The 57,671-nt window shown below is 57.2% G+C and carries 48 protein-coding genes and 2 pseudogenes (2 of these 50 only partly in view); 23 read left to right on the top strand and 27 right to left on the bottom strand.

Annotated elements, in window-relative coordinates:
• Both GR198_RS19635 and GR198_RS19630 read right to left on the bottom strand, forming a co-directional pair.
• Positions 1 to 122 carry part of the coding region annotated (locus tag GR198_RS19635; RefSeq protein ID WP_164069431.1) for a glutamine synthetase beta-grasp domain-containing protein on the bottom strand (this coding region is incomplete at its 3' end). The annotated region extends 606 nt beyond the left edge of the window, so 122 of the 728 annotated nt are shown.
• Between the two features lie 701 nt (positions 123 to 823).
• Positions 824 to 1,768 carry an MBL fold metallo-hydrolase gene (locus GR198_RS19630; protein ID WP_164023866.1) on the bottom strand — a complete coding sequence of 315 codons (945 nt, stop codon included), beginning with the start codon at positions 1,766 to 1,768 and terminating at the stop codon, positions 824 to 826.
• 1,101 nt (positions 1,769 to 2,869) lie between these two features.
• Between GR198_RS19630 and GR198_RS19625 the strand changes: the two genes are divergently transcribed.
• Positions 2,870 to 3,901, top strand: a complete 1,032-nt coding sequence (locus tag GR198_RS19625) for a polyamine ABC transporter substrate-binding protein (RefSeq protein ID WP_409514058.1) — start codon at positions 2,870 to 2,872, stop codon at positions 3,899 to 3,901.
• 481 nt (positions 3,902 to 4,382) lie between these two features.
• Here GR198_RS19625 and GR198_RS19620 read toward each other — a convergent pair whose 3' ends face one another.
• Positions 4,383 to 4,766, bottom strand: coding sequence for a hypothetical protein (locus tag GR198_RS19620; RefSeq protein WP_164023868.1), 384 nt, complete (start codon positions 4,764 to 4,766; stop codon positions 4,383 to 4,385).
• Between the two features lie 542 nt (positions 4,767 to 5,308).
• Here GR198_RS19620 and GR198_RS19615 point away from each other — a divergent pair.
• Both GR198_RS19615 and GR198_RS19610 read left to right on the top strand, forming a co-directional pair.
• Positions 5,309 to 6,091 (top strand): outer membrane protein, encoded by a 783-nt coding sequence (locus tag GR198_RS19615; RefSeq protein WP_131661339.1) that lies wholly within the window; start codon positions 5,309 to 5,311, stop codon positions 6,089 to 6,091.
• Positions 6,092 to 6,456: 365 nt separating this feature from the next.
• Entirely contained in the window at positions 6,457 to 7,131 is a 675-nt protein-coding gene (locus GR198_RS19610) for a phosphatase PAP2 family protein (RefSeq protein ID WP_164023869.1), read from the top strand.
• A 216-nt stretch (positions 7,132 to 7,347) separates the two neighbouring features.
• On the opposite strand, the gene GR198_RS19605 is transcribed toward GR198_RS19610, so the two are convergent.
• From GR198_RS19605 to GR198_RS19595, 3 genes are all read right to left on the bottom strand, one after another.
• Entirely contained in the window at positions 7,348 to 7,674 is a 327-nt protein-coding gene (locus tag GR198_RS19605) for a hypothetical protein (RefSeq protein ID WP_130788611.1), read from the bottom strand.
• A gap of 92 nt (positions 7,675 to 7,766) precedes the next feature.
• Complete coding sequence (locus GR198_RS19600; RefSeq protein WP_164023870.1) at positions 7,767 to 8,111, bottom strand: hypothetical protein; 345 nt, start codon at positions 8,109 to 8,111, stop codon at positions 7,767 to 7,769.
• Positions 8,112 to 8,248: 137 nt separating this feature from the next.
• Entirely contained in the window at positions 8,249 to 9,385 is a 1,137-nt protein-coding gene (locus GR198_RS19595) for an esterase-like activity of phytase family protein (RefSeq protein ID WP_130788609.1), read from the bottom strand.
• A gap of 1,521 nt (positions 9,386 to 10,906) precedes the next feature.
• On the opposite strand from GR198_RS19595, the gene GR198_RS19590 reads away from it, so the two are divergent.
• The 4 genes from GR198_RS19590 to GR198_RS19575 all read left to right on the top strand — a co-directional run bounded on the left by GR198_RS19590 (position 10,907) and on the right by GR198_RS19575 (position 16,044).
• On the top strand, positions 10,907 to 11,545 hold the full coding sequence (locus GR198_RS19590) for a Urease operon accessory protein (RefSeq protein ID WP_204337167.1): 639 nt from the start codon (positions 10,907 to 10,909) through the stop codon (positions 11,543 to 11,545).
• Positions 11,546 to 11,556: 11 nt separating this feature from the next.
• On the top strand, positions 11,557 to 11,841 hold the full coding sequence (locus GR198_RS19585; protein WP_164023872.1) for a hypothetical protein: 285 nt from the start codon (positions 11,557 to 11,559) through the stop codon (positions 11,839 to 11,841).
• 460 nt (positions 11,842 to 12,301) lie between these two features.
• A complete protein-coding gene (locus GR198_RS19580; RefSeq protein ID WP_164069429.1) occupies positions 12,302 to 13,516 on the top strand; it encodes a cytochrome P450 in 1,215 nt (404 codons plus the stop codon).
• A 617-nt stretch (positions 13,517 to 14,133) separates the two neighbouring features.
• Positions 14,134 to 16,044 (top strand): ATP-binding protein, encoded by a 1,911-nt coding sequence (locus GR198_RS19575; RefSeq protein ID WP_164069428.1) that lies wholly within the window; start codon positions 14,134 to 14,136, stop codon positions 16,042 to 16,044.
• A 217-nt stretch (positions 16,045 to 16,261) separates the two neighbouring features.
• Here GR198_RS19575 and GR198_RS19570 read toward each other — a convergent pair whose 3' ends face one another.
• The 8 genes from GR198_RS19570 to GR198_RS19535 form a co-directional block, all read right to left on the bottom strand.
• Positions 16,262 to 16,462 (bottom strand): DUF1127 domain-containing protein, encoded by a 201-nt coding sequence (locus GR198_RS19570; RefSeq protein ID WP_164069427.1) that lies wholly within the window; start codon positions 16,460 to 16,462, stop codon positions 16,262 to 16,264.
• Positions 16,463 to 16,747: 285 nt separating this feature from the next.
• A complete protein-coding gene (locus GR198_RS19565; protein WP_164023875.1) occupies positions 16,748 to 17,077 on the bottom strand; it encodes a hypothetical protein in 330 nt (109 codons plus the stop codon).
• Positions 17,078 to 17,667: 590 nt separating this feature from the next.
• Positions 17,668 to 18,783 carry an FAD-dependent monooxygenase gene (locus tag GR198_RS19560; protein ID WP_164023876.1) on the bottom strand — a complete coding sequence of 372 codons (1,116 nt, stop codon included), beginning with the start codon at positions 18,781 to 18,783 and terminating at the stop codon, positions 17,668 to 17,670.
• A gap of 174 nt (positions 18,784 to 18,957) precedes the next feature.
• Entirely contained in the window at positions 18,958 to 20,571 is a 1,614-nt protein-coding gene (locus GR198_RS19555) for a GMC family oxidoreductase (RefSeq protein WP_164069426.1), read from the bottom strand.
• A 1,160-nt stretch (positions 20,572 to 21,731) separates the two neighbouring features.
• Positions 21,732 to 24,287, bottom strand: coding sequence for a two-component system VirA-like sensor kinase (locus GR198_RS19550; protein WP_164023878.1), 2,556 nt, complete (start codon positions 24,285 to 24,287; stop codon positions 21,732 to 21,734).
• Complete coding sequence (locus tag GR198_RS19545) at positions 24,244 to 25,275, bottom strand: cytochrome-c peroxidase (RefSeq protein ID WP_164023879.1); 1,032 nt, start codon at positions 25,273 to 25,275, stop codon at positions 24,244 to 24,246. The genes GR198_RS19550 and GR198_RS19545 overlap by 44 nt, the downstream gene beginning before the upstream one ends.
• A complete protein-coding gene (locus GR198_RS19540) occupies positions 25,272 to 25,997 on the bottom strand; it encodes a winged helix-turn-helix domain-containing protein (protein ID WP_130788596.1) in 726 nt (241 codons plus the stop codon). The genes GR198_RS19545 and GR198_RS19540 overlap by 4 nt, the downstream gene beginning before the upstream one ends.
• Positions 25,998 to 27,538: 1,541 nt before the next feature.
• On the bottom strand, positions 27,539 to 28,669 hold the full coding sequence (locus GR198_RS19535) for an alpha/beta fold hydrolase (protein WP_164069425.1): 1,131 nt from the start codon (positions 28,667 to 28,669) through the stop codon (positions 27,539 to 27,541).
• 525 nt (positions 28,670 to 29,194) lie between these two features.
• Here GR198_RS19535 and GR198_RS19530 point away from each other — a divergent pair.
• Together GR198_RS19530 and GR198_RS19525 are read left to right on the top strand one after the other, a co-directional pair.
• On the top strand, positions 29,195 to 30,214 hold the full coding sequence (locus GR198_RS19530) for a 1-aminocyclopropane-1-carboxylate deaminase (protein ID WP_130788594.1): 1,020 nt from the start codon (positions 29,195 to 29,197) through the stop codon (positions 30,212 to 30,214).
• 46 nt (positions 30,215 to 30,260) lie between these two features.
• Positions 30,261 to 32,654, top strand: coding sequence for a transketolase-like TK C-terminal-containing protein (locus tag GR198_RS19525; RefSeq protein WP_164069424.1), 2,394 nt, complete (start codon positions 30,261 to 30,263; stop codon positions 32,652 to 32,654).
• Positions 32,655 to 32,842: 188 nt separating this feature from the next.
• Here GR198_RS19525 and GR198_RS19520 read toward each other — a convergent pair whose 3' ends face one another.
• A complete protein-coding gene (locus GR198_RS19520) occupies positions 32,843 to 33,853 on the bottom strand; it encodes a ketopantoate reductase family protein (RefSeq protein ID WP_164069423.1) in 1,011 nt (336 codons plus the stop codon).
• Between GR198_RS19520 and GR198_RS19515 the strand changes: the two genes are divergently transcribed.
• Complete coding sequence (locus GR198_RS19515) at positions 33,853 to 34,215, top strand: hypothetical protein (protein ID WP_164069422.1); 363 nt, start codon at positions 33,853 to 33,855, stop codon at positions 34,213 to 34,215. The two genes, GR198_RS19520 and GR198_RS19515, sit on opposite strands and share 1 nt — an antisense overlap.
• A gap of 160 nt (positions 34,216 to 34,375) precedes the next feature.
• On the opposite strand, the gene GR198_RS19510 is transcribed toward GR198_RS19515, so the two are convergent.
• Together GR198_RS19510 and GR198_RS19505 are read right to left on the bottom strand one after the other, a co-directional pair.
• Positions 34,376 to 34,747 (bottom strand): hypothetical protein, encoded by a 372-nt coding sequence (locus GR198_RS19510; protein WP_130788590.1) that lies wholly within the window; start codon positions 34,745 to 34,747, stop codon positions 34,376 to 34,378.
• Positions 34,744 to 35,604: an extradiol ring-cleavage dioxygenase gene (locus GR198_RS19505; protein ID WP_164069421.1), complete on the bottom strand. Its 861-nt coding sequence runs from the start codon at positions 35,602 to 35,604 to the stop codon at positions 34,744 to 34,746. Before GR198_RS19505 ends, GR198_RS19510 begins: the two co-directional genes overlap by 4 nt.
• Before the next feature lie 618 nt (positions 35,605 to 36,222).
• Between GR198_RS19505 and GR198_RS19500 the strand changes: the two genes are divergently transcribed.
• The 9 genes and pseudogenes from GR198_RS19500 to GR198_RS19455 all read left to right on the top strand — a co-directional run.
• Positions 36,223 to 36,975, top strand: a complete 753-nt coding sequence (locus tag GR198_RS19500; protein ID WP_164069420.1) for an alpha/beta fold hydrolase — start codon at positions 36,223 to 36,225, stop codon at positions 36,973 to 36,975.
• Positions 36,976 to 37,489: 514 nt separating this feature from the next.
• Positions 37,490 to 38,188, top strand: coding sequence for a fumarylacetoacetate hydrolase family protein (locus GR198_RS19495; RefSeq protein ID WP_164069419.1), 699 nt, complete (start codon positions 37,490 to 37,492; stop codon positions 38,186 to 38,188).
• Between the two features lie 728 nt (positions 38,189 to 38,916).
• Complete coding sequence (locus tag GR198_RS19490; protein WP_130788586.1) at positions 38,917 to 40,020, top strand: helix-turn-helix domain-containing protein; 1,104 nt, start codon at positions 38,917 to 38,919, stop codon at positions 40,018 to 40,020.
• A 518-nt stretch (positions 40,021 to 40,538) separates the two neighbouring features.
• Positions 40,539 to 41,714: a cytochrome P450 gene (locus GR198_RS19485; RefSeq protein WP_164069418.1), complete on the top strand. Its 1,176-nt coding sequence runs from the start codon at positions 40,539 to 40,541 to the stop codon at positions 41,712 to 41,714.
• A gap of 261 nt (positions 41,715 to 41,975) precedes the next feature.
• A complete protein-coding gene (locus GR198_RS19475) occupies positions 41,976 to 42,161 on the top strand; it encodes a tautomerase family protein (RefSeq protein ID WP_409514056.1) in 186 nt (61 codons plus the stop codon).
• 468 nt (positions 42,162 to 42,629) lie between these two features.
• Positions 42,630 to 42,977: a DUF1127 domain-containing protein gene (locus GR198_RS19470; protein WP_164069417.1), complete on the top strand. Its 348-nt coding sequence runs from the start codon at positions 42,630 to 42,632 to the stop codon at positions 42,975 to 42,977.
• 954 nt (positions 42,978 to 43,931) lie between these two features.
• A complete protein-coding gene (locus GR198_RS19465) occupies positions 43,932 to 45,092 on the top strand; it encodes a M20 aminoacylase family protein (RefSeq protein ID WP_164069416.1) in 1,161 nt (386 codons plus the stop codon).
• Positions 45,093 to 45,346: 254 nt separating this feature from the next.
• Complete coding sequence (locus GR198_RS19460) at positions 45,347 to 45,721, top strand: molybdopterin-dependent oxidoreductase (RefSeq protein WP_164069415.1); 375 nt, start codon at positions 45,347 to 45,349, stop codon at positions 45,719 to 45,721.
• A 194-nt stretch (positions 45,722 to 45,915) separates the two neighbouring features.
• A pseudogene (locus GR198_RS19455) lies at positions 45,916 to 46,527 on the top strand (LysR substrate-binding domain-containing protein); the annotation flags it as partial.
• Between the two features lie 277 nt (positions 46,528 to 46,804).
• On the opposite strand, the gene GR198_RS19450 reads toward GR198_RS19455, so the two are convergent.
• The 4 genes from GR198_RS19450 to GR198_RS19435 all read right to left on the bottom strand — a co-directional run bounded on the left by GR198_RS19450 (position 46,805) and on the right by GR198_RS19435 (position 49,877).
• Positions 46,805 to 47,068 (bottom strand): hypothetical protein, encoded by a 264-nt coding sequence (locus GR198_RS19450; protein ID WP_130788581.1) that lies wholly within the window; start codon positions 47,066 to 47,068, stop codon positions 46,805 to 46,807.
• 66 nt (positions 47,069 to 47,134) lie between these two features.
• Positions 47,135 to 48,091, bottom strand: coding sequence for a VOC family protein (locus GR198_RS19445; RefSeq protein WP_130788580.1), 957 nt, complete (start codon positions 48,089 to 48,091; stop codon positions 47,135 to 47,137).
• A 640-nt stretch (positions 48,092 to 48,731) separates the two neighbouring features.
• Entirely contained in the window at positions 48,732 to 48,914 is a 183-nt protein-coding gene (locus GR198_RS35915) for a hypothetical protein (protein WP_164023864.1), read from the bottom strand.
• A 171-nt stretch (positions 48,915 to 49,085) separates the two neighbouring features.
• Positions 49,086 to 49,877 carry an alpha/beta fold hydrolase gene (locus tag GR198_RS19435; protein ID WP_130788578.1) on the bottom strand — a complete coding sequence of 264 codons (792 nt, stop codon included), beginning with the start codon at positions 49,875 to 49,877 and terminating at the stop codon, positions 49,086 to 49,088.
• 142 nt (positions 49,878 to 50,019) lie between these two features.
• Between GR198_RS19435 and GR198_RS19430 the strand changes: the two genes are divergently transcribed.
• Entirely contained in the window at positions 50,020 to 50,487 is a 468-nt protein-coding gene (locus GR198_RS19430; protein WP_164069414.1) for a MarR family winged helix-turn-helix transcriptional regulator, read from the top strand.
• Between the two features lie 19 nt (positions 50,488 to 50,506).
• Here GR198_RS19430 and GR198_RS19425 read toward each other — a convergent pair.
• Positions 50,507 to 50,974, bottom strand: a pseudogene (locus tag GR198_RS19425) (oxidoreductase); the annotation flags it as partial.
• Positions 50,975 to 51,096: 122 nt separating this feature from the next.
• A complete protein-coding gene (locus tag GR198_RS19420) occupies positions 51,097 to 51,669 on the bottom strand; it encodes a TetR/AcrR family transcriptional regulator (RefSeq protein WP_164069413.1) in 573 nt (190 codons plus the stop codon).
• Between the two features lie 138 nt (positions 51,670 to 51,807).
• On the opposite strand from GR198_RS19420, the gene GR198_RS19415 reads away from it, so the two are divergent.
• From GR198_RS19415 to GR198_RS19405, 3 genes are all read left to right on the top strand, one after another.
• On the top strand, positions 51,808 to 52,158 hold the full coding sequence (locus GR198_RS19415) for a DoxX family protein (RefSeq protein WP_164023896.1): 351 nt from the start codon (positions 51,808 to 51,810) through the stop codon (positions 52,156 to 52,158).
• A 101-nt stretch (positions 52,159 to 52,259) separates the two neighbouring features.
• On the top strand, positions 52,260 to 52,844 hold the full coding sequence (locus tag GR198_RS19410) for a flavodoxin family protein (protein WP_164069412.1): 585 nt from the start codon (positions 52,260 to 52,262) through the stop codon (positions 52,842 to 52,844).
• 56 nt (positions 52,845 to 52,900) lie between these two features.
• Positions 52,901 to 53,278 (top strand): LysE family translocator, encoded by a 378-nt coding sequence (locus GR198_RS19405; RefSeq protein ID WP_164069411.1) that lies wholly within the window; start codon positions 52,901 to 52,903, stop codon positions 53,276 to 53,278.
• A gap of 166 nt (positions 53,279 to 53,444) precedes the next feature.
• Here GR198_RS19405 and GR198_RS19400 read toward each other — a convergent pair whose 3' ends face one another.
• From GR198_RS19400 to GR198_RS19385, 4 genes are all read right to left on the bottom strand, one after another.
• Complete coding sequence (locus GR198_RS19400; RefSeq protein ID WP_164023898.1) at positions 53,445 to 54,200, bottom strand: SDR family NAD(P)-dependent oxidoreductase; 756 nt, start codon at positions 54,198 to 54,200, stop codon at positions 53,445 to 53,447.
• 95 nt (positions 54,201 to 54,295) lie between these two features.
• Positions 54,296 to 55,660 (bottom strand): class-II fumarase/aspartase family protein, encoded by a 1,365-nt coding sequence (locus GR198_RS19395; protein WP_164069410.1) that lies wholly within the window; start codon positions 55,658 to 55,660, stop codon positions 54,296 to 54,298.
• A gap of 106 nt (positions 55,661 to 55,766) precedes the next feature.
• A complete protein-coding gene (locus tag GR198_RS19390) occupies positions 55,767 to 57,194 on the bottom strand; it encodes an NAD-dependent succinate-semialdehyde dehydrogenase (protein ID WP_164023900.1) in 1,428 nt (475 codons plus the stop codon).
• Positions 57,195 to 57,241: 47 nt separating this feature from the next.
• A protein-coding gene (locus GR198_RS19385; RefSeq protein WP_164069409.1) for a type 1 glutamine amidotransferase domain-containing protein crosses the window boundary here: on the bottom strand, positions 57,242 to 57,671 show its 3' portion. It continues 128 nt past the right edge of the window; 430 of the gene's 558 nt are visible here — the last part of the coding sequence; its start codon lies beyond the right edge, outside the window — the gene reads right to left on this strand; its stop codon occupies positions 57,242 to 57,244.

The following is a 57,671-nucleotide window of genomic DNA, read 5'->3' as shown; positions in this document are numbered from 1 at the left end:
CACAGCGGAAGCTGTTCCAGCGTCGGGAATTCATCGAATTCCTTGATCTGCGTCTTGCCACGCAGGTTCTGTACTGGTGTGTACCCATCGAGCCAAATGTACTCGAGCTTAAATTTTGTCATCGTTTTCCTCGGGATTGAACACAAGCAAGGCGAGGCATGCAAGAACCAGGTTGCGGCTCGATTTTATTACGGGCAATTCCGCTTGCTATTGTAATATTGCCGAAGCGAATCCGTGTGGGCGCTCACGTCGGACGATAATCCAGCGCAGCCTGACGCAATGTGGGTCAAGTCTCCAACGTTCTCTTGACGGCTTCTTGACTTCTCCCACGTCCACGGGATGGAAGCGCCATGGACTTCAATGAGGATTTTGCACATGTCGTCGGCTGCTTTCCTGCTTAAGCCAATGCATGCCTCACGACCAAAAACTGCTGGCATGCGGGCATCGCGGTCCCACACGGTCCAGCGTTCGTGAAGATCTGATAGCTGGACAAATCTTGATGTGACAGGTTTGATGCCAGATGCCTCGGCGCTTTGATTGCGGTGTGGGTGTTTTTTCATTTTAGAGCTGAGAGATAGCCTATGGGAGACTGTGCACCGTTATCTTGCTCGCGGGATACAGGCAGCTTTCAGATCGCATGGCGGACGATGTTCCAAGTACGATTCCGTTTTGTTCCAATGTCTCAATGTCCAATTTCTCGGCAGGAGCTGACCCGCATAGCCATCTGTGATTTTGCGCTGCTGCGGTAAAATCAAGCAATTATGTTGTGGCCGGGACACCCGTGTGAGCCTAACTCATGCAGCCCGCGAAGACATCAGCATGATCACTTTTCCATTCCCGCCGAGACGTTTCTGGCTTGCCAATATCGGGGCATATCGAGAGCGTGGCCAACGACAGGTCGTTGATTGACCCCTGGGCCAACGCCTGGGTAACCGTCGAATATTCGGTCGATCAAAGGCAGGCGCCCTCCATTAAGGTTGATCTGGAGGGCAGCCAGCATGAGGCGCGGCAACAGCAATTGCTTGTCTCTCTGATTCCTCAGGGTCACAAACGACGTCAGATCCTTCCCCACTAGATCGATATTCGTCTCTGCTTGTGCTCTTACAGATGTTTCCCATCGAGCTTTGCGAGCGTTTGGACGATAGTCGTGTCCAATGAATAGCCTAGTGTCTTGCGGAAGCCTCAGGATCGTCTGGATCGTATGCCAAAGCACGGTGGGGTTGCCACCCGGAAGATCGCAGCGCGCCGTACCGTTATCCGGCATCATCAGCGTGTCATGGATGAATGCAGCATCGCCGATATGATAGCTGATCGAGCCCAAAGAATGGCCTGCCGCGGCAGTCGCCGTGAGCGCAAGTCTGCCGATGTTTATCGTATCGCCATGACCAAGCAATCGATCCCATTGAGAGCCATCTGTTCGAAGGGTGCCAATGTTGAAGATGTCGTTCCAGAGACGCTGCATTTTCAGCACGCCTTTGCCAATGCCTGTGGGAGCCTTGGTCACCTGGCTCAGATAGCCACTTGCGCTAACGTGGTCCGCATGAGGATGTGTGTCCAAGATCCATCGCGTTCGAAGCCGGTTGGCGCAGATATAGTCAAGAAGAACCTCTACACTGCCAGTGTGAAAGCGACCAGACGCAATATCGAAATCCAAGACCGGGTCGATAATCGCACATTCCTTGGTAGCAGGATCTGAAACCACGTACTGCACTGCTCCGGACAGCGAATGGTAGAATGCTCGCACGCAAGGAGCCTCGGACTGGTCCATTTTTTAAGTCCATCGTTACTTGATCGTCGTTTATCCTCCCCCCTTGTCTTCTCATCGATATGTTAGAATCACGCCATTTCGTATCAGATGTAACTCATGCCGAGGTAAGCGCCGCCCGTCGTGACTGGGTGGAAATTGCAAGTTCCGGTGCAGGATTAAGCGCCTGTTGCCCGAGGCGGGATGATCCGATTACGAGCGGTCTAAACGTTCCTGAAAAAGAGTTTCAGGCCGCCCGCCAGCTTACGATGTGTGGTTATCGACCCGGCGAGACGAACGTATCGCTGAGCCTGTACCAAAGAAGGCATGGCCCTAGGACCCAAAATTATCGGTTGGTTTTGATCGCGCAGGTACCCCTGGCGTGCTGATCCTATTGCAACTGAAAGCATTCAGTCAATTTTGTGACCGGCTTGAAACATCCTTAGGAGACGGTAGGGGACAACGGAGTTCCCATATGCCCGAATATCAGCGTCGAACAACAACGAATAAGAGACCGCCGCAGCTAAAACTCGTGTGGCCTTCAGATGACCAACCTCCAAGCCCGCCGCCAGCCGAAAATAGCTATGCGCGGGGCTTTGCACTTTTCGGTCTCGCCTGGCATGTCACGCCTGAAAGTTTAACGGAGCAGCAGCGCATCTTGAACGAAAGCTGCGATGAACCAAACCGCCATGGCACGATGACGTCCGTTCTGAACTGGATCCGAAGATGGCGACGCTAGCACGCGCGAGGGCGTCATCAAAGGAGCATCAAAGGTCCGCCTGACAAAGGGTATTGACGCTCCCGGGTTATCTGCGTGCGTTCGACACCATGCAGACCCTTTTCCGGCAGCAGCGGGCAGCCTGCAGCGCGCATCCCCGTTCATTGCCGCAAACCCGCGATGCTGTGCGATCGCTTTAGAGCAGCCGCAGCCTGCTGCGAGCCTTGCTGCAAATGAAACTACTTGGCGCTGCTTTCACATCATTCAGAAACGACCCGCGAACAAGCTGAATATTGGTAGCAGGCGCTTCGAGCCTGCCTTTCTAACGTTTTCGCGGAGTAGGCATGAAAGTCGCAACCCATATCGCAGCCAGCTTAGCTGTCGCCTTCGGATTAGCTTCTCACTCGATGGGAAGTGAGAGAGTTGTCCACGTATACAACTGGTCAGATTATATCGATCCGGAGATCCTGGAGGAATTCACCAAGGAAACCGGGATCACCGTGGTCTATGACGTTTTCGATGATAACGGTATTTTGGAAGCAAAGCTTCTTGCAGGTGGTTCAGGCTACGACGTGGTTGTCCCCGGTGGACCGTTCCTTGCCCGACAGATTGCGGCCGGTGCTCTTCAAAAGCTGGACAAGAGCAAGCTTCCTAATCTTGCCAACCTCTGGCCAGAGATTGCCGAGCGTCTCGCAAAACATGACCCCGGCAACCAGTATGCGGTCAACTATATGTGGGGCACCACCAGCATCGGATACAATGCCGACAAGCTTAAGGCTGTGTTTGGCGACACGCCCATCGACAGCTGGGACATCATATTCAAGCCGGAATACCTTTCAAAACTAAAGGACTGCGGCGTCAACATATTGGATGCCCCCGATGAGACCATCGCGCTTGCGCTAAACTACCTTGAAAAAGATCCTGACAGCAAACTGGTTGCCGACCTGAAGGCTGCGGCGGATTTGTACCGCAAGAGCCGCCCTTACGTTCGCACCTTTAACTCCTCGGCCTATATCAACGACCTAGCCAACGGGGACATATGCCTTGCGGTCGGCTGGTCCGGCGATATCCTTCAGGCCAAGGCTCGCGCGGCTGAAGCGAAGAACGGGGTAAAAATCGAACTCGTTGTGCCGAAGGAAGGGGCATATGTGTGGTTTGACAATCTCGCCATTCCGGGGGATGCGAAGAATGTCGATGAAGCCCATGCCTTCATCAATTATCTCATGCGGCCGGATGTGATTGCCAAGGCGTCAAACTTTGTTCAATACGCAAATGGGAATCTAGCCTCTCAAAAGTTGATCGACGAAATCATTACCGGCAATCCGGCTGTATATCCGCCTGAAAAAACGATGGCGAAGCTATTTTCCATCTCGCCTTACAATGCACATCAGCAAAGGCTTCTCAACCGGCTCTGGGTCAACATAAAAACCAATTATTGACGTTAAATGGTCCGTTGCCGGTCTCACGCTTCTCACGATCGCAACCTTTTTTATTCCGACAAGCTGTTGGTTCGGCGAACCAACAGGAGCGATCTGCCGGACTGACTTAGGACCGCCGATTACTTGGTGCCACTTGGTCGCACCCTACCCTTTGGCAAACCTGCTCGTTGAAGACTGTGAACTCGTTTCCCCCACCACGTCCGCGCCAAAATAGGTGCGCAAAGAAGGACCATCCCATATGCGGGCGGTCCTCCTGATGCTCCTGACCCGAGTCGCGTGCTGCCATCACCTCTGCGAACGGCGCGCTTGTCTTTTAACACACTGCAGCTTCTTCAAGTTCTGACGAGGCCTTGCCGAGCCAGCATTCCATGGCTGCGGTAAAAAGAGAAGCGATAGGTCTCGAGCGCGACCTGTCCACCGTTGCCGAAAGTGCGCATCACCCGGTTCGAAGGATGCTATCTCCCGTTTGTCCGACGTGCCGTCAGAATTGCAACTTATGAATAATTGGAAACGGCAACGCTTCTTCTATAACTAAAAGCAAACTGTAGTAGAAGACGACAACGACGCAGAATAGGAAGGCGGCTGCGACGCATTCGAGCAGCAGTCCCTGGCTATCCTCTTTTTGCTGCGCATCTATTGAACTGCCGTTCTGCTGACCTCGCTGGAATTGTCTCAGCGGGACGCAATTCGTTGCTGAATCAGCGGAGCTCTCGTCGTGGTTGCCTGCAGCGGCTGGAAGTCGCAGTTCGTGGAACAATGCTTCTTCGAGTTCGTCGGATGAAATCTGCAGCCTGTCTTTGGCGAGGAATCCGGAAAAAGGCCTTGTCATGCTGTCTCTCTCCTCGAAATTTGCAAGCTTGCTCATTTTTGAGTGCTCACTGGAAAATCAGTCGAGGTCGAACGTTGCTTGACGATTGCTGGATCTGAGCGGGGCCGTTTGATTTGTAACGGCGCTGAATCTTTGCCCATGATGCAAGAGAACCGCATGCATCCGCATCGGTTCGGCACGCCGCCATCCGAGTAGCGACCTAAGGCCAGGGCCGTTAACATTCAGGTCTGAATCTTTGCCGAGCGAGGTGCCGCTGCCTCGTCGCATCGCCGTCCGTAGCAAACCGGCGCGACTTCGGTGAAGTGCATCGCGTGAAAGCGCTATCGCTCGGCGGCAATCGAGCTGGAACAACCAGCCGCGGCACATTGTTACAGATCAAGCTGTTTCGGCATGTTCTCGAAACCAACGGATCACGCGCTCGCTCAACACTCGACCGTCTTCATCAAGCTAGGTGAGGATGGAAAGCGAATTGCGGCCGAAATGCCAATCAATCCGATGGCATGCGAGGCTGAGTTTCAACGGTTGCACAAGTGCGAGCCGGTTTCCCTCGATTCTGATAAGAAGATTGGATCATTGCAATGCGTTACAAAACTGTAAGTCTGACGTTGGCCGTCATCTTGGCCGCTTCTTCCCTGGCAATCGCTGCAGACCCTTTTGAAGGGGCTCCGGTGCCCGAGGCGCCTGACACCTTTTCCTGGAGCGGTTTTTATGTCGGCGTCAATGCAGGTTACGGCTTTGGCGGTGATGGAGACATTTCCTCTGAAGGACAACTCGGGCCGAATATTGCAAACATCGCCACCGGTGCGCGCCCGGGGTCGGTGGATCTGGACCGTAACGGCATCCTTGGCGGAGGTCAGATCGGCTACAATTGGCAAGCCGGCTCGTTCGTCTACGGCCTGGAAGCAGATATTTCTTTCACCGACCTCGATGACGATCGAAACATTGTGACGCCGCAGATCAATACAGGACTTGCTCAAGGTAACGTCTTCCGCTCCGAGCTCGACTATCTCGGTACCGTGCGGGGACGCCTGGGCTATGCGCTCGATCGCACCTTGTTCTACGGCACTGCGGGCCTCGCCTACGGCAGGAGCACGATGAGTGTGGACATGTTCGCCCCCAACGGCGTTCGACAGTTCACTGGTGAGAAGACCGGAACGAATGTCGGCTACGCCGTCGGCGCAGGTGTTGAATATGCGGTAACAAGCAAGATCTCGTTGAAGTCTGAATATCTCTACTATGATCTTGGCGAGGAAAAATTGAACGTTCAGGCCATTCCGGGCACGGGCGTTGCCGGCGGATACGATTCCAAATTCAACAACGACGGCCATCTGTTCCGTGTTGGCCTCAATTACAAGTTCTAGAATCGAGTCGCGGCGCCTCTGGGCGCCGCGTTCCGCCACCCGCGTTATTCACACACGTCCCGCCAGATCAGACGCTTGGCGAAATGGCAAAGCTTTCGACGAGATCGATAGGGCCACCGTTTGCAGAACCCGCTCAAGGTCCTTTGGCCGAGAATGACGACCTGGCGCAAGCAGACGGGAAGAGCGTCGACCCTGACGGCACCTCGCCAACAGAATCCACCGTCACCGCAAGAACTTGAGTGAGATCAAAATCGGTGATGGCTTCCCGGCGCAAGGCATTTCCTGTGTGCCTGCCGCGCTATAGACCGGCCACGTATATTGCAACGCGGTTCAGTCGTCGTAAGCATCAAATGGAAGGCCCCAACATGCACTTTGACAAAATGCCCGCGAGTGGAAAACCCAAGCGCAGCTGCTGGCTTAAAGCAGGCCTTGACTTGAAGATGGTCGCCACTGCGCTCGGGCTTCTGGTACTAGCAGCGCTGACTGCCGTGGTCGCCGACAGGACAATTGCGACGATGGTTCCCACTCTTCTGGGTTGGATGAGGAGCGCCGCCGGCTGGATTTCCACCTTGACTGATCCGTTGGTCGTCCTTCCCCTCATGATAGGCACTTTCATTGCCGGATGGATTTTTCGCATGCTTGGTCTTGTCGGCCCATTGGAACTGACAACGAGCCTTCTTACGCGCAGCATCTTGGCCGTTGCGGCGGCCACGCTCCTCAAAGGCATTATTGGCCGTGCCAGGCCGAGCGAAATCTCACGGGATCCCTTTCACTTTCAACCCTTCGCGGCGCAGGACATGTTTGCCTCCGCTCCTTCCGCGCAAGCCACCTTGGCTGCAGCCATAGGCTGCTCATTGGCCATGAGCTTTCCCAAGGCGAGAATTCCTATCCTCGCGGCCGTGATAGCGGTCTGCCTCTCGCGAGTGCTTGTTGGGGAGCATTGGACGAGCGACGTAATATTCGGTTGTGCGCTGGGCTGGGGCATTGCTGGGGTGCGAAAAAGCCGCCATGCTTCCGTCCTCGGCAAGCCCGTTGGCTGACGGAGGAAGACGCGCGCTTCAGCGTCAGCCTGCTCTCGCTCGTCCAGAGCGGAGGTCTCATCGATCGGTCGAGGTGAAATTCGATTCCCTAAGTCAGCGGACTATTGCGTCGCTATGGAGAAACGGGGCTCACGCCGATTTCCTTCTGAAGGCGTCAGACGAAATTCGCGGCCGGATCTCGGCGCTTTGCCGCTCCGGCCGCGTTTTCTAGCGCGATTAATAATTGCAGTTATGAGGTCCGTTGGTCGGCCTGAAACCAAGGTTGCAAGCGCCCCTCAACGGCTTTGGTTGATAAGAATAACCACCCCGCCCGAAGGCTTTTGCCGGATACCAGTAGCCGTCAGGGCCCTTCCGATAGCCGAAGCGTTTGGCACGATAACCGCGATAGCCGTTCCAGTAGCCTCGCTCCGTGTCCCGATAACTTACTTCGACAGCGCTCGTCGCTCTGTCATAGACAGGCGCGGCAACGGCCTCGCTAACGGTCAGATCTGCAATTACGCATGATGCAGCGATGGAAAGGATTGCGAACAATCTCTTTGACATGAATTTATCCTCTCAGATGTATCAACTCTATGCTCCGGCCGGATGCGAGATCAGTTTCACGGGCGTCGGCTATCTCAGAATGTGCAATCGAATCAAAATGACGTCATTTGAAATACGGATTGCCCAAGCAGACCGGATTTGACAGAGGCGGGTATTGATGGTTTAGGCGACGCGACGTTCTTGACCGATGTGGTCGCCCCGATGCGCCGCGCATGAAGCAGATGGAACGGCCTGGCCGCCAGCGCACTGGATCGCATGCGCAGGTAAGCGCCCCTGGGAAACGAGACGGCAAGAGAAAGCTGCGACATCGACATCAGAAACGCCTTTGAAGGCCGCGCCAGGAAGCACCGTACGCTCCATTCCAGCAAGACGCTGGAACACCATCGTTGCTCGATGCCCGCCGAAGGCAGATCGAAACGGCAAAACGCCAGCAGCATGCTTGGGCTGCTGGCGTAGTCGATCGAGATCCGGTCTCCAGTCCAATCTTGCCCTCTCCGGAATGGCGAGGTCCCGGGAGATAAGCAAGATCGATGAGATGCATGGGCGAGAATCTATCGGCGCCCATACATGGCTTTTACCGGGGTGAACGCTTGATCTGGAAGGCGTAGAACTGGTTTCTCTGCGAGCCCGAGAAATTGTTATCCGCAGCGAGGATCAAGACATCGGTGCCGTCCTTTGCCTTGCCGATGGCCATGGATTCGATGTTATCCGGGGTCAGGCCGATGGCGCGCAGATCGAGAATTTGGCTTTTGCGAATTGGCACGATACGCTCGTCGCTCTTTGCAAGCGATGCAATGCCGGAAACGTCGGTTGCATCCGCCAGATCCATCATGAAGAGTTTGACGTTGTTGCCAAAGCCCTGCGCGAAACTGCGCTCAACGGCAATCAGACGATGGTCATCGAGGGCAATCATCTCCGACAAGCCATTGTCGTTGCCGCCGCCAGCCTTCGTGGCGACCTGCGGGATCTGCGAAACCGGATAAACGTACTCGGCTTTCGGCTCCCCGGTCGTGCCGTCGTAGTGGATGATGCGCGACAAGCTGCCAATCGTAAGCGAAGGGTTTGGCCCGTCCTGATAGAGTGCGGCTTCAAGTCCGGCAAATACGTCACCCGAAGGTGTGACGGCCAGAGCCTCAAAGGCGAGGTTGTCGCGAATACCGGCCGACTTGTCGGACGTCGGTGCGAACCCGTCGGGCAGTTTTAGCTCTCGCACGAAAGCGCCATCATGAGAGGTCACGCGAACGAATGGGGGCGCGAGCGTCTTCGCGTCGCCCTCATTGCCCCAATAGATGCCGTCCCTGCCGATCCGAATGGATTCCGGGTCGACATTGCGGGGCGCGAAGGCATGACCGTCCTTATCCTCTAGCACAACGCGATTTCCAACCGTTACGCCGGTTAAGCCGGCAGCGCTCACATCGATATCAAGATCAAAAAAGCGAGCGGGACCTTTCTCCGAGCGATCGTCACTAACTGCGATATAGCGACCGGTAGCGGCAACGAAATCAAGTCCTGAGAGGCCGCCAAGGGGAGTGCCATTTTCCATGTAGTCGCCCGGCAGTGTAAATTCGCCCAAATAGGAAAGGGAAATTCCTGCCGCGCAGTCGCCAAACGGGCACCGTGTCTCCACGGTCGCGCCGATTTCGGTGGCATGGATCGACGCAGCACTGGATAGAATGACAAAAGAGGCAGTCATAAGGAAACGCCCGAGCATGATGATTCTCCGATATTTGTTAATTTCTGAAAGCGACCACAGCTTTTATCGACCGAAGTCTCGGTGGACCTGCAGTGACAAAGGTGATGGTTTTTGCGTTCGGCAATCTTGCAAGGGCGACGTGACGGACGCCTTAGTGGAAATCAAAGTTGTGACCTTAGCCTCCCGTCAGCATCATCACCGGCGTCCGGTCCCCGCTGCGATTGTTGCTCTCGCTCACACCCTTCACAGCGCTACGCGAGCCTAGGATAACCTGCATCGCTTACCGCCGCGCCGACCGCAGCTGCACGATGGCGTTGGCGTGTTGCTTCCTCGTTTCAGAAGCGAGCGTTTCGGTTTCAACTGTTGCGAATGGCGGGGACCTGTGATCGGTCGCGCCGTTTCGGGTCAAGACGGCTCTTGGAAGGAATGCCTGCTACTCCGCCGGCAGCTCGCCAGGGCGATCTTGCCCTGCCAATCGCAGGAGAAGCCAGTTTTGATAGGTGATGATTTCTTTGCACCCCGAATGTCACTTGGCCCAAATCAGCCCACGAGCCAATCATGGATAAGACCATACACAATACTCGCCATAGCCACTGCCAGGCCTGTGGCCAGGGCCATCAAGAATTCGCTCACGCGGAGCGCCGTAAGATCGGCTTGATCGCTCCGGCTTCTGGGAGCCAACTGCTGCGGCTCGCCGGTGAGCGCGTCACCGGGAAGCAATTCTCCATTGACAACGACCAGTCTGAGATACCGGCTTCTGTGTGCATGCCGCGATGTCGACGTTCGGTTGGTCTTCACGCGTGACAGGCCTCCGACGATAAGACGACGTTCCTTGCGGGTTCGCGTATGGCATGGAGACGCCATCGGTCAGGCAGCAATACCGTTCGGAGAACTGAGCGCGATTCCATGGACATCATGCCAGCCGTCGTAATTGCAGGAATCGTTGAAAACGAACGCCACCATGGGCAAGCGAGAAGATCTATTGCCCTCAGGATCGTCAATCAGCACTTGCGACAATGTCGTGTTCCAAATGTTTGTGCCCCAAACGCGGTTTGAAACCTTAAAGCTTCGGGCTTCGCGCAAGCGTTACAATCGGGCGGTCAATGATTAGCGTTGTAATCCGGGAGGCGAATTTCAATTTAATCCCTCTTCCATGACGTTCGTGCATTCACCCTGGCCGCCTACGTCGGTAGCGAAAGCGGATCGGCCGCCGACCGCCTGCAGCTGAACCCGACGGCTTAAAGGGCAGGCCAATCGAGGCGCGACGACTGAACTGATGCGGCGAGCCGTTACGGCAACGAATGCTAGCGGCCACTGCATATATTCTTTGGTCTTCGATAACTCAAAGCGGGCGCGCTCTTGCTGGGTCGTGAGCCTCGCTCAAGATCGCAATGAGCCGTCCTTAAGGAGCCCATTGCAAACGAGGCCTTCCTTTGAATGCAAATGAAATCGGGCGGGACAACGTGGACACATTTTTGAAACCGAAACGGTAAAAGCTGTCGGCTTGCAGCAGGGTTTCGAACAATGAGCAGAAGAATTATGATCGTCGGCAATGGCGAGGTCGGAGAAGGAGGAGCGGAAATCATCGACGCTGCCGACTTCGTCATCCGCTTTAACGATTGCCGTTCCTTTGGTCTCGGCGGCACGCGCACCGATGCGGTGGCGGTCTGCAATACCGGCCGGCCGGCCAAGGCCATGCTCGGTTCCGGGAACTGGCGCGCCCATCCAGGAATCGTCGACGCCTCTGAAATCTGGAGCGTGCGAGACCCCGAAAAATTCGCGACCATGCGCGCGCCGCTTGCCGCCTCCCATCGGGAGCTCGATGATTTCTGCGACGACTATACACGCCTGTTTGGCGACTTCTGCGCTGGCGCCGGCAAGCTCCATCGAACTGTTGGTCAACGGATTCATGATGCCATCGACCGGGCACTTGCGATGTTGGAACCAGCGCCCTACGTCGTGCCGAGCAGTGGCATTATCGTGATCGGCGAAGTGCTCGACAGCTATCCAAACGACGACGTCGTCATAGCAGGTTTTGGCCATATCGGTTGGGAGGGCCATCCGTTCGCTGCCGAAAAGCAGTTGGTGGATGCATTCGTCAAGGCTGGTCGCCTGCGGCGCTTGTCTCAGCATGGCGTGCCCTCCACGGTGTGTGAACGACCACCGTTGATCCGCTGATCGATCGAACCATGTCACGAGAAACCAGGACTTCAAAGTCGATCAGGCTGGTCACCCGCGACGGTAAACTGTTAGCCCCGGCACCGGAAGTGGTTACGACAGATGGTGCCGACTGCGCCATCCCCCAGGACGCGCACGACGGCGTCTTTAGGTGGATTTTAAAGCCCCTTTTTCTGATTGAATTGGCCTGTTGCCTGGTGTTTGCTGCGGCGATCGTCGTGGTCGGGTGCGGCTATGTCATTGCGACGCGCGCCCTGTGGCCGTTACTTCTGCAAAATTATGATCTGGTTTGGTGAGCGCCGAAGCCCAATGCGATCAGCTCGCAAACGGCTTGCTGTCCACCAATCCGCCGGCCTACCCGCCCAGCGCGGTCCAACTGCTTTCAATGACGCTCCCATTTGTTGGGCGAGCTGTTTGATCAATGTCCGCTCGCGGTCTTATCAGGGAGCTTCTTGCGAATACCAACGTCGGGCTTTAACGCTGATCGGAGATGCGCCATTGCCGCCTGTGGCGCCCAGTTTGTCACGACCGCTAGTAATGGCCGCAGTTCGAGTGGCGCGACATGCCGGCGGAGATGCGCAACGGCTCCACTCGATGTGTTCGTAACGCCTAGCCTTGTGGTACCGAGCCAGGGGCTTCTGACTAATCATGAGCCAGCGATCGACCGGTGACATTTGTAACCGCTTCCGGACAAATTGAAATCGTCGCATATGGCACAGACGGCAACATGGTGCTTTCGCTGCTAAGGACCAGCCATTGACCAAAACTACCATGATGCCATCCGTCACCCCTCCGACCTTGCGTTTTGCCGATTTAAATATCCAACCTCACGACACATTCGCAACATATCGTCCATCCTTGCCTTTCGTGCGACGGGAAGATGGCGCTTACCTTGTTTTGCGCGCGTCCGATGTTCAAGCGCTGGCAAAAGATCCAAGGACAAAACAAGTGGAGACTCAGCTGCTGGCGGCGCGCGGAATCTCCGGGGGGCCAATTATGGATCTTTTTTCAAACAGCATGCTGTTTTCTAATGACGAGACCCATCGACGCAGACGGCAGCCGCTGGCGAAGTGCTTTTCGTTTCGTATGATGGAAGGCATTCGGCGAGACGTACGCCTGCTCACAGAAGATTTGGCGAGCCGCAGGTTGGATGGCGATAAGCTTAGGCTGCGCGATGATTATGCGTCTGCAATACCGTCGATCACGCTCGCCGGAATACTTGGCATAGATTCTTCCGATGTTCCCTTGTTCACGTCGATCGCTTACCGTGTATCAAAGATATTGACGACCTCTTGGACGGACGATGACGTACCGAGTATTGAGGTGGCCGCACGCGAGCTCGAGGCCTATTGCTCAGATCTGATTGCTGACCGGCGCAGATCGCCGAGAGGCGATTTCATATCCGAATATGTCGCGAGCGTCGATCAGGACGCTAATCTGTCTGCGATGGAGGCCATCATGCAGCTTGTGTCCATTGTTATTGGCGGTACGGATACGACACGCGCTGCTATCGTGATCCAGACCGGGCTGCTTCTCGAAAAAGCAGATCTGTGGGAAGCGCTTCGCAAGGATGAGAATCTGATCGTTCCCGCCGTTGCCGAAGCATTGCGAGTCGAGCCTGCCGTAGCCTCGATTCCGAGGCTTGTTGTTCGCGACATCGAATTGGATCAGCATTTCATAGCAAGCGGCAGTGTATTGCTACTGTCGACCATGTCAGCGCTGCGCGATCCCGAAGCTTTCCCCGATCCGGAGCGGTTCGATCTGTGTCGGGAACGCCCTCGGTGGCATCCTGTCTATGGCGATGGCCCGCACCGGTGTTTGGGACAGGCTTTAGCGCAACTGGAGCTCGAAGAGGCGCTTCGTGCGCTCGTCGGATCCCGACATCGTCTCTTGCCCGCAGGTCAACAACTTAAGGTTCATGGACACGCGGGCATCAGGCAGGTCGACGAATTGGAGGCTCGCTGGACTTGACAGAGCCTCGAGCAGTCGCGAGGCGCAGGCGACACAGTTCGTCATGGTAGCCGTGGTTGACAGCAAAACCGCAATGTTTAATGGCGCGAGCGAGCTTGCCAGTTGTTTCAGCGTGGAGGTGTCTCGCACCGTGCTACGGTGGGTTCGGTCTTGCGTTTCGTTGAGACCGTCCGCCAGGCGCCTTTCATCAGCGCCTTCAATCGTGAAGCCATGCCTTTACGGCCGTAGCGGTGGGTCAAAACGCTGCAATGACCTCCGTGCGTGACGCTCGACGCGTTCAGCTCGATCCTGGTGCATTGCCGTTGCGGTTCAGTCTTTCGATTGAGAGATTATTCGGTAAGGCGAGGATGGAAATGCTCGAAGCGAATCGCAGCGTCGGGGCTTCAATACCTTAGCCAGGCCAAGCGCACCTGATTACTTTAGCGGGTCGAGATAGTTGCCGTGGGGTCCATTGGCAGGCGGCGCAGGGCAAGAGCACGGTCGTGAAATCGGTCAAACGTGGCTTCTCAAAGTTTCTGCATAAATGATTTCAATTTCCAACCCACCGTATGAGCGAATATGAGATGCCGAGAATTTGGCCTAGTGCGATGACCGCAAATCCGTCAGTCGATAATTCATTGAAAATTCTCTTTGCTTTTTTCGGTGCATTACTTTTCGCATTGCTGGCATCAGGCCATGTGCCCATGAAGGATTGCAAATACGGGGGTGTCCTTGTGAGCGTCTCACCCTTTTCACCTGTCGTATACGCTACTCTATCAGTTCTCCTCTGCGCCTATGCGTCAATCTTGACGTTCTGGGGCAGAGGCCAGGCCCGGTCCATCAATCGATTGCTGGAAAGTCAGTCGCTGCTGAACAGGTTTGAACGGGCATTTGATGATAATCTCACAAGAGGCGAGTTCGGTGTCGTGGCAACGAGAGTTCTGACGGAATTCGCGCAATATTTCGGAGCGGATGAGCTCAGGCTCGAAATCGTCGAGCCGCGCACCGGCGTCACGGTCGAAGAATTTCTTAGTGCGCGATCCCCACCCCCAACTGAGCCCGAAGTCAGAGCTGATTTCTTGAAACGTGTGGGAACAAAGCAGCCGGACGGAGAGCAAGCCGCATTCCATTTCGTCGACCTCGGGAGGATGCAATCCAGGGCCATCAGGGGCAGGGCGACTACGCAGGTTGCAGCAGCAGTTACGACACCGCTGGGGCGTATCGGTATTTTGCAGATGGCCTATCGCAAGCCCCGACAGGCGTTCAGTGAAGATGAGATCCTGCTGCTGTGCGCATCCCTGTCAGGCCTTATTCAAACTGCGGTCGATCACTGCAAGCGAAAAAACCGTGAAGATCTCGAAAGGCGCCTCAATCACGCAGAGCGCGTCCAGGCTGTCGGTACTTTGGCGGGCGGCATCGCGCATGAATTCAACAATATCCTGGGTGCGCTGCTTGGATACGGTGAGATGGCGCTGCAACGCGCCGGCGAAGGCCAGAATGTGGAACACTACCTCCAGGAAATGATGTTAACTGCGAGACGAGCGGAGTTCATAGTGAACCAGATCCTGACCTTGAGCCGCAGTCGCGAGCAGGAAAGGAGACCAATCAACCTGGTAGAGGCAATTCGCGACGCGCTCCCGCTCATCTCGGCCTCCCTACCAAACCTGGAGGTAAACGCGCCCCTAGCGTCCAACGACGACTGCATAATGCTTGGTCATCCCATCGAACTCCAGCAAGTGGCGATGAATCTCTGTAAAAATGCGTGGGAGGCCTCAAGCGGCCACATCAGAGTGGACATCAATGTCGATGTCGTCCCTGTCGAAAGTGTAAGATCTCTTTTTCTAGGGCTCCTCCAGCCTGGCAAATATGTTCGTGTCTGTATCGCGGATAATGGAAGCGGTATTTCTCCGGAAACGCTGCCTCATATCTTTGAACCATTTTTCACCACCAAGGCCGCCATTGGCGGCACCGGGCTCGGCTTGGCGGCTGTCCACGGTCTGGTCACTGCGATGGACGGACGGATCAACGTCACGAGCAGTCCTGGAATGGGTACGTCATTTGAAGTCTATTTTCCCCATTCGTCACTTCCGCCAACGCCCACCAGTCGATTTTTCGTTGCTCCGCACGTGATGCTAGGGGATGGCCAGCTTATTGCTCTCGTGGAGCCTCATTGCCGTGATCTGGCGATGCATGAAGAGAAGATTGCGGCGCTTGGCTACGAGCCCGTCGGGTTCTCGGATATCAGCATGATGGAAGAATGGTTATCCACTCAGATCCCCGACATGATCATGATTGACGTGCGGTCAATTCCACCAAGCCACTCGGCGCGCGATATCGAGAACATGGCCCGCGGCTCGCCTGTCGTCTTGATACTACACGGCGGAAACGCAGAGATTTTGAATGCCGCCTCTGCTTCGCGCTTCACTTTACTCCGAGAGCCATGGAGCTCCAGAGCGCTGGCCGACGCAATCAGAGAGGGACTTGTGGAGAGCGTCCCACAAGTCCGGTCTTCGACCCGGCAAAGATCGGGATCCCAGCGAACCCAATGAAGTCTCCCGAGCGTTGAATGCGCACGGGAGGCCCCCAACTGTCAAATGCCTAGTCTGGAAGTCACTCGCCTTTCGCCGCGTCGCTATTTCCTCGACAATGAATAGTCGCCCGTCGCCTTGCTGGCACAAAAGAAAGCTTGCAACGTGAAGGCTGAGGCCGCCCCTGTCCTGGCTCCGACCCAGTCGGCATAGCAATGCTGGAACAGACATCGCAAAGTCACTCCAAGCGATTGATATCGACGCAGCGGCCTTTGCTCACGAACCGTTCAATGTCGCTTCGCCATATCCCTATATCAAGAAGCATGAAGTCCTCCAATTCCTTGAGTTCAGCGATCGCCTTCTGAATCTTTAGCCGGCGGCGGAACGCAGCAACAAGTCGCTTCAATTGCGGCATGGGTGTTGGCTGAATAATTCGCACTGTTATCCCCGATGTTGGTTCAATAATGATTCACACGCGCAACAGCGTGCTCGTGATGAGTTTCGCTATCGACCATCTGCGCCATCGGATTATTGTGTGGAGCCGAAAACCCGTTGCATTTGTAGCAAGCGAGTGAAATCTGGGCGCGTCGAGCCCGTTGCGGAGAACGATGTTGTAGGTCATCGGTCATGGTTAAAAGTAGAGGTGGAGCAGCCTTGACGGCGGACCGAATCGGGGTGAAGGTCCGCTCGACGCAACGTGCGGTCCGAGAGGATTCGGCGCCGGCTACGGATGCTTGTAGACAGGCACCTGAGCAACCTGCATGACGGAAAATAGTGCAAAGTAAAGCACCGCCACGATGCAGAGCAGGAGTGCCGCGACGATGCCTTTTCGCCACAACGCGTCCTCGTCGTCGTGATGTTCATCGCGTTGCGGGGCAATTGCCTGTGAACTCGCTTCTGACTTCCTTGTCAATCCATGTGCAGGTTCACCGTCGCGTCCGGTTGCCGGAACCGCGTCGCAGCGCTCGATGGCGCCTTTCTCATTACGCTCACCCGCCGATCGACTTCGTGACGCCGCCCTTTCATTGGTCGGGCCTTGTGCGTTTCCTCGCAAAGGTGTCTCCTGTTTCTTGACAAGCGATTGTCGGAGGGAGACGTTTCGGCAGCATTTCGATTGCCGTTCACCTCCTTAAAGACGAAACACATCGCGGTTCGAAGAATGCATAACTCTGCTAGGGTCTGACGAGAAGCATTGGCGTAGTCTCGTTGGGACGTGCTATAGGCGACCGAGATTGCAGATTGTCCGCCAGAGTTCTTGTGCACATCCTCCTGGGACGTCGGCTCGAGCTGTCCCGACTTGCGGCAAGGAAACGGTATCGTTCATGAACGCTACGTTGTCATTGTTAAGAATGATCGCTACGGGATATGCCCCGGTGCATAGGCCACCGCAAGGTCGACACTGCCGATGGTGATCGCGTCCATCGACGGCCAGCCGGCAGAGCGTAGCGCTCCCGCCCCGGCTGCTGAACGATCGCCACCCGTCCGCCGACTGCCGCTGGCGAGCCAGTGCGGTCTGAAGATAAGCCGCCGTCGACATATGATCATATGGTAAATGCCATCAACGTTTGGTCGCTCTCGAATCCTGCCGTTGCACATAAGTCGCGTCACGACCACTTTAGCACCAGGCATCATCAGCCGCGCTTTTCAGATTCCACCGTCCAAAAGCGGAGATCTCAACGCCCCATAGGAGCGCTTGTAGAGTGTATCGCCGAGATGTTTCAGCGTAAAATTTCTGACGATGGGCGACAGGCCGCGCAACATGTCGCGAGCGCGTGCTTGCTGGCGCACCCAGGTCACGCGTTGTTGCCGGTGTTGAAGGTATCGTCGCCTCATCACGTCCGTCGATGAGGCGTCAGAAACAACTTCGGCCAGGACCAGGGCGTCTTCAAGGGCCATGCCAGCTCCTTGCGCCATGCTGGGTGAACAGGCATGTGCGGCATCGCCTATGAAGACTAGACCGTCCTCGAATGTGCTAAAATCGGGGACCTCTTCAAGCCCGCTGAAATGTATCTCGGCGGACGTGTCAAGTTGCGCGATCAACTGCCCCAGCGGAGCCCTAAAGTCTCCGAACATCTCCTTGAAGTCCTGCAAAGTGTTGCGGTTGACCTCGGACGTGCGGCAGTCTGCATACAAATATACTTGGGAGGCGGTAACTGGAATTGCGAGGAGGGTTCGCCCGCGTCCGAGCATAGCCGTCCAAGCTGATATGTTCGGTGTATTGTCGGTCACGGTTCTCCAGCATGATATGCCCAACGCTCGGGGCCTGCAGCCGCTGGTGGCTCTACGAAGCCATGAATTCACACCGTCCGCCGCGACAACCAAGTCACATTCAACTGAGCTGCCGTCGGACAATTGCGCACTCATGCCAGCGGATGTCCGGTGAGCGGCGAGGATTGCCTTCCCGTAGTTCACTCTGGTGCGTTTCAGCGAGGAAAGCAGCGCCTGGATCAGGCGAGAACGCGGCATGGCGAGACAGGGGCCGCAGTTTGACCAGAAATCTTCTGCCGAGAGAGCGTGGATCAGCTTTCCGTCGGAAGAGAAGATGCACTGTTCCTTGATACGCCGACCATTAACCTTCAGCGGCTCCAGAACCCCTAACTGATCCAAAGCCCGGGTTGCATTTCCCAACAAAAAGATACCTGCTCCACCGAGCCTCGGTCCAAGGCACTGCTCGTAGACTTCACATTGATGGCCTTTGATCTCAAGTGCCTGAGCTGCGGCCAAGCCGGCGATGCCGGCGCCGGCGATGATTACCTTCATCGAAAACGACCTTTCTAGTTTGCGATGCACGGGGTCGGCATGGAATTCGACGTTGCCGTCCTCTGGTCCCGTCCCATGATATGCGTCTTCTGGAGCGACTAGAGCGGCGGGCTTCTGGAGCAATCAGTCGCCAAACTTTCAAATGAGTGAGATTCCGGCATGTCCTCGGTTCGGTTAGGCATTCGTCCCATGCGCAGCTTTCAGGAGATCGGCGGCACGCTCGCCGATCACGACGCACGGTGCCATCGTGTTTCCGACAGGAATCTTCGGCATGATTGATGAGTCGGCTATGCGCAGGTTGTCAATTCCGTAGACCCGCAGGCGAGAATCGACGACAGACATGGAATCCAGGCCCATCCTTGCGGTGCACGACTGATGCCAGTAGGTCACAGCGGAATTGCGGATGTAACTTTCCATGCTAGCGCGATCCCGCGCCATTGGGATGACCTCCCGCTTCACCAATGCGCGAAAACTTTGGCTATTGCCGAGTTCTCGGCAGAGCTCGACCGTACGAAAAGCCGTTTCGAGATCGCCGGGATCGCTCAGCGAATTGGGTGCGATCACGACAGGGTCGCGGTGGCCCGGTCCCGACAGCTGTACCTTGCCACGACTTTTGGGTTGAGCGAGGCCGGCAAACATTGACCACCCGTGCTCAGGAGCTTCGAGCCCGACTTCGGGCGGCGGCGGAACGGCGAATTCAAGCTGGCATTGGATGATATCGGGGGCGGACAAGCGAGAATCACTTCTGGCGTAGAGCACTGCCTCGCATCCACCACCGCCAACCTGTTGCGGCTTCGTGTACTCCCAGGTGCAGCCAAATGCGATGTGATCCTGATGGTTTTCGCCGACGCCAGGCAGGTCTTGGAGGACCGGGATGCCATGTCGACGGAGTTCGGCCTCAGGTCCAATCCCCGACTGCATCAGCACTTTCGGCGTGTTAACCGCACCCAGTGAAAGAACGATTTCTCGACCCGCCTTGAAGCGAACCAACTCGTCATCCACGATGGCCTCTACGGTAACCGCCTTCGACCCAGCAAGAATAACGCGGGTGACAAGCGCACCCGTCAATACCGTCAGATTGGGCTGATGCATATGGGGGTATGTGTAGGAGCGAAAAACCGATTGTCTCTTATTACCGTGAATCCGCAGCTCCGCGATTGCGGCCCCCTCGCCTGCTTCCATCATCTCGCCGTTGGCGCTTTCGAAGGTCGGAATTCCCATCATACGGGCAGCTTCCAGCGTCGCATGCGCGAGCGGCTGGGGTGCCTCTGGCTGTGCGACGAAAACCGGTCCGCCCGCTCCGCGGCGGGCGGGATCGGCACTGCCGTGCCAATCCTCGATCCTTCGGTAGTATCCGAGAACGGATTCGTAACCCCAGGCGGCATCACCGGACTCCTGGGCAAAATAATCCCAGTCACTCTTGTGTCCGCGCGCCCAGACCATCACGTTGATGCTGGATCCGCCGCCAAGGACCTTGCCCATGTTGAGGGGAAGTCGGCGACCGTTGAGATGAGAAGAAGGCTCGCCCATAAACGCCCAGTCGCGCGAAGAGCCCAAGTTCAGCGGCCACTGCCCCGGGTCCAAAATAGACGACTCCGCGTCGTCTCCGCCGGCCTCAAGGAGAAGAACCTGTACATTCTTGTCCTCGGCCAATCGACCGGCCACGACGGAGCCACTCGAGCCGGCACCGCATACGATGAAATCGAAATTCGTGCGCAGTTGTTGTCGCAACCTCTTCTGGTTTTCCAGCACGCTCTGCCTGATTTGATCTTCGTAGGAATGTGTCATGCATCACCTTATGGTTTGATGTTTTTCGTTCTCGGCAACACGGAATCTTTCGTCCGTTGTAGTACGGGCGTGTTCGTTGGCTGTTACAGCCTGGGTGTTCTTGATTTCGTTTGAAGTCCACGGATCTGAACTTCGTCGCGGATGCGACGTGAAGGCAGTCGGGCACCGACCACGCGGTTGTCAGTCCCTATTCACTGGGTTCATCTTGACGTCTTGAGCGGCGTCACGGATGGCGTTGGCGACCGCCTTTGCCTGTGTGTTGAAAGGGCATGGATTGCGGGCACTCCCGTGGCTTTCGCCTCGTCGGCTGCGAAGCGGAATTGGCCTGTGACGTGGCGGCAATCGCGCTACCGCGGTGATAGAACTCTTCGATTTTTCAAACATGCGCCTCTCCGCAGCATCGTAATAATAGTTATCGTAATAATTCTTATTGCACATACATCGTTTCGACTGTCAACATGTCTTTGCGATCCGGAACGACTAATTCGCACGGGAACTGCGATCCGAGCTAATGGCAACATTGTTTCGGGTGTCACGAAGAAGCCGAGCTCGGTAACAATCCTGAAACAACGCTCCGATCATAAGCATGTGCCTCAGGGCCGTAAGGCTCCCCCTCCTGTGGTCGGGGCCGGATCCGGTTGCTTGCCAGCCCCGAACCGGCCCCAAATGTGTAGCAGCAACAAGCGTTTTCTCCGCTTTTCATGACGACGAAACTGGACGTCCAACAAAGCGCAAAAAGGGTTCTTGCGCCGGCGGTAGTTTGGGCGACACGATCATTGGTGGGCGTCGCAGTACATCGACGCTGCTCCAACCATTGTTTCGATGCTGGTTCAAAGCGCGTTGGCCGCCTGGTCCCTGCCCTGGCGACAGGGAAGCATCCTGACAATCGGTGTCTCATGACGACCGTCAGCGGCACTCCCGGCGCCCTATCGTATTGAGCAACGGGAGACGATCGGATATGCTTGCGGTCTCTGGATACGCATCCAGGAATGATGTCCCTTTGAGATGTGTCACAGGCCGGAACACCGCCATGATGCGCAATAAGCCATGATGCCATATCTTGCGGTCCCGTGTGGACCGCGATTTCACATCGCATGGTCGACGCGCATTGCGACGGCTTTCCGCGAACGAAATCGACATGTCCAGAGCAGGCCCGGCAGCTATTGAGCGGCACCGCCTGGATCATCCTGAGCATGAACGCTTGAGCTATGCCTCAGAACGTCGAAAATTGCGGTTGCCAATGTCGCCGAGCTGAAGGGCGTGCGCAACATCCGGGCGGCCAGAATGGGAGGCGCAGAATCGGGATCCAGCGCGCGGTCGCTTAACACCAACAGCTTCTCAATCCCCACCTTGTCCAGCAGGCGCGAGACGTCAGCATGACGCATGAGAAGCTGTCTATCAACAAGCACAATGTCGGCACATAGGCCCGCCTGCAGTTGATCAATCAGGCAGTCGATACCCGCACATCCTACCGGCTCATACCCGAGCGCAGCAACCTTCTCCTCGTACAATTCCAAGAGCATCTTGTCTTGCACGACAATGACAACCCGTTCCCCCTTGCCGATGGGAACCGCATTTTCGTCAAAGAAACCTTTTATCGGCAGCGGATCGAGATCGCTCGCCGGCAGAAAGAGCCGGAAAGCTGAACCCGCTCCGATTTCGCTTTTCACGTCGATGCTCCCACCCAACGCGGAAACGATGCCATGCACGGCCGAAAGGCCGAGGCCCGAGCCACCCGTTTTTGCATTCGTCGTGAAAAATGGTTCAAATATATGCGGAAGGACGTGATCGGGAATTCCGGGTCCTTCGTCGCTGACAATAAGACAGACGTGCCGCCCGGGCCCGAGCTCACCATGCGACAAGAACTGCTTCCTCGTGGTTTCAATGATCTCGACGCTGATGATCACTCTCTGGCCTCTCGATGACGCTTGGCTTGCGTTCTTGCAAAGGTTCATTGCAAGCTGATGCACATCCACAGGATTGCCTTCGATGACCGCAGGACGTTGATCGAGGTGGGACTCGATAATCACATGGCTGCCTAGGGTGACCCGAAGGAGCGGCAGGATGTCGGCAACCGCGTCGGCCACGTCAAATGGTTTTGTCGTCCTTTCGCGCTTTCGGCTGAACGTCAGTATCTGGTCTACGATATGCTTCGCCCTCGCCCCGCTCTTTAGAATTTCCTGCACATAGTGTCGTGTCGTTGACGGCCTGCGAAGAAGCTGAACCGCCATCTCGCCATATCCTTGAATCGCGCCCAGAACATTGTTGAACTCGTGTGCGATGCCACCAGCCAGCGTGCCGATGGCCTCCAACCGCTGCGCATGCTCTAGGCGGTGCTCCAGTCCTTCTTTCTCCTGGCGACTGCGGTTTGCGTCAACGAACTCGATGAGCGTTTGAAGTGTTGCTTGAAGCAAGCGAACTTCGTCCCCAGGCATCCTTGGCTGCAGATCATCGAAGCTCAAAACAAGCGCGGCCACATCGCGCTCGGACAGACCTGCCCCTACAATGAGACACGCGGTCGCGGCTCCGCGTGAGCGGATGAAGCAGCGAGACTTCGCGGGCCCGAAGCCCTCCAGATTACGAAGTACAGGGGTGCCCTTCTGGCGGAGAAGGTCCTGGGCAAGCTCCAGCAGCAAAGCCCTCTGCTTTTCGTCGTCGCTGAGGCAGTAGTTGTCCTTGATTTCTCCCCGTTCTAAATCGCAAATCGCAAAAGCACATCTTTGGGCTGCAAACAAGCCAGAGATAATGCTCAAGGCGTCGGTCATGAGGGCTGTGAAGCTGCCACAGTCGCTCTCGACCATTTCAGCCTTGAGCTCGGCAATGACTTGTTCGTAGTGGAGCCGTCTCTTGAGGCGTTTGGTCTGGGCACGCAAGCGATACACCAGCACACAGATATAGATACAGAGAATGATCGCCGTGATACCGAGCAGTATCCTGCTGAAAGCTGCACGAGACGTCGCGTCGGCAGCAACGTCCAGGTATTCCGATTGAAGCTCCTCTGCGCGCAGCGGTGTCCCAGAGGCCTGAATGGCTGCAATCTTGTCGTCAACCTTTGGTAAGATGGCCAAGATCATTCGTGCGTGAATGATTACCGTTCCCAAGCCTTGTAGAACAGGCGCTGCAGTGTCGAACTCCGGCAGTTGCTCCAGGCGCCTGAGAATAGCCTCCTGCAGCTGATGGTCCGGCCGAGTCGAAAACCGCATCATCAGGTTACCAAGATCACCCGTTCTAGTGAGAGCCATCTTGACGGCCTCATTTCGGGAGTCGTGGAGATCGGAGAGTGTCTGGCCGAATACTCCGATGGAATTCTGCAAGAGTGCATTGCGGGTCTTAAACTCCTCGACGAGCTTCTCGTCAAGGTTGATAACGTCCCTCAGTTGCCCAAGGAGCTGATGTAACCTGAAATCGTCGGCGAACTGCGGCCTGCTGAACAGTCTTTTCAACTCCGTTGTCGTTTGCCTCATGTTGACGACGGAGGATACGAGCGGATCGTACGACGACAACAATCCCGCTCTCGCTCGCAGGACGTCGCGCTGAAGCGAGGCGTGATTGACGTCGACGGCTCGCAGGTTCATCATCACCGCCTCGTGAACGTCCCGCCCCGGATCACGCCCCGCTGCGACCACGGCAAGGACAATTGCCGATAGCGTCAACAGAGTGATCGGCAGAGTTTCAATGAGACTCTTCAGTGTTAGGCTGCGTGAGCTTTTTCCCACTGTAAACCCCGGTCAAACTGTTGAGGAACGCCTCGAGCGCATCAACGTCGCTCTCCGTCAGTCGGCGCCCGAGCTGGCTTCTGCCCATGATAGCGATCGCATCCCGAAGTGTTGCGGTGCGACCGTCGTGGAAATAGGGCGCCGTCAGCGCCACGTTGCGCAAACTGGGCACTCGGAAAACATCGACATTCCGATCAGCCTGGTCCAGACGTGCGTCGAGATCCTCAGGCGTCGGAAAGGTCTCGGCACCCGGCTCGCCGAATACCCCGAAAATCTGGAACATGTTGCCGCCAATATTCGAGCCTTGGTGGCACGAGACACAGCCGTATTCGGTGAAGAGTTTCAGCCCGTGCTTTTGTAGCGGAGTGATCGCCTTCTTATCTCCCTTCAGGAAACGGTCAAAGGGTGCGTCGGGCGTCGCAAGAGACTTCTGATAGCTCACAAGCGCATCCAAGACGTTTTCGCGCTCCGCCGCGCCACCATATCTCCGCGAAAACGCGTCGGCGTAGGAGCGGTCGCTGTTTAATCTCGACAGCAAGGTGGGCCAATCCATCGCCAACAGGTTGGAGTCGTGAATGATTGCATCATTTTGGCTTACAAGAGATGTAAACTTTCCGCGCCATCCAAGCCGATAGTTGTTTCCGACGTTGAATATCGTCGGCGCGTTGAACGCATGCATTTTCCCCTCATAGCCGACTGTTCTTGCGGCATGAATCGTGCCGCCTGTCGCAAGGTCGTGACACGAACTGCAGGAAACCTCTCGCCGTTTGGACAAGAGCTTGTCGTGAAAGAGGCGTCGCCCCAGCTCCACGCGGCCGGGATCGAGTTGAGGGGCGTCAGGAAGTGGCAGCAGCGCTTCCCCCTTCATTCCCCCCACAATGACGTCGCCGGCAGCCGTGAGAGCGCCACCGCTGACGACAAGAAGGGCCAGCAGCACCGTCCGGGGGGTGTCCTTCTTGAAGAGCCTACGGCGTCCCTGCCCGCTCATGCCTTGCGACCACCCTTATAAGTCACCTCGACATCCGCGTCGAAAACGTAACCGGCGCCTCGCTCAGTCTTGATCAAGGTCGGCTTTGACGGATCCCTCTCGAGCTTGCGCCTCAGACGGAGTATGAGAACGTCGATACTGCGATCGAAAACCTCTTCATCATGAACTCTGCTCGCCGATAAGAGCTGCTCGCGCGACAGAACCTGGCGAGGGGCGCGTAAGAAGGCAGCCAGAAGGTTGAATTCTCCCGCGGTGAGCTTCACTTCCTGATCTTCGCCGTAGGTCAACCTGCGCAGCTTGACGTTCAGCACCCATTCGCCAAAGCTGTAAATTTTTCGGTCCTTCTTGTTATCGAGAACGGGACGCTCACGTAGCGAAGAGCGAACGCGGGCCAGCAATTCGCGGGTTCCGAACGGCTTGGTGATGTAATCCGCAGCCCCGAGTTCCAGGCCGACGACCTTGTCTGCCTCGTCGAGCCGGTCTCCGCTTATGATGATGATCGGCGAATCCGATGAACTGGCCAGCTTCCGCACAATGTCCAAGCCATCTTCCTGACCAAGATTAAGATCGACAATAACCAAATCGACCGGATCCGTATTGAGAATACGGGGAAGCTCTTGACTGCCGCTAATTCCGGTAACGCGAAACGCATGATGCGAGAGATAGTCAATCAAAAGACTCCGCATGCTCGAGTCGTCGTCAATCACCAGGACGTGTTTCACAGATCCGCTCCACGCCATCCGGCCATGTCATCTGCAATAGCTGCGCCAAGCGAGCGATCGCTTCGGCGCGGCCGAGAGTGGGAGACCTTTCTTGCAGGCGCACTCCAATCATGAACCAGGGCTGCCCTGCCGGCCCGGTGCGCGACCTTGAACATAATTTCTACGAGAGTGTTCATTTCCAGATTCCTATGCTCTCTAGCGGGTTTGTAACACATAGTTTGGTTTCTAATTTATCACAAGTATCAAATTTATCATTTATTGTGAAATTAGGAGATGGGAGCACCGGCGATCCGCTGTGTCATCCAGCAGAACGAGCCGATCAGTCGCGATGGAGCGCAGGGAGCCAAGCGCCGGTATACAACCATTGGGCCATCACCAACGTCCGGCTGTCGTGACCGCAGGATGATCGACGCAGTTCCTCCCGGCCTTACCGTGTTGCCATTGTCGCGGCTTGTCCCAAAAAAGCAGACGAAGGGTCAGTGTGGCCAACCTCGAATGGACCGGTGCGATGAAGCCCTTCTCCCGAACAATGATGGAGACGGATGGTAGTGGCAGCCGCAGGTCGGACTCCGCAGGCGTCTTCAGCGAGTGTCACCCAATAGGCATACGGTAGGGATCGCCTCATCAGCGCCGTTGCCCGGTCGCCGGGCAGGATCTGCACGGCCGGCGATCGCTTGGTCGACGACCTTCATCGTTGCGTTTGCAATCGCTGCTGCGGCCAATGCCACTCTGCGTGGTGCCGCGGACGGAGCATTTGGCCTATGCCCTCCAATGAGGGCCTATTTGCAGCCTCGTAGAAATGCCTCGGACGGTGGCGCGATTGATGGCGCCATACGACGTCCTCGTGCTCGATTTCTCTCATGTTGGCATTCAATAAAAGACCCCTCCTTCCATGGATAGGTTAGTTCCGCCTCCGAATGACGCGATGCCGGCCTTGCGCTGAAGGCATTTGCGTCTTGATGACTTGGTGTTGCCGGCGCGTTTCCAAAACGACACTTCTGATTTCATCTGGAACCATGACGTTCGTCGATGCGACTTGCAGAATACCGGCTAAATCTCTGAAGCGGACAATGATTGGAAGCCGGAAATCGACGCTCCCAAGGTAGAGACCACTTGCTTGCCGCCCCAGCGCAAACTGGTGCTACAAAAGCGCCGGCAACCGGCACAGGCAGCGGGCTGCGAAGACGCGCTATTCCATGCAACACCTGCGACGGTTTTCGGCCATTAGGGTTTGCGGCAAGCGTCGCGAACAGACCATCATCCTCATCGCATGCAAAGACACGAGTGCCGCCTCAATGGTCGCCAAGTGCGAGATCGAGCGGATCCGGCTCGGCTTTGCCGGATTTGGGCGCGAAGGCGCTATTGGACTACCGACACGGGTGCTCGATTGGCGCACGTACCTAGTTCGCGCGCTTGCGTCGCGATCAGCGTCAATCTCGGAGCTTGCCAGAAACTGGTGGCGTCCAGGCAAGCCCGGGATCGATGAAATCGAGTGTTGTGCGATCGTAGGACAAGGCTTCGATCAGCCTAAGCAAAGCGCCTCAATTGGTCCTCTGGCCTGCCCCGTGCTTTCGTTTGAAAAATGACAGCATCTCCTCGAGCACCAGGCTGCGGTAGACATCCTGCTCAATCAACAGTTCATGCCTTGCGCCTTTCATTATTCGCAAGGAGCAAGAGCCCAATCGCGCGGCATTCATCGTATCGCAGAACTTTTGCTGCCCATAAGCTTTGACGACCCTGTCATCGCCCGCTTGAAACAGCAAAATATCGACGCTGATCCGGCCCGCATCCCGGATGCTGCGGTTTGCTGCCATGCAGCCTTCGTATGCCCAGTTGAAGCTCGGCCCGCCGAGCTGCGCTTGCGGATGGCGATCTAGCTCCCCGCGCTTGAGGATGTCGTAGCGTACGCGGCTGCTCGTCAAATCGCGATCCGCGTTGAACCCTCTCGAAGCATAGGGTCCGCGGCCCCAAACGTAAGACTTACTGGGGCCGAGTTTGAGCAGCCAGCACGCCTTGTTGGGAATTGGGCTCAGATCGGGCTGATGCATGGGCGAAGACAATGCCGCGGCAGCAAAATCGGCGCTGAATTTCTCGAGATACAATGACGCGATCGCGCCACCCATGGAGTGCGCGAGGAGGAAGAGCCGCTCATTGGCGGGCTTGGCCTCTTTTTCCACGAACGTCTTGAGATCGTCGACAAAATCATCGAAATTCTCAACATAGCCGAGGTCGTGCACGCGCTTGACGGCCCGCGGGTCGAGTTCCTGTGCCTTGTTCGGCCTGATCAACCTCTCCGAAAAGCCTTGGCCGCGGTGATCGAGGATATACACTTGATACCCTTCCTGCCACAAATCGTAGACAATCTCGCGGTACTTGAAAAAGCTCTCACCGTAACCGCTGGAAATCACAATTCCGTTTTTCCCGACGGAATGGGAGAAAGCCATAGCGGCGATACGCACGCCATGACTGCCGTCAAAGTCCCGACGCTGGCCATGCTTGTTCCAAAACTCGACGATTTTGCTCTCGTAGATATTTGCCAGTTCGTTTTCTCGTGCCTGCGCGCTGCCATTTGCCAATACGGCAAGCACAGCGATTGAGAAGCTGATCAACGTCAAGGCACGTATGCCGAGGAATAATTTAATCAAGAAACTCTTTTGCCTGAAGGTCCGCATGTTTCGCTCCAAGATCCTTGGGGCATAAAAGCGCAAAACCCTTCGACCAGGATGTCGACCAGCGCGATTGTCGTTTCAACTGCAACAGAAACGACTGGTCAAGCCAAGCCGAGCGCGCCGGCGCCGAAGCGCCAGGTTGGATCGGCTCGACATGAACCATGCTTATATGCCCGTTGGCCCTACCTCAGTCTCTTGTGACACATGCGCTCTCGGCAACCGGCGTAGCGCCAGTCGCGCAGGCCCACGAGCATTCTGGCGGAAGCTGGTTTGCCGGTGACCCCCTGGCTCGGCGCGAGCCGAGCTTTCGCATTGTTCACACGCGCTGCAAGCGAGACACAGATTTGAGGCAGCGGGCCATGTCTGGAAAGATCTCCCAAAAACAACCCATATATCGATAAATTTGAATCGCATAGTCGGAGGTACTGTGGCGATAGAGATCGGTCGTTCATTTAATTTGGAAGCACCTTTCATCTCAAACGCATTACTCTGATGCCCGTCGTCGCCACAGTTTCTCCGGAGCCCCCAATGTCCCTTCTTGAAAAGTTCGAACGCTACCCACTCACATTCGGCCCGACACCGATCGAGCATCTGCCCCGCTTGACGGAAGCCTTAGGTGGCAGCGTTCAGATCTATGCAAAGCGCGATGACTGCAATTCTGGGCTGGCCATGGGTGGCAACAAGCTGCGAAAGCTGGAATATATCATCCCCGACGCGGTCGCCTCGGGTGCCGATACCCTGGTCTCGATCGGCGGCGTGCAATCGAACCACACGCGCATGGTTGCCGCGACCGCTGCCAAGATCGGCATGAAATGCGTGGTCATTCAGGAAAGATGGGTTCCCCATTATGATGCCGTCTATGATCGCGTCGGGAACATCCTGATGACCCGCCTGATGGGCGCGGATTCGCGCCTGGTCGACGATGGCTTTGACATCGGTATCCGCAAGAGCTGGGAGGATGCGATCCAGTCCGTTAAGGACGCAGGCGGCAAGCCCTATCCAATCCCTGCCGGAGCATCGGTCCATAAATATGGTGGACTCGGCTATATTGGCTTTGCGGAGGAGGTGGCGGAGCAAGAAAAAGCGCTGGGCTTCAAGTTCGACTATATCGTCGTCTGCGTCGTCACGGGTTCAACCCAGGCAGGCATGATCGTCGGCTTCGCCGCCCACGACCGCGCCGGCCGCGTGATCGGCATCGACGCTTCCGGCACGCTCGAACAGACAAGGGCGCAGGTGCGGTCGATCGTCGACAACACGGCTGAGCTCGTCGGGCTTGGCCGCAAGGTTCGAGAAGACGAGATCGTCATCAACCCGGACTACGCCTATCCGGCCTATGGCGTCCCGTCGGAAGAGACCAACGAAGCCATTCGCCTTGCCGCTCGTACAGAGGCGATGATTACCGATCCGGTCTATGAGGGTAAGTCGATGCAGGGAATGATCGACCTCACCCGCAAGGGCTTCTTCCCGGAAGGTTCAAGGGTGCTCTACGCACATCTCGGAGGCGCGCCGGCGCTCAACGGCTACAGCTACTATTATAGAGAGGGCTGAGCCCGTTGAAAGCCTGTTTCCCTTCAATCTAGCTGTGGACGTACCGATGATCGATTCCCAACGCCTGCACCTAAAAACCATTGAACAACGACTGCTGTGGCTATCGCACTGGATGATCCATAACGCCAACCACGTACGGTCGAAGGTGGATGGCATCAAGATCGGCGGCCACCAGGCAAGCTCTGCCTCGATGGTGTCGATCATAACGGCGTTGTATTTCTCGGCGCTCAAGCCCGAGGATCGAGTAGCCGTCAAGCCGCACGCCTCGCCAGTCTTCCATGCGATGCACTATCTCATGGGCAGCCAGACGCGGGAGAAAATGGAGAACTTCCGTGGGTTCGGCGGCGCCCAGAGCTATCCGAGCCGGACCAAGGACATCGATGACGTCGATTTCTCAACGGGCTCGGTCGGGTTGGGCGTCGGCATCACAGCCCTAGCCTCCATCGTACAGGATTTCATCAAGGCAAAGGAATGGGGCGGCAACCTGGCGCTGGGCCGCATGGTCGCATTGATGGGCGATGCCGAGCTGGACGAGGGCAACATTTACGAGACCCTGCAGGAAGGCTGGAAGAATGGCCTGCGCAACTGCTGGTGGATCATCGACTACAATCGCCAATCCCTCGATGGGATCGTTCGTGAGCGACTGTTCGAGCGCATCGAAAAGATCTTTGATACTTTCGGCTGGGAGGTCGTCCGTGTAAAATATGGCGCCCTGCAGCGCGCGGCCTTCAAAGAACCGGGCGGAACCCAGCTGCGCGACTGGATCGACCGTTGCCCCAACCAGGACTACGCGGCGCTCACCTTCATGGGTGGCGCAGTCTGGCGCAAGCGCCTGCTCGACGACCTCGGCGAACACGGGGACATCGCCTCCCTCCTCGATCACCGCAGCGACGCAGCGCTTGCAGAACTGATGGAAAATCTCGGCGGCAACTGCGTGGCGACGATGGCGGATGCCTTCGCTGCGACCGACCATGATCGCCCGACCTGTTTCCTCGCCTACACGATTAAGGGCTGGGCAACGCCGATTGCCGGGCACAAAGACAATCATGGCGGTCTGATGAACAGCAAGCAGTTCGCCGACTGGCAGACGGCCTTGGGCATCCCTGCCGGGCAGGAATGGGAGCCGTTCGCGGGAATAGCGGATGTCGCCGGGTTGAAGTTGTTTCTTGCCGACGTTGCCTTCTTCTCGAAGGGTGCACGACGCTACGATGATGCGCGTCTTGATGTGCCCGCAATTGCGATCGACACAGCCCGCAAGATCTCGACGCAGGCAGCTTTCGGAAAGATTATGGATGATCTCGCCAAGGGCGCAAGCAAACTGGCCGACCGCATATTGACGACGTCGCCCGACGTCACTGGCACAACGAGCCTCGGGCCGTGGGTGAACCGACGCAAGCTTTTTGCCCGTGCCGCGATGGCGGACGCCTTTATCGAGCACAGCATTCCCTCGACCGCAAAATGGGAGTTCACGCCGAAGGGGCAGCATGTCGAACTTGGCATAGCGGAGATGAACCTCTTTCTGTTGCTTGGTGCCGCCGGCCTTAGCCATTCCCTGTTCGGCAAGCGTCTTATACCCATCGGCACGGTCTACGATTCCTTTGTCTGCCGCGGGCTCGACGCGCTCAACTATGCCTGTTATCAGGATGCACGCTTCATTATCATCGGCACGCCCTCTGGGGTGACGCTGGCGCCCGAAGGTGGTGCCCACCAATCCATCGGGACCCCGCTGATCGGCATGAGTCAGGACGGCCTGGCGGCGTTCGAGCCCGGCTTTGCCGACGAACTCGCCGTGATCATGGAGTGGGCTTTTGATTACCTCCAGCGGGATGGCGAGGGCCACAGGGACGAGCGCACCTGGCTGCGCGACGAGACCGGCGGCTCGGTCTACCTGCGACTGACAACCAAACCGCTCGAACAGCCGCTGACACGGGTCGACGACGACTTTCGACAAGGCGCCATCGATGGCGCCTATTGGTTGCGCAAACCCGGCCCCAACTGTTCGGTCGTTATTGCCTATCAGGGTGCGGTCGCCGACGAGGCGATTGCCGCGGCCGGCATCATCGCCGAGGCAAGGCGCGACGTCGGCGTGCTTGCCGTAACCTCGGCCGACCGCCTCAACGCCGGATGGACCGCGGCGCAGCGGGAGCGGGCGCGCGGCAACCCAAAGGCCCAAGGCCATGTCGAAACGCTTCTAAATTCTTTGCCCCGCGACTGCGTGATCGTCACCGTCATCGACGGGCATCCTGCCACCCTGTCATGGCTCGGCGGCGTGGCTGGTCATCGGACCGTTTCGCACGGCGTCGAACAGTTCGGGCAGACGGGAACGATCGCCGATCTCTACCGACACTTCGGCATTGACCGACAGTCCCTGGTTCGCTCTGTCAATGAGCTGACCGTTGGCAAGCGGCTTTCGGAGTCTCTCATGCTCGTGTTCCCCTAGGCGTTTTCGCTAGCAGGCGGGCACTGGCCGCTTCGCTGAGACAGGCTCTGAGCTCTTGCACTTTTGAACACACGTCCGTGGCGAAGGCATGGCTGGTCGACGCCATCGGCACGCCAAAGCCTCGCACGTGCCGAAGGAGAAAGTGCCGCCGACAACGTTGGCAGTCCCATGGCGGATGATCACCCGCCTCATGCCGCCGCAAACCGCTCACCGCTTTCCAAGAAATGAGCCAAAGCCGTTATCGCCGCCGTCACGGGCATTTGAATGTTACGAAGTCCGGCAAGCTCAAGAACCGCGTCACAGATGGACGCAAGCTCCAGTCGGTGCCCCTTCTCAAGGTCCTGCAACATTGAGGTTCTCACGTCGCCCAAGTTGCGGCCGGATGTGATAATTGTCGACGGGTCGAGCTCCAGTTTCGACCCATAAGCCTCGATGACCGGGATGATTTCCATCAGCATCTGATAGCTCACGTCGGCCAGATAGCGACTCCCGAAATTTTGACCGAGGGTAGCGCCGGTAATGGCGGTGACCGGGTTCGAGATCATGTTTCTGGCCACTTTTGTCCAGACGGCGTCTCTTATTCGAGGCGCTATTCGCGTCGCTATGCCTGACTTGTTCAAGATCCCTTCGACCTCGGCAAGGCGTCTCGTATGTCGATCATCCAACTCACCCAAAGTCATGTGAAGAGGATTTCGAGTCCGCGCCAGGCCCGGGCGAAGCCGCTCCGCCGTAATCATTGCGGTCGTTCCGATGGTCTGCGCCGGAGGCAACATTGATTTGATCTGGCCGCCAGGATCGACAGACTCGATCGCTCGTCCATCCCAGCCGCCGCCGATACCCTCAAACATCCACCAGGGTACTCCATTGATGACCGGAACGATCACGGTCTCGGCCGTTATCATCGGCAGTAAGGACGTTGCCAAGCCTCCCAAATCGTGCGATTTCGGACAGAGAAACAGGATATGTTGAACGCCAAGTTCATTTACGGCGCCGACCCTCACTTTGACGCTATGATCACCCTCCAAATCAAGCAGGCGTATCCCGTTCTGTTTTATGGCCTCGAGGCTCTCACCTCTGGCAACGACGGAAACGTCGAAGCCGGCAGTTGCAAGGCGCGCAGCGAGAGTGAGACCGATCGCGCCAGCACCAGCGATGCAGATACGCCTGCTTTCAGCCGCGGCATATTCGAACTTGCTCATTGGAACTCCTGTTGCTTGCGATCAGGAGGTTCATTTGGCGGCATGCCAGGCGCATTATTGTCTTCCCGAAAACAGCTACAGTTGTCATCAAACACATTAGCCTCCCACAACAGCGCCGCCATGGGCCAGACGAGAACATTGATATCGGCAGGCTCTATCGATCACCGAGCGCGCCGGACTTGGCTGCGGCGGCACTGCTGGCCACCGGAAGCGGACCGGGTGCTTCTCGCATTCCCGGCAGCGAAACGGCCGAGGCGCTGAACATCGAGATGTCGCCTCGGGCGTTCGACGCCACATTTCTTGCCAGCGACGAGAGGCGCTGCATGCCAGCGGCCTGTGCATCCAGCGCAAATCTTGGATGATCCAACCAGGAGAGCGGAAAGTTCAGTGGGACCGCCCGCCGGATTGCAGGCACCGGGTTTTCGTATCTAGGTTTGTGGACACGTCCCAGTCGACGAGGAACTGCCCCCTCCTTCTGTCCGCGCCTGAACCCACGCTCCGTAGTGAACGAAATTGTTAACGCTAAGTCGCGACTGACGGATACTCGCGACCCGCCCAGTCCTTCAAATCCGATGCAAATGTGCGTTGGAATGACAGCGGACCCGATTTGGCTCGGTACGGCTCATCATAAATGCCGATGAATATCGTCAGGTTGAGGAAGAAATGCGCTCCCATTTCGAAAAGCGCGACGTAGTCGTGGCGTACCAGCGCATCCCTCTCATGTTCAGTAAGGCTGTGCACGCTGGAGTTTTCTTTCTCGTTTCCCAACAGGGCAGGGCCGAGTGCCTGCTCCCAAGCAGCCACGAGGGAGGCTGGATCATCAGCATAGCGGCGAAGCAGCTGCGGGTCGCGGTCAACCATGAAGAGGAATTTGTTGACGTAGTATTTGCTCATAGTGCGCTCCCTTCGAGGGACCACGTGAAATAGGCCTCCATGGTGTGAAAGAGGTCCAGGCTGTCTGCATGATCGGCGACCTGCCGACCGGCGACGCCAAGCATCAGAATGAAATTCAGGAAGCCGTGGGTCGCGTTTCCATGTCCTTGAAGTGAGGCATGGGTGACGTTCGCGAGGATCGAGTCGATATCCCCACGCCGTACCCAATCGATCGCTTGACGATCGAAGGCGGGATCTGGGCCGGTCTCCATGAACTGTCGCGGGCCACCCAACTCCAAGGATAGATGCCCTGTCCCGATCACGGCGACACGAATGTCCGCCGGGTAGTCCATGACAGCTTTGCGGATGGCGCGCCCCAGGTCATAGAAACGCTTAGGTGACGGCAAAGGCGGGGCGAATATGTTGGTGTAGATCGGTACAACAGGCAGATCGTTGGTTGGCCGAAGCGTAATGATCGGGCAGATGATCGAGTGGTCGATTTTGAGTTCATTCGAGAGGGCGACATCAAAGTCCTGATCGAGAAGTGACTGATGCATGAAGCCCGACATTCTCTCGTCACCTTGCAACAGATATTTGGGCAGGCCGAACTCGCGCACCTCGTTATAGAATGTCGCGTCGTATGCGGCTGCCTTGCCGATCAGAAACTGCGGGTAGTTGTCTAGGAAGAGCTGGTGGAAATGATCGGAACCGACCATCACCAGAAGATCGGGCTCCGCTTTCGTGAGCGTCTCGCGATATGCCTCGATCTTCTCCTTCCATATCTGTGCTTGCGGCATTTGTTCCCCGGGAGGGGCGGTTGTCGCCTTAAGGTAAAACGGGTGATGGGTTGAGGCGAGTGCTGCGACAAGGTTTGCCAATAATTCTCCTCCAATGCTTGCGTGTGTATAGGGCAATAGTTTGGTTCGATCCGCCGCAAGGGGCGCATCGTCGACTGTGCACCCCATTGCTAGCGGGTGTTTTGCGCGGCTCCATTTCAGCGGGAGGCCCGCGGGTTGCAGATGAAATAGTTTCATCGTCGTTGGCCCGGGAGGCGAAAGTGACGGTTCGGCACACGGACATTGCTCGATCAAAGTCATTGCATGTCCCGCCAGTGAAGCACCTCGAGCGTTTGAAGCGGCCCCGTCCCCGGACCAGCCGGCGAGCAAGCCCTGGAACTCTTCGGGTTTTGGTTACGGCTGTAACAAAGTCGGGAATTTCCGACATATGTCTGAGCTTTGGCTCGCTCTAAATCGGAACGCGTGATGGAGGGACAGGCGAGAGATGGCGCCGTTCAGTCATGTTCGAAGGCTTATAAAAACAGAGGCTGAAATATGCCCCCTTTCGCGTTGGCGAAAAGGGCCGCTAGCCGGAAGCAATCCATTCCGGGACGCTTCAGCAACACCACAGAGAGCATCATTTTAATGGTCGAAACGATTAGTCGGAAAGTAGAGACGTCCCATTGCGCAATCGCAACCGAGATGACGAGAGGAAAAGGCTTGGACGTCGTCCTCATTCACGGAAATTCATCCTGCCGCGCCGTATTCGAACGACAATTGCACTCAGGGCTCGGCGAGGCCCACCGTTTGATTTGTTTCGACCTGCCAGGGCACGGTCAATCAGAAGATGCGCGCGAAAAGGAAAGAACCTACCCCTTGCCCGGTCTCGCCGACGCCGCCATGGAGGTGCTCGAAGCGCTCGACGTTCGAAATCCTGTTTTGCTGGGATGGTCACTCGGCGGTCACGTTGCGATTGAGATGGCATCGCGCCAACCGAATTTCCGTGGCCTCTTCATCACAGGTACCCCGCCTGTGGGCGAGGACATCTCGGAGGGTTTCCGCGGAAGCCTCCTGAAGGGACTTGCGGCGTCATCGTCTTTTTCGCAAGACCAGGCAGTCCAGTTTGCGGACCGGGTGTTCGGCAGCTCGGCAACGCCTGAACTCGTGCAAGCGGCAGCGAGAACTGATGGCGATTTTCGAACCACGCTGTTCTCCCAGGCGCGCGTCGCAGAAAAGAGCAACCAGCGCGAGGTGGTGGGTTCGACCAAAACGCTGACCGCGGTTGTCAATGGCGCTGCGGATCAAATTGTCGACCTCGACTATATTGATCGCGTTCCGTACGCCAACTTATGGCGGGATAGATGCTTTCGGATCGATTTTGCCGGGCATGCGCCATTCCTGCAAGTTACCGCTGTTTTTAACCAGTATGTCGCCGAATTCCTTCGTGACGTCGAGCGCGCCGAGCACAACTGACCCCACTCGCGCCGTGCCCGACGATCACGAAGACGGGGAAGACAATTTGGCAGGGCAAGCATCACGAAGTTCTTCTCCTGCCCGGCTATCAGCTGATCGGGACAAACATATGTCGCCTGGCATCCATGGGCCGGGTGATCAGACGCCGATCACACCGCTTTCGTGACGGAACCCACCTTGCGTCATCGGCCCCGAGCAACACGACCCCACCCTTGGCGCGCAGCTCCCCAGGCGCTAGCGGTTGGCTATTCTTCAACTTGAAGACCGGCCTCCGTCACTGCATAGGAAGGACCCTAGGATGAAACTTGGTTTGAATGGCGGTCGGGCAGTCGGCTTCGATGAACATGTTTGCATTTGGCGCCTAATAGATCACCCGCACTCAGACGATCTGTTGGCGCTTCTATCGTTGGAACCTGACGCGCTTGCCAAATGCCTCGGCGAGCGCAGCGATGCCCCCCGTGGCTTGCCGTTCAAGCCTGGATCGCTCCGATCGTTCGCTCTCTGGGAGAGACATATGACGACGGCAGCAAAGGGGATGGTCTCACGTTTTGGATCCCCCCTGCTGAAATCCGTAGCGGCGGGCTATGAGCGGCTCACCGGAAAACCCATAGCACCCATGCGGCCCAGGCCCAATTACTACCGCTTCCCACAATATTATATGGGCAACCACCGTTCACTCATGGAAGATGGGGAAGAACTTCCATGGCCGTCATTTTCGGATGTCGTGGATTTTGAACTCGAGATCGGGCTAGTCATCGCTAAGCAAGTGCGCAATTGCACACCCAGCGAGGGCCTTTCGGCGATAGGCGGCTTTTGTATCGTCAACGATTGGAGCGCGCGTGACGTGCAATGGGACGATACGCGGCGCGGTACATTCGGCGGCGTGGTCAAGGCAAAAACCTTTGCCGGCGCAATCGGGGCCATCGTCGTGACCGCTGACGAGATACTGCCGCGATTCAACCAATTGACAGGCAAGGTGCGCGTCAACGGCGACATCTGGTGCGAAGGTAACACCGAAAACGCCCAGCACGGCCTTGGCGAGGTCGTCTCATACGCCGCGATGGGAGAGACTGTCTATCCCGGAGACCTCTTATCCACCGGCACCCTTGCGGGCTGCTGTGGTCTCGAGATGGGGCGTTTTCCCGCTCGAGGCGATGAGGTTCAACTCGAGATCAATGGCATAGGAACGTTGACCAATCGTATTGGGAATTAGCTACGGTCAACACGATCGTACCCGTGTCCGACTCGAGAGGCGCAGAAACCCCACCGGCCGCAAGGAGTTGCCGCCGCAGCTTGCTGCTTTGCCGGCAGGGATCAGGCCTGCTATCCGCCCGTGGAGTCGCCATGAGGCAAGAGCGAGCAGCCGAACGTCGGCTCGACCTTGCGAGCTGATCATTGGAGTTCGCATCGGCCGGCGATAGATTGGCCTCAAAGTCGACCTGCCGAGCAAGCCACGCGAGAGGCAGCAGCATCACTGCGTTGCTAGCAATATGCGGTTTGGTTGCTTTCTTCTAATCTTGATCGCTTGGTATATAGATCGGCAGCAAGCCGGGCTCGTAGGACATTGCAGCGTATCTAGTGCTGACCATGAGATCGTGTCGACCGGCGCTGGTTCGGCCTTCGTCCCTCGATGGCCGGAGGCCAACTCGCAGCATACTAGACTTCGCTCAACGCTCCGATGGGATGGCTTTGGTTCCTTCTCTGCAAGTCGGTGTGCAAGGTCACTTCCCTCTTTGAGTGCGCGCTTGAGGCGGGCGGAGCGGAGGACGAATAGTTCCCGCGTCCAGCCGTCTTCCTGACGGGCATCATTTCCTGAACCTTCGCTAGCGGGGAAAGTGAAGAACCTATTGATGTTCTAAATACATTACAACTATCAAATTTATCAATTGCTAAAGGCTGTCCGCAGGTGTACCCCTTGCTCCAAAAGTGGAGAATTTAGCGTTGGACGAGATCCTCACGACTGCCCAAACGGCGAAATTACTGGGCGTTTCAGTCCGGACCGCCCAGTTATGGGTCGAAAGCGGCGAGATTCCCTCGTGGAAGACGCCTGGTGGCCATCGACGCATCCCTCGCGCTGCGATTGTTGAGATGCTCGCCTCGAGACGATCCGATACCAATGTGCGTGCCGTCGCGGTTGTGCTAGCGCGTCCGGAAAATGCCAATGCCTGGCGCTCCTTGTCTGGACATGGATATATGGTCAAAGTCCTCGAAGATCCGCTAGCTGCAGCCGTGGTTATCGGCGAGTCCCTGCCCGACCTGATCGTTATAGAGAACGACGAGGGTGATGAGCGTGTACGATTGGCAAAAAAGCTCTGCGAGGACCCTCTGCTTTCGTCGGCATTGACGGTGTTGCGGACCAAGGTCGGCGCCGAGGTTTCCAGCGCGAACAAGAGGCAGCCCTTTGCGATGAGCATCGATCAGCCCGTCGACGTCGCTATTGCGGCGATCCTCGAGCATTTGAAACATCGGCCGTCCGTTGCAGTCACGAACTTGACCTATCCCCTCCCCGCAAATGAAGGCGACCGCCTGAAGGCTGTGAAAGCGTCAGGTTTGCTCTATTCGCCTCGCGAAGCGGCCTTCGATGCGTTGATTGACATGGCGATACGGATATTTCACGCGCCAATCGCGATGTTCACGTTGCTTACGTCGACAGAGCAATGGTTTAAGGCCAGGGCTGGATATGACGGTGAGCTGACGCCTCGTGAGTGGTCCTTCTGTAACTACACTCTCGCGGCAAATGAACTGACGGTTTTGAATGATCTTCCAAGCGATCCACGCTTCAAGGATAATCCGACCATCGGTGCGCCACACTGCTTTCGTTTCTATGCCGGCGCCCCCGTTCGTGATGAAAATGGATTTGCTCTCGGGTCCATCTGCGTCATTGATCGCGTGGCGCGTGAATTCGGCCCAGATGATCGTAGTGCGCTGACGGCGCTTGCTGATGCAGCCGCGCAAACCATCAAGTCACGTTCGCAAGAACGACAACTTCGCCACCTGCAAATCAAAGCCAGCGGCGGATGGGACGTGGATTTCGCTCGACGATAGCGCTTGAATGCACCTGATCGAAGACCTAGTGAGCCGGACCAGGGTGAGGTCGTTCGAGCTCGTAGCCCGATGAGGAGCAAACCGGCACGCCCTTTCATCTCCTCAAGCCCGTCGTTCCGTGCCGGTCATTGTCTATGTATCTCTGCTAAGAGGAAGGGCCGCGCCGGCTAAAACGTCTGCGCCACGCAGTATTTCCGCGCGCGGAGTGGTTGCGACGGGGGCGGTCAAAATCTTCACGTTGGATAACGCCTCGACGGCTCTGCTCGACCGATTGAAGGTCCGGGCTTTCCAACGCAGTCCCCGGGCCTTTCAGGGGCACTGGTTTTCCTTTGGAGCCAGGCGTGGCTCCTCGATGAACTAATGACATCGCGGAACCGTCGGGAGATCCGATCAGCGTTACATCTGAAACGCATCAGCTTTCATATGGGCTTTAAAATGATACATTTGATAGATATGATATTTTCACAACAACCTTGTTATGGCGGCCATGATCGCCGGCTTAGAGGAATGGAGATGTCATGCTGACAATAGCCGAGTTGAACGCCAATCCCCACGCTGCCTTCGAGCGCTGGCGCGCAGCAGGCCCTTGCGTCGACTACGAAGGGGGCGGCAAATTCGTTCTCCGTCACAATGATGTGGTGAAACTGAGTTCTGATCCACGCGTCGTCGCCACGGGGACGGCATTGCCGGAATCGCGTGGCGTGGTGACGGGCGTACTTCATGACATTTTCGGGCTTGGTATGCTCACTGCCAATGGCGCCCAGCACCAGGCTCGCCGATCGATCATATCTCGCGGTTTAGCGACCGTGTTGGCCAGCGATCTGCGAAGCCAAGTACGCGCGGCGACGGAAAAGCTGATCGATGCCGTATATGAGAATGGAAGCGCAGAATTCGTCAGTCAGTTCGCAAACCCGATCCCGATACTGGCGCTCGCCGGTCTCCTGGGTGTGGAAGTGAATGAACAGGAACGTTTCGTAAGCCGGGTTGAGGAACTGGGACGATTTTTCGCTCCGGCTTCGACGGATGCTGACATAGCCGTGTCCTCGGCCGCGGCCGAATATGTGCGTGATTATCTCGAATGGAAGTTGCGTGAAAAGACCAAGAGCGAAACGCCGGACTTTCTTTCCGCCGTGAAGGCCCAAGGAGAGGCGGAAGGTCTGGCTCCAATCGAGACCGTCGTCCAGATAATCCAGCTGATCCTGGGCGGTACTGAATCTGTCCGTGCTTCGCTCGCGGCGCAGATCTCGCTTCTGCTGCAGCATCGCAGTCAGTGGAATTCGGTCTGTGGCGATGCGAGCCTCATCCCGAGCGCGGTAAGCGAGACCATGCGATATGAACCGGGTATCGCGGGCTTGGTGCGCGCCACGGCCGAGCCGGTTGAGCTTCAGGAAACGACCTTGCCCGCCAACTGCCTCGTCATCCTGTCCACAATGTCGGCGCTTCGTGATGAAAGGATATTCAAGCGCCCGAACACATTCGATATTCATCGCGACGACCTGCCAAGGCTTCATCTTGCGTTCGGCGCCGGTGCGCATCGGTGCGTTGCCGATCACCTCGCCCGGGCCGAGCTCGAAGAAGTGCTTGCCGTCTTCGCGGCGCGGCTGCCGAAACTTCGACTTGAAGATTTTCCAGTTTTTGGCGGCCACCTCTTCATTCGCACTCCAAGCAGCTTCTGCGTCAGCTGGCCACGCTAGATGCCAGACGGCGCGTCGGGATCCGCATGACTGTGCCGTGCTTTGTCTGGAGCATGCCGGCTTCGTCGTGGGCGAGACGCTGAATGTCGATGGCGGTCAACACGCCAGCCGCGACATTGAAGCGATAAGGGAAACGTACGGAGCCCGGCTAGACAGCGCTCGTCCTTCAAGGAGAACGTCAATGCCTTATGTGAATCGCAAAGTGACGCGCGAAGGCACGGCTGTGGGTGCGGCTAGCACCACGCCGGAACAGAAGCCGCCTTGATCAACAGCGTCAGCGATCTGCTCTTCGGGATCCTCGGCAAGCCGCAAGACAGTACCTTTGTCGTCATCGACGGAATCGAGATGGAGAACTGGGGGGCGGCCGCCTGCCGGTGCCTGAATGTCGCAAGCAGCTTCCCAAAAAGGCAGCCAAGCAGAAATATTACGCACTGGCGGAGAGCTTAATAACGACACTGAAAGCCGACGATATTTACCCCTACGGCTACGAGACATTTTCCGGTGTCGCTGACGCGGTTGCCCACATCGAAGATGTCCACAGGCTCCACTCGGCCGCTCTGAGAGCGAAATTTGAGACCTATTTTTCCAGCAACCGCGTAATTTGAAGCTGCACGCTGGTTCAACTCCAGGGGTTCACTCCAATCCCGAGTTAGCCCGCCTTGCAAATTGACAGTTGTCCACCCGCGAGGAGGCCTTGCGACTCTGATGGGCACCTACATCCTTTTACCATATCCACATTCAACGACGCACAAACTCTAACTGATTTATCTTCGCGTAAGTGAGAAAAGGAGGCTCGTTTCGACTGAAACACTTGCCCCTGTTTCTGAAATTGCCGCGGTGCGGGTCGCAACGATTATGCGACCACCGCCGGCAGCGAGCCGGCCAATTAATCGAAATCAACCTGGGAATACTGAAATGACGTCACCCCACGCCAGGAGCAACATATCGGTCATTGGTTCCACCAAAAGGGCAGGCTTGCTGCGCACCATAACCGCGCATGTGCGTGCATATATCGGACGACAAAGGCTTCTGCGAGAGAACGATAGAATTCGGTCCGACCTTCTAACCTTGCCCGATCATTTACTGAAGGATATTGGCCTGTCGCGGCACCACATCAAGTACGCGGCTCTGGATCGCCCGGGTTCAGATCGCAAGATTGTGGCGATCGGCATGGCGAATGGAGGTAAAGCCGACCAGAGTGCCGTTTCCGGCGATTATTGTAACAGCTTTGAAATGAGAATTTGCAAGACGATGATGCCCTGATTTCTCGGCCGGCAGAAATGCTTAGAAGGTTCGCCCCGTCGCGATCGAACGCGGCGGAAACAACATCGGATCGGCCCCTCCGGCCCGCCGCGTCGGTGACAAAACGGTTCCTTGAAAGGCGATTGATAAAGTTCAGAACACCCATCAAAAATTAGTGTCCGACCTCGTGTCAATGTTCCGGTAAGCAGATAACAAGCCTGTCGGATGTGTTCTGCACGAAAGCAAGGGCATCGGGCCTCATAAAAGACAGCTGCCGCCTGTGTGAGTGATCGGCGGCTTCTCGAGCGATGTATCCGCCCGTCGTGCACTGTAATCCACCGACCATACCAACGGCCTAACAATGAGGAAGAGGTTCGGCCCCATCGAAACCAGTCGCAGGCTCCACTCCAGTCTACCTTTGATATCGCCGGCCGTTAGCGACCGGCGCCATCGGACCGCCCGAAATTGCCCAACCGCACCAGCGGCTCGAGGCGCTGACATCCTCTCCTTGTTGGCAAGAGCCTCAGCGGCGCCAATACGACCGCGGCGCGCTGCTAACTTCCCAGATCAGTCAACCAAACTTCCAGACGGATTACATCAGCAACGGAAAACGTATTGTTTTGACATCGTTGAGGAACCGTATCCGCATATCGAACAGCCCAGCAGGCGGCGACAGGTGTGCTTCAGGGACTGATCCCGCAGACGAACGCTCCAGGGAGGTGCGCGGTTTTAAAGGAGACAGAAACATCGCGAGCAGGACCGTGCCGCGTCGACGCAAACGCTACCGCTATGACGCAATGCTTTTGGATTGGCGGTTTGAACAACCGAGCGGAGAAGCGCGATAGCTGAACTCGTTGCGTCGCGACGTCAACCTCATTCCGAAGCAACCATTGCCCCACCTCAACGTCGCCGGCGAACGGTAGGAAGGCCACCCGTGACCTCCTCAGCCCAACCTTATAATCATTGGATCATCAAATGCCGATCGTTCTGAAGACCTTTATGCAATCCGATATCGTACAGTGGAGACGCCATCTGCACCAGAATCCGGAGCTTCTTTATGATGTTAACGAGACTGCGAGCTTCATTGCAGAGAAGCTTACAGCCTTCGGATGCGATACGGTCGAAACCGGCATCGGTAAATCGGGGGTGGTCGGGCTCATCGGCGGCAAGCTGGGCGGCGGGCCTGTGATAGGGTTGCGTGCGGATATGGATGCGCTTCCTATCGTGGAAACCAGCGGCAAAGCCTGGGCTTCGAAGATCGCCGGAAGAGCTCACTCGTGTGGACATGATGGCCACATGGCGATGCTGCTGGGTGCGGCGCGATACCTTTCGGAAACTCGTAACTTCAAGGGCACTGTGGCAGTTATCTTCCAGCCAGCCGAGGAGGGAGGAGCGGGCGCGCTTGCAATGATCAATGACGGATTGATGGACAAGTTTAAGATCGAGCAAGTCTACGGCATGCATAATGAGCCACATATACCGATCGGGCAATTCGCGATCAGGAAAGGCGCTATCCTGGCCTCGGCCGACACCTTCGAGATAACCGTGAAAGGGCGCGGGAGCCATGCCGGGCAGCCCCATCTTTCGGTGGATCCCGTCGTCGCGGCCTCGCATATTGTCATCGCACTTCAGTCTGTTGTGTCCCGTGAAACGGACCCTTTGCAGGCCGTGGTTATAACTGTTGCCTCCATCCACGGCGGAGATACGCATAACGTCATTCCAAGCACAGTCAGGCTGGCCGGGACCATACGAACGCTGCGGCCTGACTTGCGCGACTTTACCGAGCGGCGATTGGGCGATCTTATTGGTTCGATCGCGGTAGCTTATGGTGCGAGCGTGGATGTCTCCCACAGTCGGGGCTACCCGGTCACGTTCAATCACGATGCGCAAACTGATCTTGCGGCAACCGTTGCGCGATCGATCGTCGGTGCGGAGGCCGTAAATAGCGATCTCGAGCCACGTATGGCGGCAGAGGACTTTGCCTTCATGCTTGAGGTGCGGCCAGGATCCATCATCATCATTGGGAACGGGGAGACGGCAAGTCTCCATAATCCAGCCTACGATTTCAATGATGATGCCATTCCTTACGGCATAGCCTATTGGGTCAATTTGGCTGAGACAGCACTTGCCGCGTGACGGCGCAACCGTCGAACCGGGTGCCTGAAGGCAATGTTACGCGCGCGCGTCGAGCCGACCGAACGTCGCGATGGCCCGATGTTCGCGTCGGGGCAGTCGCAATGCTGGGTGAGGTTGACGTAGTTCGTAGCGAATGAGTAGGGGGTGACATGACAGGAATGCGACTTCGTTTGTTTGCGGGAATACTGTGGTGTTTCACCGCCACAGCAGGAATGGCCGGCACACTGGTACTCGACGGGGAAGTCAAGCCTCCCATGGAAATCACCGACGCCCAGTTCAAGAACCTTCCGCATGTCGACCTCGAAGTGAAGGGACAGGATGGGACAATCTACAAATATTCCGGCGTGGAACTGGGTAGGATTCTGGCGTTAGCTAACGTTCCAATAAAGGCTCAGTTGAGGGGCAATGATATCGATAAATTCATTGTGGCGTTGGGAGCGGATGGCTTTGGCGCAGTCTTTTCGCTGCCCGAGTTTGACACCGGACGATTCATTGTTGCCGACGAGGTGGACGGTAAACCGCTGGCGGCTTCAGACGGCCCCCTTCAGGTAATTTCTCCGGATGACGCTCGCCGGTCGCGATGGGTAAAGCAGCTCAATCGCATAACCGTTCGCAAGGCTCTTCCATAAGCAGCCGGCGTTCGGTCTCACGGCTGGAACGCGACCGCGGCGTCTGCGGTGATTTTTCAGCGACGTTTTCATCATCGTGACAAGCCTGCAAATATTGCGGCGCCGTCGGACTGGGTCTTTGGCTATACTCGGCCCGCACCGCGTCCCCAGGCCGCTGAGGCTGGTCGGTCTCAATAAGTCCAGCCTTTGTCAATAACGCAGCGCCGTTTGCGGCACGCGCCATCATCTCACCGCTCGTGCTGGAGTTCCTGCGCCGCTACCCTGACATGAATGTCGATATCGTTACCGAGGGCAAAATGGTCGATATCGTCAAGGACGGGTTCGATCTGGGCATCAGGGTCGAAGGCCTCGTTCCCAGCGATATGATTGCAGTTTCGCTCGGCAGGCCTTAGCGACACGCAGTGGTTGGGTCTACCGAGTATTTTGAGAAACATGGTAGGCCCGTGGTGCCTCCCGATCTTCTTAATCACAGTTGCGTTCGTGTTCGCCTACCAGACGGCTCCTTGTTTCGATGGCGGTTCGAAAAAGACGGCGAGCCGGTGCAGATAGACGTGCGGGGGCCAATCGCACTCGATGAGGCCAGCCTTACGCGGACTGCCGTGCTCGAAAGCGCCGGCGTGGGCTACCTCTTTGAACAGGACATTCTCTCGGACATAGAGGCGGGGCGGGTTATTCGTGTTCTGGAAGACTGGACGCCGCCGTATCCGGGACTTTGCCTATATTATCCCGGGCGCCGAAACCTCTCGGCCGGGGTCAGAGCGTCCTTGGCCGGCAGCCGGGTGAACCCCTCACGATATGCCCGTTAAACCCACTGCCTCGCCTTGACGGGAATCGAACCAGCGATTGCCAATGTGCATGGGTTGATCCATCCACTTTTGACTGAATTGTCCGGCGAGTTATCTTGTAATTCAACACACGTAGAGTTTTGTTTCCACTGCACGCTATTGGTACTTAGAAACATAATGCAGTAAATTCGGTCCCGAGCTCACTAAAGTCAGGCCCAATGCGGCCAAATCCGCACCGACTGCAGCGCAGGTTACAATCATTCCCAGCGTCACTGAGCTCGTAGGGTCTTGAGTCGGTTTAAGGCCCGCTGAAACCACTGAATCCCAGAAGAGGAATATCGCAGCGGGAATCGAATGCGTCGGCTCTTTCGGTACGCACGCAGTCGGTCTTGGTCATGAACGTTTGGCCCGGCACCTGTTGTGCGGTTTTATTGTTGTATGATGAGCATCCTTGCGCAAAGGACAAAGCAAGCGCCAGCGTCGCGATCCATCGTAGGGTCATGAAATTTCCTATCCTGGCTGTAAAAGCCCGAATGACGGGCGCGATTTTGTCGACTGCCACCAGACCTCCTGCGGGAATAGGGCGGTCTGGTGCGCGAGTGGCATATTGGCCATGCTCGCTCCGGCGTTAGAACGTGATGGGTTCGAGGCCGGCGATCATCTCTTCGCGGCGATCTCCAAACCAGGGCGGAAAGACCAGCGTCGAGCCGATTGCATCGGCCGGCTCGTCCTTGGCCCAGCCGCCCTCGACCGACCAGGCGAACTCAAACAGCGCGCCGCCGGGCGAACGCACATAGCAGGACTTGAAATAGTTGCGATCCTTCTGGTCGGACACGTCGGTGAACCCGAGCCCCTCGAGATGGGCCTTTAGCTTGAACTGGTGCTCTTCATTGCCCGTGTTGAGCGCGAGATGGTGGATCGTCCCGCCGGACAGCGTCCAGGTGCCCTGCGGCCCGGTCGGCTGATGCAGGACCTCGACCATGCTGGACGGTCCGCCATCATTCGGCACCGAGAACATCAGGCCCTCGTCGCTGTCGGCCTCTTTCTTCATACCCATCGCCACCGTCAGGAAGTCGTCCATGGAGGTCCGGTCGAAGACGGCGACGGCCGCACCATAAATTCCGCGTATGCCATGCGCCGGGCCGATACCTTGAGCTTCATTGGCAATCGGCGTGCGGCTGTCGGCCGGGCTCTCGGCAAGTTCGTGTTCGATTCCGCAAGGGTGGGTGAGCGCAACGCGCGTGATGCCAAAGCGGCTCGTCTTCTCGGCCGACATGCCGCGCTCGTTCAGCCGGTCGATCCAGTAGTCGGCGGATCCGACAGGAATAGAAAGCTGGATGATCTTCGACTGGTTGGTGCCGCGCTTGCCATAGATGCCAGGCTTCTTGAAGGGGAAGGTCGTGACAACGGTCGAAGGGTCGCCGTTCTTGGCGCCATAATAGAGATGATAGACCGGGATCACGCCGTCGAAGAGCACGGTACGCTTGATCGAGTGCAGGCCGAGCGTCTTGGTGTAAAAATCATAGTCTTCCTGCGCACCGTCGGTGCTCAGCGTGAGGTGATGGTAACCCGAGATGAATGACACTTTTCTCTTTCCCTACGTCTTAAGCGGACGGGAGTGCCAACCGCGATCGAATGCTTCGCTGGTTCCTCCCGTTTCCTTTTTCGTCGGGCGTGATTTCATTTGCATGTCTCATACAGCAAGAGATGATTTCAGACTTAACGGAACCTGGACTTGTTCCCGTCCCTATGCGGCCTCGACTACCAGTTTGCCGGAAGTCGAATGCCGCAAGAGTTCCTGTGTTATAGGAGGTCTGGAAACGGGGCGGCGGCAAGTCGCCACACTGGGGTTAAGAAGATGGCATCGAAGCGATTTACTGCAGTATTGCAACGCTTCGTTGCGACAATGACCGAACGCCTTGTCGCTGCTATCAGCACGTCAGACGTAGCAGTCGTCCGATCCTAACGATTGGGCGCATTTGTCCAAACAAGGCGCGATAGCTTCGGCGTCGCAAGAATTTCGTTGCGACGCCCGTAAGCCGCCCACTCGATCACAGGATCAGGCGTGACCAATGAATTACTTTGCCTGGCTTACAAAATCCGCGAAATCGCTGAGGTCATGATTGAAGCGGTCCGCCTCTTCAAGGAAAGGCGCGTGGCCCCAATCTTTCGTCTCTTTATCGCCGGGTTCAATTCTTTTGCGCGAGGAATGCTCGGTTGGGTGTTCACGAGGTCGCCTGAAACACGAAGCTCTGCGGGAGAATGTGCATTGCTTCGATGATTTGAAGATACCAGAGGCGTCCGGTTCGATGACCTCTTCGACGGGCAACCCGATTGCCCAAGGGAGCATCAGCTTCGTCCTCGGCATTGATGGCTGCAATGGCCGTTTCCAGGTCTTCCAGTGCCATGTCGAACTGGTCGGGATCGGTCTTCTCGGACCTGTGGATGCCGCACGCCACATAGACTCTGCGACTGGCTGGGGCGCCTGTGGCTCGCAACGTAGGCCGGCCCTCCCCGACGGAGCGGTTCGTGTCATCGGGACAGTTGGGACTGTCCCGATGACCGCGCTGGGTCTGCCACTACTTCTTCGCCGATGCGGCCTTCGCGGCCTCATCGATCGTGTCTGCGACGACTTTTGGCTGCGTCATGAACAGGGCGTGGCTTGCCGACACTTTGGTGACCTTCGCTTTGATGCGCTCTGCCATGTGGATCAGCATTGCCTGGTCGAATGCCTTGTCTTCAGTCGCGATGACTGCCCAGCTCGGCTTGGTGCGCCAGGCAGCGTTTTCAAGTTTCGTGCCGAACGCCGACATGTTGATCGGCACCTGCGCGTCCCTCATGAACGCAACATCGGCGTCACTGACATCGTGAGCGAAACCGGCCTTGAACTTTTCCGGGCTGACATAACCAAAACCATCCTTGGTGGTCTCGATGACGAATTCGGATGCGGGAGCAAATCCTTCGTATTGCTGAGCCGTCGTCTCGCCTGCATCGGGGGAGAGAGCGGAGACATAAACAAGCCCTGCGACCTTTGCATCCACACCAGCTTCCGTGATGACAGTGCCGCCCCACGAATGCCCGACCAGAATGACAGGACCGTCCTGCCGCTCCAGCGCACGTTTGGTGGCGGCAACGTCGTCGGCAAGAGAAGTCAGAGGATTTTGGACAATGGTGACGCGATAGCCGCGCTTCGTGAGGATGTCGTAGACACCCTTCCAGCCTGAGCCGTCTGCGAAAGCGCCATGAACGAGTACGACGTTTCTGACTGACTGGTTCTGAGGAATGAGATCAGCGGCACTTGTCGCAATTGCGGCAGACAATGCTGCGGCAGCTGCAATGGCAGCAACTGTGGTCGTGGTCTTGCGTGTCATGGCCGTCTCTCCTGAAGTTGCGATAACTATTATCGCGATATCTATAAATTGTCAGAGTTCAGATTTTACGTCAAGATAATTCTTATCGCGATATTTAATTTTGTTATTGCATAGGCTATATGAAGTTCGACAGGAGCTCAGAATGACCGAACGCCATAACGATCCACCTCCCCTGCACGACCAGTTGTGCTACGCAATCTATACGGCCGGCATCGCTATCCAGCGCGCCTACAAGCCTCTTCTCGACGAGTTGGGTCTGACCTACCCGCAGTATCTCGTGCTCAACGTGTTATGGAGTAGCGACGGACAAACGGTCGGCGCCATCGCCAACGCCCTTGCCTTGGAATCCAGCACGCTGACGCCGTTGCTAAAGCGGCTCGAGACATCTGGCCTGCTGCGCAGGACCAGAAACCTGAGCAACGAGCGGCAGGTGGTTATCGGGTTGACTGACAAAGGACGTGCCCTGCAGCACAAGGCACGCTGTCTCAGCGATACCTTGCTTGCAGCCTCGACCCAGACGCCGCAGGCATTGGCCACCCTGAACAGTGACGTCCGCCATCTTCGCAATGCCATTTATTCCCAGATCGGCGGGTGGGAAGCGCCCGCCTGATCAAAATGGTGCCGTGATATCAGACCGTCGGAACAGTGCCGCCGTCGATGACGAACTCGGCGCCGTGTATCGCGGCAGCGCGATCCGAGGCCAGGTAGGCGATGAGGTCGGCAACCTCATGTGGCTCGGCTGGACGCCCAATCGGGATACCGCCCAGGCTGTCAAGAACGACTTGCCGCGCCTCCTCGATCGTACCGCCATTGGCGGCCTGCTGCAGACGCTTCAGCAAGTCCTGGGATGACTCTGTCATGATCCAGCCGGGGGAAACGACATTGACCCGTACGCCTTTCGGCCCAAGCTCCTTGGAGATGGACTTGCTGTAAGTCTTAAGCGCGGCCTTGGCGGAGGCGTAGGCGGTGGTCGCCCCTGGCAGGGGAAGGACGGACTGAATGGAAGTGACGTGCACCACCGCGCCGCTACCCCGTGCGATCATCTGCGGGATCAGGAGACGATCAAGGCGGACCGTGGCCAGAAGGTTCAGGTTCAGTGGTGATCTTCGATATAGAAGCTAAGGATCAAAGCAGAGCGGAGCAATGGTCAAGCGCAGCAAACCCCGCAAATGACCTTAAGTCGGGATGCGTGTGCTGAAACGTCTCTCGTATTCGTATATCAACTCCTACGCGCAATCATATCAATGATATGAGTCAATCGCTCTTTGCGGAACGCCGACCTGATCCGACCATAGCGCTCAAGTTCCGCCAAGCCATGAAGGGTAGCCCAGAACGCTTCGGTCGCGACTTCAGCGTTGGCGCAAAACGGCTCGACGACCGCCATCATGGCCCCGAAGGTATCGCGCAAGGACTGAGGTGTATCGGACTTTGCAAACCGCAGACCACTCGGAAGGACGAACATCGCTTCGTACAAAGCTGGCCGCTCAAAGGCGAACCCCAAGTATGCCATAGCAACGTCTTCCATTGCTTCCGCGGGACTTGCGCCACGGCGGACCGATGCCCGCAGCGCCGGCGCGAGCTCTCCAAACCCTTCCAGAGCGACCGCCCCGACAATTGCGTCGCGGTTTTCGAAATGGGCGTACAGGACGGGCTGACTGTATTCGATCTCCTGAGCAAGGCGACGAACTGTCACCGAGGCCCAACCATCCTTTTCGGCAAGCATTCTTGCCGCGCCGATGATCCGCTGCTCTCGCTCCGCTTTCTCCCGCTCTTTGCGTTCACTAATGCCCATAACCTACCTTCGTCCGTTCCGAAGCTTCATAGCTGCATAAAACATCTAAGGCAACGGTTGACAAACTAGCATTGCTACATTTACTTATGATGCTACTGACATCGCCATACTGGCGGGTGTCACCGTTAGGATTGTTCAATGTTCAACTTCATATCGCTGTCAGTAAGCAATGTTGCGACGCTCCTGGCCGCCGCCGCATTTCTTCTGGGTGCTGTCATCAACGCGTCCGGCCGCAAGACGGTGAGGGAAGAGTTCGTTCGTTACGGATTTCCGTGGTGGTGGTGTCGGATCACCGCCATCTTGGAATTCCTGACGGCCGTTTTGCTGGTCTTGCGGCCAACCTTCGCAATCGGCGTGGCGCTTGGATCCTGCATCATGGTCGCCGCAATTATCGCTGTCATTCGGGCCGGCGATTACCGCCGTGTCCCGCCACCAACGGTGTTCCTGCTGCTTCTGATCACCGCAGCGTTCATCCAGTTCACATCATAGCACCGGCCCGGAACGGCCAGCTTCAATCATCACAACCAACAAATCCGAACCGCGCTGAATTTTATCGGCGAGGTGTACAACCACGACTTAAGGAACCAACCATGACCACATCGAATTCCGTCCCAAGCACTGTCATCGTCTACCATTCCGGCTACGGCCATACTCAACGCATGGCGCAGGCCGTCGCGGATGGTGCTGGCGCGACCCTCCTTGCAATTGACGCCGAGGGCAACCTTTCCGACGACGGCTGGGCGGCATTGGACACCGCCGACGCCATCATCTTCGGCTCGCCTACTTACATGGGCGGACCTAGCTGGCAATTTAAGAAATTTGCTGATGCATCCTCAAAGCCGTGGTTTTCCGCGAAGTGGCAAGACAAGGTCTTTGGCGGCTTCACCAACAGCGCCAGCCTCAATGGCGATAAGCTAAACACGCTGCAATACTTTGTCCTTCTTTCCGGGCAGCATGGTGGCCTATGGGTGAGCTTGGGCATCAAGCCATCGAACGTGAAAGCGTCCAAGCGCGACGATGCGAACCGCATGGGATCATATATCGGGCCGATGGCGCAATCCGACGCTGATGCAGCCCCGAATGAAATGTCTGTGGGCGACCTCGAAACAGCGCGTCTTTACGGGGTCCGGGTCATGAGCGTCGCTCGGCAGTACAAATCAACGCAGGGCCAATAACAAGGATTGTCGACCCGCCACTGATGTGGATGACCTCTGGCAGGAGCGAGACGAGGGTGAAGACCTGGCTGGAGGCCAAGACTAAGCGGTTGGTGGAACGAAGCGCCCGGACACAAGAGACAGCGGGACGTGGCTTCCGGATGGAAATCATTGTCAATCTTTCCAAGCCGAAAGTCATCACTTTCTTCTTGAGTCTTTACGCCGTCACCATGCCCGTAGAAGCACCGCTCTGGACAAAACTTGCGGTGCTGCTGGGTGGCTTCCTACTTGAGATCGATTGGTATGGACTCGTTATCCTGCTCTTCTCTACCCCGCCGGCTCGTGCCGCATACGATCGCGCCGGCCATTGTATTGAAAGAGCGGTCGATACCGCCCTCACTGTATTCGGCCTGAAACTGATTTCAGAAAAGCTTCTGTCTCGCCGAACGCGCTAACGCAAAAGGTGCTCTGACTGCTCGCCGAGTGTCCAAATCTGTGAGCGCCCGTCCAAGTATGGGTCGAGTGATCGGGCGCCGCTTGTCCGTGATCTGCCTTCGATAGGGTAGGCCCGATCAATACACGAGGAGGGCGCTGTTTAAACGACGACCTGCCCTATCGCGGTCAGATCACCTGCCCGCCGGAGACTTCGATGCGCTGCGCGGTGATCCAGCGGTTATCTGGACCGAGAAGGCTGGCGACCATCGGCCCGATATCGTCGGGAACACCGACCCGCCCCAGAGCGGTCATTGCGGCGAAATGCTGGTTGAGGTCCGGCATGTCGCGCACCGCGCCGCCGAGGAAGTCGGTCTCGATGGCGCCCGGCGCCACCGTATTGGCGGTAATGCCGCGCCCTGCCAGCTCCTTCGCCATATAGAGGGTCAGGATCTCGACGGCGCCCTTGGCGGCGGAGTATGCCGAGAAGCCAGCAGCCGAGACGCGCGTCAGGCCCGATGAGAAATTGACGATGCGTCCGCCGTCGCTAAGCAGCGGCAGGAGCATCTGCGTCAGGAAGAACACACCCTTCACATGGGTGTTGAAGAGTGCATCGAACTGCGCTTCGGTTGTTTCAGCGAAGCTCGCCATCTCGCCCTGGCCCGCATTGTTCACCAGATGGTCGAACGTATTGCGGTTCCACGTTGCCGACAGGGCCTGCCCGACAGCACCGGCAAATGCCTCGAACGAGGAAACATCCGTCACGTCGAGCTGCAGGGCCACCGCCTTGCGACCAAGAGCCTCAATCTCGGCTACGACGGCCTTTGCCTGTTCGGCGCCATTTCGGTAGGTGACGATGACATCGCCGCCATGGCGGGCAATGCTGATTGCGGTGTTGCGGCCGAGCCCGCGGCTCCCGCCTGTGACGATGGAAATTGTGTTCATATCTAATCTCCTGTGTTCTGGGGAATGAGTTGGTGACAGAGACGTTATGGCATTTGTCGCGACCGTGCTGTTGCCGGATCCTCGGCAAGGCTTGCCTAATTCTCCAAGACGCCTCGGAATCGGGTCTTGAGGATCTGATCGACCATCCGCGATGCAGAACCCAGGTAATTGGCGGGATCGGTGAGTGACCGGAGACGCTCGCGTCCAAGCGGGACCACCACGTCCTGTACCTCCACCAGCACATCAAAGAGCGACCTTTCCGTTTCCACCGCGTGGCGGCAGGCGGCATAAACGAGATCATGGGCCGTCTGGCGACCGGTGAAGGGAGCGAGCGCCATCATGACCGCTTCGGCGACGATCAGACCTCTGGATAACCCAAGGTTTTTCAGCATCCTGTCCGGATGGACGACAAGACCTGAAAGCATGAAGCTGGCCTGGACGAGTGCACCGGAGGTCAGCCCGAAGCTCTCCGGGATCGCCGCCCATTCGACGTGCCATGCGCCGGTGGCGCGCTCGAAGTCATGAACCATCGCGTCGAGCATCAGGCCCGCATGCTGTCTGACCATCTTGGCAGCGGCAATGATCAACTCGCAGGAGACCGGATTTCGCTTCTGCGGCATGGTACTGGAGGCGCCGCGATGACGCGTATAGGGCTCCGACACCTCGCCCAGCTCCGTGGTCATCATGACCGAGACGTCGAAGGCGATCTTGGCAAGGCTGCCGCAGACAAGCGCCAACAGCTGCACGGCCTCCGCCATGCCGTCACGCGCCGAATGCCAGGTGATCGTTGGCGCTGCGAGACCAAGGATTTTTGCCAGCTCTGCCTGGACCGCAAGGCCCTCTTCGCCAAGCGAGGCAAGTGTTCCCGACGCGCCGGAGAACTGCACGATGAGGACGCGCGGGCGCAACTGCGCCAGACGTTCGTGATGCCGTTCGAGCGCGCTTAGCCAGACGGCTGCCTTGTAGCCGAATGTGATCGGCAGTGCATGTTGCAAATGAGTGCGTCCGGCCATAGGCGTATCCCGATGCTCAGCTGCAAGGCTGTGTAATGCATCAATGGTGTCCACAAGCCGCCGCTCGATCAGGACAAGCGCCGCGCGGATCTGGAGGACGGTTGCCGTGTCCATGATATCCTGGGTCGTCGCGCCCCAGTGGAGGTAGCGCCCCGCCTCGCCGCAAGCGTCGGCGAGTTGTTCGACGATCGGCAAGATCGGATAGCCGACAAGCTCGGTCTCGCGCATGAGGCGGGACTGGTCGAAACGGATCGTCCGAGCCGCAACAGCGATCGTCTGAGCCGCAGCTTTCGAGACTATGCCGAGGCGGGCCTGTGCCTTTGCAAGGGCAACTTCGGTTTCGACGCAGCGGCTGACGAAGGCGTCGCTATCGAACAGCGCACGCATGTCGGCATCGACAAAGCTGCCGCCGAACACAGGGGAGTCGATGAGGGAAAGACTGCTCATGGCGGTCTCCGGTTGGTGCCTTAGGAGAAGCGGGATGGTCGACGAGAGTCATGGTTCGGCTCCTTTCGGAGGAATCGGTATCGACCCTCGTTTCCGATGGCCCGCGCTAGACGATGTTCACGTGCTTGGTGATCGTGTAGGGCTCAAGAATTTCGATACCGCCCTCGGTGCCGATACCGCTGTCCTTCCAGCCTCCAAGTGGGGCCTCCGGCAAGTGCGTAAGACTGCTGTTGACCGACACTGCGCCGTATTGAAGCGCATCCACCAGACGGCGCTGACGCTTGCCGTCATGGGTGAACACGTAGGAAGACAGGCCAAACTCAAGGCCGTTCGCAGCTTCAAGCATTGCCGCCTCATCCCTGAACGGCAGGATAGGAGCAACCGGGCCGAAGGGCTCCTCCTGAAGGAGGGCCGCCTCGTCAGAGACGTTCGTCAGAACCGTGGGTGCGTAGAAGTAGCCACGATTTCCGATACGATCGCCGCCGGCAAGGATTCGCGCATCCCGGTCCCGAGCGTCGTCAACCAGGCGAGCGATAGCCTCCAAACGGCGCTCGTTGGCGAGAGGACCAACCTCGGTGGCGGGATCCATGCCGTCTCCTACTTTCAGATTTGCCGCGACTTCCGCAAAGCGGGCGGTGAATCTTTCGGCAATGCTTTCCTCGACAAAAAAGCGGGAGGGGCAGAGGCAGATCTGGCCTGTATTGGTGAACTTGGCGCGGGCCAGCAGTTCCGCCGTCGCCTCCGGATCCACATCGCTGCAGACAACAACAGGCGCATGACCACCGAGCTCCATTGTCACCGGCTTCATATGGCGGCCTGCCGCTGCGGCAAGGCGTTTGCCGATCGGGATCGAGCCTGTGAAGGTGATCTTGGAGATGACGGGCGACTCAATCAGCTGTGTTGACACCTGATTGGCGTCGCCGAACACAACGGCGAGAGCTGACGGGTGGACGCCCGCGTCCAGCAGAGCCTCGCCCAGGGCCAACACGCAGCCCGGTGTCTCCTGGGACGGCTTGCAGATGATGGCGCATCCGGCGGCGAGCGCACCGGCAAACTTCTTCGCAGCAAGCGCCATCGGAAAATTCCAGGGCGTGAGTGCCACGACAACCCCGATCGGATGCGGCTGAACCTCGATGCGCTGGTCCGCCTGTCGGCCCGGAACAATCCTACCGGCGATCCGGCGGGCCTGTTCCCCGCCCCATTCGATGAAGTCGGCTGCGCGATAAACCTCGTCGCGCGCCTGAGCGAGGATCTTGCCTTGTTCCAGCGTCAGCATCTCGGCGATACGGCCGGCATCGCGCCGGATGATCCCGGCGGCATCTTTCAGGATACGTCCGCGCTCCCATGGCGGCACTGCCTGCCAGGATTGGAGCCCGCCGCGGGCAGTTTCTATTGCCTCTGCAATATCGGCCGGCGCCCCATAAGCCACCTTGCCGATGCTCTCGCCCGTCGCCGGATTGATGACGTCAACTGCGACACCTTCTGAACCTTCGCGGCTCTTGCCGTTGACCAGGAGCTGGAATTTGCTGCTCATGGCGATCTCCTTTTGTAACTACCGGCCCGGATGACGTGCCCCTGCGCTCAGTTCTGAAGGGCAGCGACAATCGCCCGGTTGAAGGCAGGGATATCGGAGGGCATGCGGCTGGTAATGATGTTGCCGTCCACAACGACCTCCTCGTCGACTACGGTAGCACCCGCATTCTTCAGGTCGGTGCGGATCGAGTACCAAGCCGTGGTTCGACGGCCGCGCAGGACATCGGCTTCCACCAGCAGCCAGGGGCCATGGCAGATGGATGCGACAGGCTTGCCTGCGGCGACGAAGTCCCTGACCAAGGAAATGGCCTTCGGATCGAGCCGCAGTTTGTCGGGATTGATCACACCGCCCGGCAGCACGAGTGCGTCGAACTGATCCGCCTCGACATCGGCGATCACCCGGTCAGGCGTTATCGTCTCCTCAGAAAGATCAGAGTTGCCGGTTTCCGCATCGTAGATGCAGCCCCGGATCGGCTCA

This window comes from Rhizobium leguminosarum (assembly GCF_010668065.1).
GTDB lineage: Bacteria > Pseudomonadota > Alphaproteobacteria > Rhizobiales > Rhizobiaceae > Rhizobium > Rhizobium leguminosarum_S.
Note: the sequence above shows the minus strand (reverse complement) of the source record. Positions and strands in the feature narration are given on the sequence as shown.

Excerpts from the sequence above, each read along its gene's own strand:
- GR198_RS19630 (WP_164023866.1), bottom strand. The coding sequence starts at position 1,768 with ATGGACCAGTCCGAGGCTCCTTGCGTGCGAGCATTCTACCATTCGCTG.
- GR198_RS19625 (WP_409514058.1), top strand. The coding sequence starts at position 2,870 with ATGGGAAGTGAGAGAGTTGTCCACGTATACAACTGGTCAGATTATATC.
- GR198_RS19620 (WP_164023868.1), bottom strand. The coding sequence starts at position 4,766 with ATGAGCAAGCTTGCAAATTTCGAGGAGAGAGACAGCATGACAAGGCCT.
- GR198_RS19615 (WP_131661339.1), top strand. The coding sequence starts at position 5,309 with ATGCGTTACAAAACTGTAAGTCTGACGTTGGCCGTCATCTTGGCCGCT.
- GR198_RS19610 (WP_164023869.1), top strand. The coding sequence starts at position 6,457 with ATGCACTTTGACAAAATGCCCGCGAGTGGAAAACCCAAGCGCAGCTGC.
- GR198_RS19605 (WP_130788611.1), bottom strand. The coding sequence starts at position 7,674 with ATGTCAAAGAGATTGTTCGCAATCCTTTCCATCGCTGCATCATGCGTA.
- GR198_RS19600 (WP_164023870.1), bottom strand. The coding sequence starts at position 8,111 with ATGCTGCTGGCGTTTTGCCGTTTCGATCTGCCTTCGGCGGGCATCGAG.
- GR198_RS19595 (WP_130788609.1), bottom strand. The coding sequence starts at position 9,385 with ATGCTCGGGCGTTTCCTTATGACTGCCTCTTTTGTCATTCTATCCAGT.
- GR198_RS19590 (WP_204337167.1), top strand. The coding sequence starts at position 10,907 with ATGATCGTCGGCAATGGCGAGGTCGGAGAAGGAGGAGCGGAAATCATC.
- GR198_RS19585 (WP_164023872.1), top strand. The coding sequence starts at position 11,557 with ATGTCACGAGAAACCAGGACTTCAAAGTCGATCAGGCTGGTCACCCGC.
- GR198_RS19560 (WP_164023876.1), bottom strand. The coding sequence starts at position 18,783 with ATGAAGGTAATCATCGCCGGCGCCGGCATCGCCGGCTTGGCCGCAGCT.
- GR198_RS19555 (WP_164069426.1), bottom strand. The coding sequence starts at position 20,571 with ATGACACATTCCTACGAAGATCAAATCAGGCAGAGCGTGCTGGAAAAC.
- GR198_RS19545 (WP_164023879.1), bottom strand. The coding sequence starts at position 25,275 with ATGAGCGGGCAGGGACGCCGTAGGCTCTTCAAGAAGGACACCCCCCGG.
- GR198_RS19535 (WP_164069425.1), bottom strand. The coding sequence starts at position 28,669 with ATGCGGACCTTCAGGCAAAAGAGTTTCTTGATTAAATTATTCCTCGGC.
- GR198_RS19530 (WP_130788594.1), top strand. The coding sequence starts at position 29,195 with ATGTCCCTTCTTGAAAAGTTCGAACGCTACCCACTCACATTCGGCCCG.
- GR198_RS19525 (WP_164069424.1), top strand. The coding sequence starts at position 30,261 with ATGATCGATTCCCAACGCCTGCACCTAAAAACCATTGAACAACGACTG.
- GR198_RS19520 (WP_164069423.1), bottom strand. The coding sequence starts at position 33,853 with ATGAGCAAGTTCGAATATGCCGCGGCTGAAAGCAGGCGTATCTGCATC.
- GR198_RS19510 (WP_130788590.1), bottom strand. The coding sequence starts at position 34,747 with ATGAGCAAATACTACGTCAACAAATTCCTCTTCATGGTTGACCGCGAC.
- GR198_RS19495 (WP_164069419.1), top strand. The coding sequence starts at position 37,490 with ATGACGACGGCAGCAAAGGGGATGGTCTCACGTTTTGGATCCCCCCTG.
- GR198_RS19485 (WP_164069418.1), top strand. The coding sequence starts at position 40,539 with ATGCTGACAATAGCCGAGTTGAACGCCAATCCCCACGCTGCCTTCGAG.
- GR198_RS19470 (WP_164069417.1), top strand. The coding sequence starts at position 42,630 with ATGACGTCACCCCACGCCAGGAGCAACATATCGGTCATTGGTTCCACC.
- GR198_RS19465 (WP_164069416.1), top strand. The coding sequence starts at position 43,932 with ATGCCGATCGTTCTGAAGACCTTTATGCAATCCGATATCGTACAGTGG.
- GR198_RS19460 (WP_164069415.1), top strand. The coding sequence starts at position 45,347 with ATGGAAATCACCGACGCCCAGTTCAAGAACCTTCCGCATGTCGACCTC.
- GR198_RS35915 (WP_164023864.1), bottom strand. The coding sequence starts at position 48,914 with ATGGCACTGGAAGACCTGGAAACGGCCATTGCAGCCATCAATGCCGAG.
- GR198_RS19435 (WP_130788578.1), bottom strand. The coding sequence starts at position 49,877 with ATGACACGCAAGACCACGACCACAGTTGCTGCCATTGCAGCTGCCGCA.
- GR198_RS19430 (WP_164069414.1), top strand. The coding sequence starts at position 50,020 with ATGACCGAACGCCATAACGATCCACCTCCCCTGCACGACCAGTTGTGC.
- GR198_RS19420 (WP_164069413.1), bottom strand. The coding sequence starts at position 51,669 with ATGGGCATTAGTGAACGCAAAGAGCGGGAGAAAGCGGAGCGAGAGCAG.
- GR198_RS19415 (WP_164023896.1), top strand. The coding sequence starts at position 51,808 with ATGTTCAACTTCATATCGCTGTCAGTAAGCAATGTTGCGACGCTCCTG.
- GR198_RS19410 (WP_164069412.1), top strand. The coding sequence starts at position 52,260 with ATGACCACATCGAATTCCGTCCCAAGCACTGTCATCGTCTACCATTCC.
- GR198_RS19400 (WP_164023898.1), bottom strand. The coding sequence starts at position 54,200 with ATGAACACAATTTCCATCGTCACAGGCGGGAGCCGCGGGCTCGGCCGC.
- GR198_RS19395 (WP_164069410.1), bottom strand. The coding sequence starts at position 55,660 with ATGAGCAGTCTTTCCCTCATCGACTCCCCTGTGTTCGGCGGCAGCTTT.
- GR198_RS19390 (WP_164023900.1), bottom strand. The coding sequence starts at position 57,194 with ATGAGCAGCAAATTCCAGCTCCTGGTCAACGGCAAGAGCCGCGAAGGT.